Here is a 56,001-nt window from a genome sequence, read left to right as displayed (position 1 = left end):
TCCCCGCAGGCGCTCCGGGGTCGGCCCCACTTCCGTGACCTCACCCCGCTCCACCCCCGGCAGCGGCTGCGGCTGGAGACGCCGTCCGGCGGTGCCTCGATGCGGCTCGTCGACCTGGTCGCGCCGGTGGGCAAGGGACAGCGCGGGCTCGTCGTCGCGCCGCCCAGGACCGGCAAGACCGTGCTGCTCCAGCAGATCGCCGCGTCCGTCGCCGCCAACCACCCCGAGTGCCACCTGATGGTGGTACTGGTCGACGAACGCCCCGAAGAGGTCACCGACATGCGTCGGTCGGTCCGGGGCGAGGTGCTCGCCTCGACCTTCGACCGGCCCGCGAAGGAACACGTCGCGCTCGCCGAACTCGCGGTGGAACGTGCCAAGCGGCTGGTCGAACAGGGCCAGGACGTCGTCGTCCTGCTCGACTCCCTCACCCGCCTGTGCCGCGCGCACAACAACGCCTCCGCCGCGGGCGGACGCACCCTCAGCGGCGGTGTCGACGCGGCCGCCCTGCTCGGCCCCAAGCAGCTCTTCGGCGCCGCACGGCTCGCCGAGGAGGGCGGCTCCCTCACCATCCTGGCCACCGCGCTGGTGGAGACGGGCTCCCGCGCCGACGACTACTTCTTCGAGGAGCTGAAGAGCACCGGCAACATGGAACTCCGGCTCGACCGCACACTCGCCCAGCGGCGCGTCCACCCGGCCGTGAACATCCCGTCTTCCGGCACCCGGCGCGAGGAACTCCTCGTACCCGAGAGCGAGTTGCGAGTGGTGCGCGGGCTGCGGCGCGCGCTGCAGGCCAGAGATCCGCAGACCGCGCTGGAAACCCTGCTGGACCGGCTCCGCCGCACCCCGGACAACGCCTCGTTCCTCCGCGCCGTCCACGGCACCGTCCCACGAGCCCGAGCCTGTCCGGACGGCACCGGCGCGGACGCATAGCATGGCCCGGCGATTGCGTGATCCGCGCCTCACGAGCACAGGGAGAGCAGCCACATGGAGTTCCGCCGACTCGGCCGCAGCGGCCTGACCATCAGTGAGATCGCTTACGGGAACTGGCTCACCCACGGTTCCCAGGTGGAGGAGGACGCGGCTGCGGCATGCATCCGCGCCGCCCTGGACGCCGGGATCACCACCTTCGACACCGCGGACGTCTACGCCGAGACCCGCGCCGAAGCCGTCCTGGGCCGGGCACTCAAGGGCGAACGCCGCGAGGGTCTGGAGGTGTTCACCAAGGTCTACTTCCCGACCGGCCCCGGACACAACGACCGGGGGCTCGGCCGCAAGCACATCATGGAGTCCATCGACAACTCGCTGCGCCGTCTGCAGACGGATTACGTGGACCTGTACCAGGCCCACCGCTACGACCACTCGACCCCGCTGGAGGAGACGATGGAGGCGTTCGCCGATGTCGTCCGCTCCGGCAAGGCCCTCTACATCGGCGTCTCGGAGTGGACGGCCGACCAGCTCCGCGCCGCGCACGGGCTGGCCCGCGAGCTACGGGTGCCGCTGATCTCCAACCAGCCGCAGTACTCGGCGCTGTGGCGGGTCATCGAGAGCGACGTGGTGCCGGCCTCCGAGGAACTGGGCATCGGCCAGATCGTCTGGTCCCCGATCGCCCAGGGCGCGCTCACAGGCAAGTACAAGCCGGGTGCGCCGCTCCCGGCCGGTTCGCGGGCGACCGACGACAAGGGCGGCGCGAACATGATCGCCGGCTGGCTGCGCGACGACGTGCTGGAGCGCGTCCAGCGGCTGCGGCCGCTCGCCGACAGCGCCGGTCTCAGCCTGGCCCAGCTCGCGGTCGCGTGGGTGCTGCAGAACTCCAACGTCTCGGCCGCGATCATCGGCGCCTCCCGCCCGGAGCAGGTGGCGGAGAACGCCGCGGCGGCCGGCGTGACGCTCGACGCGGAGCTGCTGAAGGGGATCGACGACATCCTGGACCCGGTGGCCGAGCGGGACCCCGGGCTGACGGCCGGGCACCAGGGCAACAGCTGATCCGGCCGCACGGCCCCGGCCCGGCCTTGTGCGGAGCCGGGGCCGTGCGCTTCGGGATCAGGTGCCGGTGTGCAGCGAGGCGGTGTGCTCGCGGACCTGTTCCGGTGTGAGGTAGGCGTCCGTGTGCTCGAAGTCGCGCAGCTTGGCCGGCTGCCGGGACAGGAAGCCGGTGCGCACGAAGTCGTCGCCCGCGACGGCGTTGAGGATCCAGTTGGTCGCGACCCGGGCCTTGGCGACATTGGTGCGCAACGCCGACCAGTGGTAGCCGCGGGCGACGGCCTGTGCGGGAATCCCGTGCAGTTCGATGCCGAGCGGCTTGGAGACCGCGTCCTTGCCGCCGAGGTCCACGACGAGACCGAGGTCCTTGTGGACGTACGGCTTCAGCGGCTGGTTGCGCAGGGTCGCGATGAGGTTGTCGGCGAGCCTGCGGCCCTGGCGCATGGCGTGCTGTGCGGTGGGCGGGCAGACCGCTCCGTCACCCTTGCTCAGGTCCGGTACCGCCGCGCAGTCGCCGAGGGCGAAGACGCCGTCGAAGCCGGGCAGGCTCATCTCGGGGGTGACGGCCAGCCGGCCGCGTACCGTCTCCGCGTCGAACGTGCTGACCAGCGGGCTGGCGGCGACGCCCGCTGTCCAGATCAGGGTCCGGCAGGGCAGCACCCGGCCGTCGGTGAAGGTGACCTTCTCCGGGGCGGCCTCGGCGATCGAGACGCCGAGCGAGACCTCGATGCCTCGTGCGCGCAGCATCTGTAGGGCGCTTCGGCCCAGCTTGTCGCCCAGTTCGGGCATCAGTTTCGGGGCGATGTCGATGAGGTGCCACTTGATGAGCTTCGGGTCGATCCGCGGGTACTGCTGGACCGCGCTGGTGGTGAGGCGTTGCAGGCAGGCCGCGGTCTCGGTGCCCGCGTATCCCCCGCCGACCACCACGAACTGGAGGCGCGAGGCCCGTTCGTTCTCGTCGTGGCTGGCGTCGGCGAGGTCGAGCTGGGCGATCACGTGGTCCCGTACGTAGGCGGCCTCGGCCAGTGTCTTCATGCCCCGGGCGTTGTCCAGCAGGCCGGGGATGTCGAAGGTTCGGGTGACGCTCCCGGCGCTGAGCACGATGTAGTCGTACGGCTCGTAGACGATCTCGTCGGTGATCTTGCGGATGACGCAGATCTTGGCCTTGGGGTCCACCCCGATGGCCCCGCCCGGGACGATCCGGGTGCGGTGCTTTCGGCTGCGGCGCAGTGAGATGGCGACCGACTGGGGGGTGAGCACGCCCGCCGCGACCTGTGGCAGCAGGGGGAGGTAGAGCTGGTACGAGAACGGGGCGACGAGTGCGATCTGCGCCTCGCCGGGGATGAGCCCGCGCTCCAGACGGCGCACGCACTCCACTCCGGCGAATCCGGCGCCGACAACGAGGATCCTGGGTCGTGCCACGGTGTTCGTCCCTTCTCGGGCCTGTACGTTCATCCGTTCGCCTGCCACGTCGCACGCGCCCGTCCACCCTCATCTTCACGAGCCCGGGACGAGTTCGCCTGCTGAGGGCGGCGGAACGGACGACGTACCCGGTCAGCGGGCGAGCAGGGTGACCGCGGTGCAGGTACCGCCGACGGCACCGACGGCCACGACACCGGCGGCCACGCAGCGTGCCCTGAGCCTGCGGTAGCGCGCCTCGTACTCGCCGCGCAGCGCGGTGGCGCGTGCCGAGATACGGCAGAGCGTCGCCCGCGACGCGGCGAGCCGGTCGGCGGTGTAGACGCGTTCGACGTCCTCTCGCTGGGCGGTGGTGAGCCAGGGCAACTCGTCGGTGAAGCGGCCCGCGCGGCGGCGGGCCTCCTCGACCTCGGCGCTCCACAGCAGGTAGCCCTGCAGCTGTGCCAGTCCACGGGCGCTGTCCTTGTCGGGGTCCACTCGTTCCTCCTCCGCCGGGCCGTCCCGCTCAGTCCCTCTCGTCCCCCGGCGTCCGGGGCAGTTCCGTGGCCGGACGGTTGAGGGACTCTTCGAGCGCGCGGACCGTGGGGTGGTGCAGGTCGAAGGCCGGGGATTCGGAACGGATCCGGGGCAGGGTGAGGAAGTTGTGCCGCGGCGGCGGGCAGGAGGTCGCCCACTCCAGCGAGCGGCCGTAGCCCCACGGGTCATCGACCCCGACGTTCCGGCCGTACCTGGCGGTCTTCCACACGTTGTAGAAGAACGGCAGCATCGACAGGCCGAGCAGGAACGAGGAGATCGTCGAGATCGTGTTCAGCGCGGTGAAGCCGTCCGCGGCGAGGTAGTCCGCGTAACGACGCGGCATGCCTTCCGCGCCCAGCCAGTGCTGCACCAGGAACGTGCCGTGGAAGCCCGTGAACAGCGTCCAGAACGTGATCTTGCCGAGCCGCTCGTCCAGCACCTTGCCGGTGAACTTCGGCCACCAGAAGTGGAACCCGGCGAACATCGCGAAGACCACGGTGCCGAAGACGACGTAGTGGAAGTGCGCGACGACGAAGTACGAGTCCGAGACGTGGAAGTCCATCGGGGGCGAAGCGAGGATCACGCCGGTCAGACCGCCGAACAGGAAGGTGACCAGGAAGCCGATCGACCAGAGCATCGGTGTCTCGAAGGACAGCGACCCGTGCCACATCGTGCCGATCCAGTTGAAGAACTTCACACCGGTCGGTACCGCGATGAGGAATGTCATGAACGAGAAGAACGGCAGCAGCACACCGCCCGTGACGAACATGTGGTGCGCCCACACGGTCGCGGAGAGGCCCGCGATGGCGATCGTCGCGCTGATCAGGCCGACGTAGCCGAAGATCGGCTTCCGGCTGAAGACCGGAATGATCTCGCTGACGATGCCGAAGAACGGCAGGGCGATGATGTACACCTCCGGGTGACCGAAGAACCAGAAGAGGTGCTGCCACAGCAGTGGGCCTCCGTTGGCCGGGTCGAAGACGTGCGCGCCGAACTTGCGGTCCGCCTCCAGCACCAGGAGGGCGGCCGCGAGGACCGGGAAGGCCAGCAGGACCAGCACAGCGGTCAGCAGAACGTTCCAGACGAAGATCGGCATACGGAACATCGTCATGCCGGGGGCGCGCAGGCAGATGATCGTGGTGATGAAGTTGACCGAGCCGAGGATCGTGCCGAAGCCGGAGAAGGCCAGCCCCATGATCCACATGTCGCTGCCGATGCCCGGTGAGCGGACCGCGTCGGTCAGCGGGGAGTAGGCGAACCAGCCGAAGTCCGCCGCGCCGTTCGGGGTGAGGAAGCCGGCCACGACGATGACCGAGCCGAAGAGGTAGAGCCAGTACGCGAACATGTTCAGCCGTGGGAACGCCACGTCGGGCGCGCCGATCTGCAGCGGCATGATCCAGTTGGTGAATCCGGCGAACAGTGGCGTCGCGAACATCAGCAGCATGATCGTGCCGTGGATCGTGAACGCCTGGTTGAACTGCTCGGGCGAGACGATCTGCAACCCCGGACGCGCCAGTTCGGCGCGCATGACGAGGGCCAGCACACCGCCCACGACGAAGAAGGCGAACGAGGTGACGAGGTAGAGCGTGCCGATCGTCTTGTGGTCGGTGGTGGTCAGCCACTTGATGACGACGTTTCCCGGTTCCTTCGCGTGGACCGGGAGCTCGTTCGCGTACGCCTCCTCCGCGTCGGCTGGCCCTGTTGTGCCCGTCGTCGTCACTGGGACGCTCCTTCGATCGTCGTTCGCGGGTGGACCGAGCACCCGGCAGGGGAGCCGTTTCCACCGGGACGGCCGGCAGACCGGTCCCGCGCGCGTCACGCCAGATTCCAGGAGCAGCAAATCAGCCGCGGGGCCACTGTGCGTGGCCCGCCGCCCGCCGTCGTACGACATTCACCCGTCAGGGCGCCCACGGGTCGGGGACGGGTTTCGTGCCGCCGGTCCGCCGTGGACCGGGCCGCCGTCGGCCTAACTCCTCTGCCGTGCGGTGCGGTTGCCGGGCGGTCCGGTGGACGCGCCCGGGGCCGGGGGCCGGCGGCGGGCTTCCCCGGCGCCGCTCAGGCCAGCCCGCCCGTCGCGCGGATGTTCTGCCCGGTGATCCACCGGCCGTCGCGACCGGCGAGGAAGGCGACCACATCGGCCACGTCGGCGGGGTGCCCCAGCCGGCGCAGCGGGGTCATGCCGACGACTGCCTCCAGTGCCTGCGGCTGGTTGTTTCCCCGCAGCAGCTCGGTGTCGGTGGCGCCGGGCGAGACGGTGTTGACCGTGATCCCGCGGGCCCCTAGTTCATGGGCGGCGACGGCGGTGAGCTGCTCGACGGCGCCCTTGCTCGCGGCGTAGGCGGAGATACCGGGGCCCGGCCGCACGGTGTTGGCCGTGGAGATGTTCACGATGCGGCCGCCGTCGCGCATCCTCAGCGCCGCGTGGCGGACCGTCATGAAGACCGCTCTGGTGTTGACCGCCAGGACCTGGTCGAAGACCGTGGGATCGGTGTCCGTGAGCAGGGAGGGGGTGGGGCACAGTGCGGCGTTGTTCACCAGGATGTCCAGCCCGTCGAGCTCTTCCTCGGCGACCGACATCAGGCGCTCGGGGCCGTCGGGCTCCGCGAGATCCAGCCGGACCGCCCGGACCGTGCCGCCGTCGCCCCGCACGGCGCGGACGACCTCGGCCGCGGCGTCGTCGTCGGTGGCGTAGTTGAAGACCACGTGCGCCCCGTCTCGGCACAGTCGCTCGACGATGGCGCGGCCGATGCCCCGTGATCCACCGGTGACCACGGCGTTCCTGCCTGTCAGCACGGCCTCTCCCCTTCCATGGCACGGTTCGTCCGGGCGTACGAACCTATCGGTGAAAGGGCTCCCCGGGGGCGGTTGCGCGGAAACTCCTCGATCCGGCGGCCTGGCTCCGGTGCCGCTCCTGGACACGGAACCGCCCCGGCCGGGCATGGTGCCGGCCGGGGCGGGAGGGGAGGGGGCGCGTAGTCGCGTCCCCTCTCCGCGGTGTCGTGTCAGCCGATGGAAGCGATGGCCTGGACGAAGGTCTGCGACGGACGCATGACGGCGGAGGCCTTGGCCGGGTCGGGCTGGTAGTAGCCACCGATGTCGGCCGGCGAGCCCTGCACCGCGATCAGCTCGTCGACGATGGTCTGCTCCTGCTCGCCCAGCGTCTTCGCGAGCGCGGCGAACGCCTGCGCGAGCTGCGCGTCGTCGGTCTGCTGCGCCAGTTCCTGGGCCCAGTACAGGGCCAGGTAGAAGTGGCTGCCGCGGTTGTCGATGCCGCCCAGCTTGCGGCTCGGCGACTTGTCCTCGTTGAGGAAGGTGCCGGTCGCGCGGTCGAGGGTGTCGGCGAGGATCTGGGCGCGTGCGTTGCCCGTGGTCGTCGCCAGGTGCTCGAAGCTGGCCGCGAGCGCGAAGAACTCGCCCAGGCTGTCCCAGCGCAGGTAGTTCTCCTTGACCAGCTGCTGGACGTGCTTCGGCGCGGAGCCGCCCGCGCCCGTCTCGAACAGACCGCCGCCGTTCATGAGCGGGACGACGGAGAGCATCTTCGCGCTCGTGCCCAGTTCCAGGATCGGGAACAGGTCGGTCAGGTAGTCACGCAGCACGTTGCCGGTGACCGAGATGGTGTCCTCACCGCGGCGGATGCGCTCCAGCGAGAACGCGGTCGCCTCGACCGGCGACATGATCTCGATCTGGAGGCCGTCCGTGTCGTGGTCGGCGAGGTACTTCTTGACCTTGGTGATCAGCTGCGCGTCGTGGGCGCGGTCCTCGTCCAGCCAGAACACGGCCGGGACGCCGGTGGCGCGGGCGCGGGTGACGGCGAGCTTGACCCAGTCCTGGATCGGCAGGTCCTTGGCCTGGCACATGCGGAAGATGTCGCCGGCGTCGACGGCCTGCTCCAGGACGACCTCGCCGTTGCCGTCGACGACCCGCACCGTGCCGGTGGTGGGGATCTCGAAGGTCTTGTCGTGGCTGCCGTACTCCTCGGCCTTCTGCGCCATCAGGCCGACGTTCGGCACCGAGCCCATGGTCGACGGGTCGAAGGCGCCGTTGGCGCGGCAGTCGTCGATGACGACCTGGTAGACACCCGCGTAGCTGCTGTCCGGCAGGACGGCAAGGGTGTCGGCCTCCTCGCCGTCCGGGCCCCACATGTGGCCGGAGGTGCGGATCATGGCCGGCATGGAGGCGTCGACGATGACATCGCTCGGCACGTGCAGGTTGGTGATGCCCTTGTCCGAGTCGACCATGGCCAGCGCGGGGCCGTCGGCGAGCTCGGCCTCGAAGGACGCCTTGATCTCGGCGCCGACGTGCGGCACCGAGTCCAGGCCCTTGAGGATGGCGCCGAGGCCGTCGTTCGGGGACAGGCCGGCGGCCACGAGCGCCTCGCCGTACTTGGCGAAGGTGTTCGGGAAGAACGCGCGGACCACGTGGCCGAAGATGATCGGGTCGGAGACCTTCATCATGGTGGCCTTGAGGTGGACGGAGAACAGCACGTTCTCGGCCTTGGCACGGGCCACCTGCGCGGTGAAGAACTCGCGCAGGGCCGCGACGCGCATGACCGCCGCGTCGACGACCTCGCCCGCGAGCACCGGCACCGACTCGCGCAGCACGGTGGTGCTGCCGTCGTCGCCCGCGAGCTCGATGCGCAGCGCACCGTCCTCGGCGATGACCGTGGACTTCTCGGTGGAGCGGAAGTCGTCGACGCCCATGGTGGCGACGTTCGTCTTCGAGTCGGCGGTCCACTTGCCCATGCGGTGCGGGTGCGCCTTGGCGTAGTTCTTGACCGAGGCGGGGGCACGGCGGTCGGAGTTGCCCTCGCGCAGCACGGGGTTCACCGCGCTGCCCTTGACCTTGTCGTAGCGCGCGCGGACGTCCTTGTCCTCGTCGGTCTGAGGGTCGTCCGGGTAGTCCGGCAGCGCGTAGCCCTGCGCCTGCAGCTCGGCGATGGCCGCCTTGAGCTGCGGGATCGAGGCCGAGATGTTGGGAAGCTTGATGATGTTGGCCTCGGGGCGCTTGGCCAGCTCACCGAGCTCGGCGAGCGCGTCGTCGATGCGCTGGCCTTCCTGGAGACGCTCGGGGAAGCTGGCGATGATGCGTCCGGCCAGCGAGATGTCACGGCTCTCGACATTGACCCCGGCAGTCGAGGCGTACGCCTGGATCACGGGCAAGAACGAATACGTCGCCAGGGCCGGGGCCTCGTCGGTGTGTGTATAGATGATGGTCGAGTCAGTCACCCTGTGCTCCGCTCCACGTCTGCAACATTGCTTGACATCAAGATATCTCGTGATCGCCTCGGCCTCGACAGGGCCCCGCGTTCACCGGCGCCGAGCCGTGTGGCCACGGCCGCGCACCGCGTGTGCGCCCCGCCCGGCTCCGGCGGCCGCCCGTCGGGGTACGCCCCGGTCACCGCGTACGGACCGCACCCGCCCCACGGGCCGCGGCCGCACCCGGCCCCCTGCGCGAAGAGAGACGCACGAACAACGGGCAAGTGTCATACGGTGGTTGTCCCGCTGCTCACCAGAAGGAGTACGCACATGCCGGTCTCGCTGGGTCTCGGTCTTCCGCAGATGAAGCAGTACGACATCGGCCGCGATGTGGCCGCCGTGGCGCGCGCGGCGGAGGAGACCGGCTACGAGAGCCTGTGGGTCTTCGAGCGGATCATCTTTCCCGAGCCCGCCACGCAGGGACTGTACGGCGTTCCGGGGCTGCCGTGGCCCGAGCAGTACCGCAGCGTCGCCGACCCGCTGGTCACGCTCGCGCTGGCCGCCGGGGCGACGGACCGGGCCCGGCTGGGCACCAGCGTCCTGGTCGCGCCGCTGCACGTGCCGTTCCAGCTGGCCCGTTCGCTGGCCACGCTCGACGTGGCGAGCGGCGGCCGGGTGATCGCGGGCCTCGGCACCGGCTGGTCCCTGGACGAGTACGCCGCCGCGTCGGTCGCCCCCTTCGAGAGGCGCGGCGCGGTGCTGGACGAGCTGCTCGACGTGTGCGCGGCCGTCTGGGGCCCGGACCCGGTCTCGTACCGGGGTGAGCTGACCACCATCGCCCCGTCGGTCGTCGGTCCGAAGCCGGTGCGCCCCATTCCGGTCTATCTTCCGGCGAACAGCCCCCGGGCCACCCGCCGCCTGGTCGACCGGGCCGACGGCTGGATGCCCGTGGCCACGGGCGCCGCACAGCTGGCCGAGCAGTGGAAGCGGGTCCAGGACCTGGCGGCCGAGCGGGGCCGGGAGCGGCCGGTCGGCGTCTGCGCCCGTGCCAATGCCCGGTACACCCCCGAACCGGCCGCCGGTGCGGGCCGCACGCCCTTCCACGGCAATGTGTCCCAGATCGTCGAGGACCTGGTGGCCCACGCCGAGACGGGGGTCCCGAAGATTCTGCTGGACCTCCAGGGCACGACACGCGACGCCTCGGAGCTGATCGACGTGGCCGGCGAGGTGTACGAGGCGGCGCGGGCGGCAGGCGTCTGACCGGGTACGACGCGTGGGCGGGACGACCGTGAGATCTCGGTCCTCTGCAGCTGGTACCAGCACACGCCGCTCGTCGAGATCGAGGAGCGGTAGCTCACCGCGGCCGGCCGCACAGTCCTCGTGCGGAATGGGGGCGGCGTGCGCCCCGGCTCGGGCGATCCGCCGAACAAGCGGACTCCCGGACCCGGCCGGTCATCGGTTCGGCTGTCTCCGACACAACGTGATACCCCATCAGTAGAGTCGGCAGCGACCCGGCGACAGCTCGGCCGGAGCCCCGGAGTCCAACGACGTGGCGGCCCCGGCCGGGCTGGGCGGACCCCGCTCGGCGCCACACCTCCCAACTCCCAGGAGATATCGTTGAGGATGCTGATCAACGTCCCCGAAACCGTTGTCGCGGACGCACTGCGCGGTATGGCCGCCGCCCACCCCGAGCTGACCGTGGATGTCGAGAACCGCGTCGTCGTGCGGAGTGACGCACCCGTAGCCGGGAAGGTGGCGATCGTCTCCGGCGGCGGGTCCGGGCACGAGCCGTTGCACGCGGGGTTCGTCGGGCCCGGGATGCTCTCCGCGGCCTGCCCCGGAGAGGTGTTCACCTCGCCCGTGCCGGACCAGATGGTGCGGGCCGCCGCCGCGGTCGACAGCGGTGCCGGGGTGCTGTTCGTCGTCAAGAACTACACGGGTGACGTACTGAACTTCGAGATGGCCGCGGAGCTCGCCGAGGACGAGGGCATCCGGGTCGCCCAGGTACTGGTCAACGACGACGTGGCCGTGACCGACAGTCTCTTCACGGCGGGGCGGCGCGGCACGGGCGCCACCCTGTTCGTCGAGAAGATCGCCGGAGCGGCGGCCGACGAGGGCGCTCCGCTGGAGCGGGTGGAGGCCGTCGCCCGGCAGGTGAACGAGGCGTCGCGGAGTTTCGGTGTCGCGCTCGGCGCCGTCACCACACCGGCCAAGGGCTCCCCCACGTTCGATCTGCCGGCGGGTGAGCTGGAGCTCGGGATCGGCATTCACGGCGAACCGGGGCGGGAACGCCGGCCCATGATGACCTCGCACGAGATCGCGGACTTCGCGGTGCACGCGGTGCTCGACGACCTGCGGCCGACAGGGCCGGTGATCGTGCTGGTCAACGGCATGGGCGCGACGCCGCTGCTGGAGCTGTACGGATTCGCCGCCGAGGTCCAGCGGGTGCTGTCCGAGCGAAGTGTCGTCGCGGCTCGTACGCTCGTGGGGAACTATGTGACCTCGCTCGACATGGCGGGCTGCTCGGTGACGGTCTGCCAGGTGGACGAGGAGCTGCTGCGGCTCTGGGACGCACCGGTGGAAACCCCGGCGCTGCGCTGGGGCCGATGACCCGCCCGTACCGCACCCGTCATGCTGGAGCGACAAGGAGATCATGTGCTCGACGCCGACTTCTTCCACCGTTGGATGGCCGCCGCCGCGGCCGAGGTGAGCCGTGAGGCGGACCACCTCACCGACCTCGACTCCGCGATCGGGGACGCCGATCACGGCAGCAACATGCAGCGCGGGTTCGCGGCGGTGACCGCGGTCCTCGGCGAGGAGTCCCCGCAGACTCCGGGGGCCGTACTGATGCTGGCCGGAAGGCAGCTGATCTCGAAGGTCGGCGGTGCCTCGGGCCCGCTGTACGGGACGCTCCTGCGGCGCACGGGCAAGGCCCTGGGCGATGCTCCCGCCGTGACGCCGGAGCAGTTGGCGCAGGCGCTCGGGGTGGGCGTCGCGGCCGTGGCGCAGCTCGGTGGGGCGCAGGCCGGGGACAAGACGATGCTCGACGCGCTGCTGCCTGCCGCCGAGGCGCTCGGCACCTCGTTCGGGGCGGCCCGGGAGGCGGCCGAGGCCGGGGCGCTGGCGACGGTTCCGATGCAGGCCCGCAAGGGCAGGGCGAGTTATCTGGGTGAGCGCAGCATCGGTCATCAGGACCCCGGGGCGACGTCCTCGGCGCTGCTGATCGCCGCGCTGGCCGATACGGCGGCGGACGGGGGCGGCGCATGAGCGGCGGGAATCAGGTCGGGATCGTGCTGGTCTCGCACAGCGGCCCGGTCGCCGAGTCCGTGGCCGAGCTGGCCCGGGGGCTCGCGGCGGGCGGCGCCACGGCGCCGGTGGCCGCCGCCGGAGGCACCCCCGCGGGTGGCCTCGGGACGAGCGCGGAACTGATCGCCGCGGCCGCCAGGTCGGTGGACTCCGGCGCGGGCGTCGCGCTGCTGGTCGATCTCGGCAGCGCGGTGCTCACGGTCAAGTCGATGCTGGCCGAGGGGGACGAACTGCCGGACGGCTCGCGGCTGGTGGACGCGCCGTTCGTGGAGGGTGCCGTGGCGGCCGTGGTGACCGCGTCGGCGGGTGGCGACATCGCGGCGGTGGAGGCCGCGGCGTCGGAGGCGTACGGGTACCGCAAGCTGTAGCGGCGGGGCCGCCCGCCCCCGTGTCGGGGTGCGGGCGGCTTCCGGTCCGGCTCCCGGCCTGTCAGGCGGCCGGAGCGGACCCGGCCGCGGCGACGGTGATCCGCATCCGCTGTGTCGTGCCGTTGACCGTCACGGCGAGCGTGATCGTGCCCGGCCGGAGCGCGGTGAGGGTGCCGGTGGACGGATCGAGGACCGCCGTGTGGTGGGGGCGGACGCCGCTGCGGTCACCGATGTGCACGTTCGGCGAGCCGGTCCAGTCGGCGGCCAGCGGGAAGCCGACCGGGACGCTCCGGTTCCCTTGGGTGACCGTCGCGGTGACCTTCGTACGGCTTCCGGTGGCGAGCACCGACGGGGCGTCGATCCTCAGCGCGTCCACATGTGCGCGGGTCTGTACGGAGATCCAGTCGGGCCCGCCCTGCCACGGCCGTTGCCGCGCCGCGGCCTGGGCTCCCTGGCCGATGCGGTCGGCGCCGACCAGCGACCAGCCGGTGAAACCGCCGTCGTCCGCGGGTCCGGCCGGTGCCTTGCCGGAGTTGCCGTTGATCAGATACGGCACTCCGTCGACGTGCGAGGCGTGGAAGACGCCGACGTGGCTGCCTATGAGGGCCGCGCCCTTGCCCGTCGTACGGCGGAAGTCGGCGAGCCACTGTTCGACCAGGGCGGCCTCCTTGCGGTCCCCGAGCTGGCTGCCCTTCTGGACGGTCGGATCGCGCGGCGGCACATGCTCGATGACCATCAGCGAATCGACGGTCCGGTCCTCGGCAGCCGCGTCCAGCTGGGCGCGGAGCTGCCTGATCTGGGCGAAGCCGCCGCCGCGCAGGCTGAGGCCGGAGGTGTCGAGGGTGACGACGCGGGTTCCCTTGTGGTCGAACGTCCGCTGGGCGGGCCCGAATTCGGTGATGAAGTTGTCGATCCTGCCGCCCATCACCTCATGGTTGCCCGGTACGTAGTACCAGGGCAGCGTGTCGCCGAGTTCCTCGGTGAGGATGCGGCGGGCGAAGGCCAGGTCCGCGGGCGATCCCTCGTCGACGAGGTCCCCGTTGACGACGAGGAAGTCCGGGGCCGCCGCCTTGATCTCGCGCAGGGTGCGCCGGGCCTGGGCAACGATCGCGCTGTCGGGGTCGCGGGCGACGAACTGGGCGTCGGACATCACCGCGAACCGCCAGTCCCGGCGCCCGGTCACGGCCGCCGGGTCGATCAGCGGGTCGGCGGGAGCGGCTTGTCCGGGCAGGTCGACGGTGGGCGGGACCTGGGCGGTGAGTTCGTCGATCACGATCTCACCGGTGTACTGCTTGGCCGCCGCGGTCTCCGCGAGGTAGAAGCGGGACACGGAGAGCGGCATGGCTGCTCCAGGCGGCACGGTGAACGTGACCTGCCGCCAGCCGTTCCAGGTGACGTACGGTCCGCGCAGCAGCTGGTCGGAGCCGGCGGCGTCCTTGAGGTGCAGGGTCGGCCAGGCGCCCCGGCCGTCGCCCTTGATCCACAGCTTGAACGACTGGGGCTGACCGGGCACGGTGACCGGCTGGGGCGGGGCGGCGTAGGCGGCGCGGGTGGCGGTGGACCGGGTGAAGTCGTAGCTGAGCTTCAGTCCGGTGCCGGTGTGGCCGTCGGCGGTGGCCGCCAGCGATCCGTCCGCGCGCGCCTGGCTGAACTTCCAGGACCCGGCGTCGTCGAAGGAGGAGACGGCCTGCTCGGTGAGGCCGACGCTGACGGCGAGGACGGTGGTGGTGCCCGCGACGCTCGCCTTGATCTGCCCCGCGCCGGAGCCGGTGCGTGAGGCGACGGTGAACGAGCCCTGCCCGTCGTCGCGGATGTCGAAGAGGGCGTGGTCGTAGTCGAGTTCGATGTCGCGCGGCTCGACGGGGGCGCTGGTGCCGTGGGCGTCGAATCCGACGATGCCGAAGGTGCCGGTCGCCCCGGCGTCGGCGAGGCCCACCCGCCGGGTGGTGGGTTCGGTCCGGGCCAGCTCGTCGAGGACGGTCAGGGACGTGCTCCCGCGCGCCGGTCCGTGTTCGGCGCGTACGTCGGTGGTGCCGCTGCGACGTGCGGTGAAGAGCCCGTTGCCGTCGACCGTGCCGACCGATCCGTCTGCGGTGCGCCAGCGCGGGGCGCCCTGCGCGGGGCCGTAGGTCTCGTCGTACCCGGTCGCGGTGAGGCGACGGGTGAGGCCGGGGAAGACCCGGTCGGGGTGGCCGCCCTTGACTGGGTCGGCGCCCGGCGCGGCGCCGGCGGGGGTGCTGGGCTCGACCCAGTAGCCCTTGAGCCGTCCGCTGCCGTCGGGGGCGGTGAGGGCGAGGCCGTTGGGGACGGTGCGTTCGCTGCCGTCGGACGGGCTGTTCTCCACCCGCAGCGCGTCGCTGCCGGGTTCGCGGGCGACGAGGGTCGACGATCCGCCGCCGTCCAGGTTGAGTGCGCTGTACGATCCGGCGCGCCTCATCATCAGGCCGAGTTCGGTGAGGGTGACGCCGCCGCTGTCGGCCTGCCGTCCGTCGACGGTGAGGATCTGCATGGTCCGGCCGTCTTCGGAGAAGCCGACGGCGGTACGGGGTGCGGCGGTGTTGTTGCCCTCGCCGTCATGGTTCTGCGCGACTCCGTCGACGACGAGGAGTTCCCGGCCGCCGACGGCGGTGCGCGGCACGGCCCCGCTGTCGGTACGGGCCCGGTAGGCCAGGGACACCGGGTCACCGGGCTTCAGTGCGCCGAGTGCCACGGCGCCGGCCTCACGGCCGACCAGGACGGTGGTGCCTTCGGGGACGGCCCCGGAGCCGGGTGCGCGCGAGACGGAAACGACCTTGCCGTCCCGTACGACCGCTTCGGCGACCGGCGTCGCGCTGTCCACGGTCAGGGCGCGGTCGGCGGTTCCCCAGGCGGAGGTGTACGCACCGACCTGGCCCGCCGGCACGTTGGCCGCGTTGTAGGCGGCGAGCGGCCGCTGTCCGGCGGGCAGGGTGAGCGTGCCCTCGAAGTACAGGTTCAGGATGCGGCCCGCGCTGTCGGGGCCGATACCGACGGCCCGGTTGATGCCCGGGGCGGGCGACTGGACGGTGGCCCCGTCCTTGATGCCGATGCCCTCGGGCGCGCCGGTCTGGTTGATGTCGAAGAAGTCGGCGTTGATCGCGGCGACGGTGCGGCGGCCGCGGCCCGCGTCGTGTCCGGCGGCGAGTTCGGAGACGCTGTGCCGTTCGGAGACCTTGCCGGAGGACAGGTAGTCGGCGCGTACGCCGCTGCCCGCGAGGTCGACCGAGAGGTTGTCGACGCGCAGCCACTTGTCGGACTCGAGCCGGTCGTACGAGCTGAGGCTGACCCCCGGGGCGATCGGACGGGAGGTGCGTGCGGTCTCGATGCCGTCGCCGTCCGCGACCGAGCGGAGCGCCCCCGCCGGGTTGCTCGCGGGTGGCGGGGCGACCGGTCTGAGGATCTCGGCGGAGGTGCGGGGTCGTGGATCGGGGTTCGAATCGGCGAGCGCGGGAGAGATCGCGCCGACGGTCAGGGCGGACACCGTCGCAAGCAGCACGGCCGGGCGCGCGAGAGTCCTGTGCCCTCGCGCCGCTCTCCCGCGCGGTCCGGTTGTCCTGCCGACTATGCCAAGGACCACAAGTCCTCCTGGGTTCCCGATGGTTGCGCGGCCCGTTCCGGGCGCGGGCGCTGTCGGCGGACAGCATGGCCGGGTGCGCAACGGCGCACCAGGGGGCATCGGGAACCTCGCGGCGAACAGGACCCGTCGGCTGGATGACTGCAATGATCGGCACGAAGGGGGTGTCGCCGACGGCACTCCGCCCAGGTCGGGACGGAGACTTGACGGCATGCCGAACCGGAAGCGCGCCAGGCGCAGTGCGGGCCTTCTCCTGTTCCGACGGTCGGGCGAGGCCGGTTTCGAGGTGCTCATCGGGCACATGGGCGGCCCGTTCTGGGCGGGTCGCGAGAGTGCGGCCTGGTCGGTCCCCAAGGGGGAGTACGACTCCGAGGAGGAGCCGGCGGCCGCCGCCCGGCGCGAGTTCGTGGAGGAGTTCGGGCATCCGGTGCCGGACGGTGAGTGGGTGGCGCTGGGCGAGGCACGTCAGTCGGGCGGCAAGACCGTGACGGTGTGGGCGCTGGAGGCGGATCTCGACGCCGCGACAGCCGTCCCGGGGACGTTCACCATGGAGTGGCCGAGGGGATCGGGCGTGCGGCGGGAGTTCCCGGAGGTCGACCGGTTCGCCTGGTGCACGCCCCGGGAGGCGGCCGAGCGGCTGGTCGCGGGACAGCGGGTCTTCCTCGACCGGCTGCGGGAACACCTGGCGGACGGGCCGTGGACGCCCGATCAGGACGGGGCCTGAGCGGGCCCGCCGGACGACCGGGCGGCGGGGATCAGCCGGTCAGTGGTGCGCGCCCTCGCCCTGTGCCACCTCGATGCTGCTGTGCAGATCGTTCGTCGCGTCGAGCGCGGCGACTCCGGAGGCGACCAGGCAGGCCAGCAGCGCCGCGGCCGCGGTACGCCCGACGCGGGGCCGTACGGCGCTCCGGCCGAGGAGTGCGGCGACGCGGCGCGGTACGGGCCCGGCCGCGGCGGCGAGCGCCACCCGTGGGCGGGGCTGCGGGACGCCTTCGGCGGCGCGTGCGGCGAGGGCGGCCCGGCCGATGGCGCGGGCGGCGATCCGCCGGTCGCCGACCGCGGAGGCAGCCGCCTCGTCGGCGCAGCGTTCCAGGGCGTAGGCCATGGGGGCCCGCAGGGAGCGCAGCGCCGGGTGGCAGAGAGCGGCGGCTTCGACCGCGGCGACGAAGAGGTGGTGACGGCCCGCGAGATGGGCGCGTTCGTGCGCCAGCAGGGCATCGCGTTCGGCGGGGTCGAGGGCGCGCAGCATTCCCGTGGTGACGACGATGCGGCCGGGAGTGCCGGGGCGGCCGGGCAGCGCGTAGGCGTCGGGGCGGCTGTCCCGCAGAACGGCCAGCTCGCCGTCGGCGCGCCCGTCGAGCCGTCCTCCCCGGCGCAGATCCGCCCAGTGACGGCGGGCGGCACGGGCGACGGCGGCGGTGCAGCCCACTAGGAGAGCCAGTGCGGCGGCTGCCAGCGGCACGGTGGCCGCCGGGACGGTGTCGGAGAGCGGTCTGACGAGCTCGCCCAGGGCGAAGACCACGGAGAACCGGGTCGCGCCGGGCACCACGAGCAGGCCCAGGGCAAGAACGCTGCACAGGGCGAGGCCGACGCCCGTCGCGGCGAGCAGTCGCACGGCGCGCACCGGGGAGAGCGCGTCCGCCAGACGGCGGGCGGCGGGCACCGCCAGGAACGGCATCAGCAGCGGCACCCAGACGGCGTAGATCACAGGGCCTCCCCGGACATGGCGGTCGCGGCCGTCATACCGGTCATGGCGGTCGCGGCGGTCATGGCAGTCATGGCGCGGATCACGAGGGCTCCCCGGTCGCGGCCCGGATCATGAGGTCTCCCCGTCGAGCAGGTCCCGGAGCAGCTGCTCGTCCTCGTCGGTGAGCTGTGAGACGAAGCGGGCCAGGACGGTGCTGCGGTCCTCCTGCTTCCGCAGTTCGCTGTGCATGCGGCGGGCGGTCAGTCCGGGCTCGTCCTCGGTGGGCGTGTAGGCGAATCCGCGGCCGGCCCGGGTGCGGTCCACCGCGCCCTTCTCGTACAGGCGCGACAGGATCGTGGTGACGGTGGTACGGGCGAGTTCCGCGCCGATCGCGCCCTGGACCTGGCCCGGGGTGAGCGGTGTTCCCGCGGCCCACAGCGCCGCCAGGATCGTGGCCTCCAGCTCGCCGGCGGGGCGCCGTTCGGCAGTGGCGGGGTGCGGTGCCGGTCCCGATGCCGGATCGCCGTGTGTCTGGGGGCCGGGTTCGCCGTGTGCGCGGGGGCCGGGTCCGCCGCTCGATATCCCCTTCACCTGGGACATGGGAACTCTCCTCCCCCTTCGGGCGTCTACAGTGATGTAGACCGTCTACATCACTGTAGTCAGTCCGGGCGCTCCGTCGGTCGCCCGCCCACCATTATGGGAGACCCTCCACCGTGTCCGTATTGTCACTGGCGTCCGCGCCACAGGCGGTGAACCTGCTGGACGCGGGGTCACTGCTCGGGGCGTTCGGCGCGCTCGGCATCGCCGTCGTCCTCTTCGCCGAGACGGGACTGCTCGTCGGTTTCTTCCTGCCCGGCGATTCCCTGTTGTTCACGGCGGGCCTGCTCTGTGTTTCCGGCGCCCATGGGCCGGTGCACCTGTCGTTGCCGCAGGTCCTGATCGCCGCGGTGGCCGGCGCGCTGCTGGGCGCCCAGACGGGTTACTGGATCGGCGGTCGGGGCGGCCGGGCCCTGCTCGCCCGCAGCCGCTCCGAACGGCTGCACGAGGGCGCCGCCCGCGCCGAGGAGCTGCTCGGCAGATACGGCCACGCGCGGGCGATCGTGCTGGCCCGCTTCGTACCCGTCGTACGTACGGTGCTCAACCCGCTGGCCGGGGCACTCGGCGTCCCGGCCCGGGTGTTCGCCCTGTGGCAGGCCGTCGGCGGGATGGTCTGGACCGTCGGACTCGTCCTTGCAGGGTACGCGCTGGGGTCCTCGGTGCCGAACGTCGACCGCTATCTGCTGCCGATCGTCGCCCTCGTGGTCATGGTCTCCCTCATCCCGCTCGCCGCCGAACTGCTCCGCTTCCGGGGCCGTCGCACCTCCGAAGGGGAGAACAGCTGATGCCCATCGCCACCTCGACCGACGGCGACCTGTACACCTGGATCACCGAGCTGGCCCAGCGCACCCCCGCGGCCGTGGATTCCGCCATCCGGATCTGGTCGGACTACGGGCTCGTCCTGTTCGCCCTGCTGATGCTCGCGTCCTGGTGGCGCTCCCGCTCCACCGATCCCGCGCGCACCGCCATGGCGCTCTGCGCCCCGCTCGTCGTGGTGGCCGCGTATCTCGCCAACGACCTGGTGAAGTCGCTCTTCCATGAGCAGCGGCCGTGCCAGACCCTCCATGTCGTGACGGTGGAGGCGTGCCCGGCGCTCGGTGACTGGTCCTTCCCCAGCAACCACGCCGCGATCGCGGCGGCCGCGGCGACGGCGATCTGGCTGGCCGACCGCAGGCTCGGGGCGATCGCGGTGCCCGCCGCCGTGCTGATGGCCGCGTCCCGGGTGTGGATCGGTGTGCACTACCCCCACGATGTGCTGATCGGGCTGGTGACCGGCGCGCTCGTCGCCTGGCTGCTGACGACGGCGGCGCGGCGCTGCGCCCCGGCGGTGGTCCGGCTGCGCGGCACCGCGCTGCGCCCCCTGGTGGCGACGCGGTGAGCCGGGACACTCCGCGGCCGGTGGCCGCTACCGGGCGGCGCCGCCGAGCAGGCGGATGACGGCGCGGCCGCCGTCCAGGTCGACGGTGGAGCGGTGGGGCGGGGCGCCGTCCTCCTCGTCGTCGCGCATCAGCAGGGCGCTCTGGCGTTCCTTGAGCTCGCTCTGCTTGCCGGGCGAGAAGCTCGCGTGCAGCTGCTCGAACCCGTCGCCGACACCTGCCCCTGCCGCGCGCTGTTGCGCCACGGCAGCAGGCCCGCCCGGCCCGCACGCAGCATCAGCTGGTCGAGAAAGGCGATGGCGGTCAGCCCGATCACGAGTCCGGGCAGGGTCATCAGCGCGACGAATTCCATCCGCCGAGTCTCCCCCTCGGGCGGCGCGCCGCCCATCGGTCGCGAGTATGACGATGCGGGCCGTCGCAATCCGCGACGGCCCGCACGACCGTGAGCGAGGGGGCTTCCCTGACGGTCAGCCGTTGGGGAGGATGACCGCGCGGCCGTTGATCTTGCCGTGGTGCAACCGCTCGTACGCCAGCGGCGCCTCGTCCAGGGAGTACGTCTCCACGTGGACCTCGACGGATCCGGCGCGGGCGAGATCGAGCACCTCGGCGAGTTCGGAGCGCGATCCCCAGTACGGGGAGGTCACCGTCGTGTTGTACGGCAGCGAGCCGAAGCCGACCGGCAGCGCGCCGCCGCCGAGACCCACGATCGTGACGTCGGAGTCGATGGCGGCCGCGGCCCCGGCGGTGGCGACGGTCGGCGGCGCGCCCACGAAGTCGAGGATGACCTGTGCGCCGATGCCGCCGGTGAGTTCCCGGACCTTCGCCGCGGCGTCCTTGTCGGACAGCACGGTCTCGTGCGCACCGACGGCGTGGGCGAGGGCGAGCTTGTCCTCGGTTACGTCGAGGGCGATGACCCGGACGGCCGTCATGGCGCGCAGCAGCTGGATCGCGACGTGGCCCAGGCCGCCGGTGCCGATGACCACGGCGGTGGCGCCCGGCACCAGCTTGGGCAGCGAGCGCTTGATCGCGTGGTACGGGGTCAGGCCCGCGTCGGTGAGCGGCACGGCCTGGACCGGGTCGAGGTCGCCGAGGGGCACCAGATGGCGCGGGTCGTCGACGATCATGTACTCGGCCATGGCGCCGGGCGCGCCGAGTCCGGGCGGGGCGATGCCGAGCTCCTTGGCGCGCAGGCAGTAGTTCTCCCTGCCTTCGGCACACTTGACGCAGGCGCCGCAGCCCCAGGGGCCGTAGACCGCGACGGACTCGCCGACCGTCAGCCCGCTCACACCGTCGCCCAGGGCGGCGACGGTGCCCACGCCCTCGTGGCCGAGGGTGAGCGGCAGCGGGAAGGGGATCTGATCCGCGGGCCAGCTCATCACCGCGATGTCGGAGTGGCAGACACCCGCGGCGGTGACCTTCAGCATTACCTGGCCGGGGCCGGGCTCGGGGTCGGGCACGGTGACGACCTCGGGTGCTGCACCCACCGTGCGGTACTGAACGGCCTTCATGGAATTCTCCTCACGTTCTCTGCTCCATTGGTCACCCCCGTGCCCCGTCCGCCAGTCGCCCCCGTTCCCCCGTCCGCCACTCAGGAGGCGGAGTAGCCGCCGTCCACCAGGTGGTAGCTGCCGTGGATGAAGGAAGCGCGGTCGGAGAGCAGGAAGGCGGCGAGTTCGGCGACTTCCTCCGCCTTGCCGAGGCGTCCGGCCGGGTGCAGCGAGATCAGGTGGTCGCGGGCCGCGCTGTCGGTGTTGCGCAGCAGCGGCGTGTCGATGAAGCCGGGGCCGACGGCGTTGACCCGGACGTTCCGGTCCGCGTATTCGAGGGCCGCCGTCTTGGTGAGGCCGACGACGCCGTGCTTGGCGGCCACGTAGGCGGGCGATCCTGCGAAGCCGTTGGTGCCGAGGATCGACGACATGTTCACGACGGCGCCGCCGCCGGCCGCGACAATGGCGGGAAGCTCGTAGCGCATCGAGTAGAAGACACCGCTGAGGTTGGTGGCGACGACCCGGTCCCAGTCCTCGATCCCGTACTCACCGGTGGGGTTGCTGGGGCCGCCGATGCCGGCGTTGTTGACCGCGAGGTGCAGGGCGCCGAAGGTGTCCACGGCGAACCGGACGCCGGCTTCGACGGAGGCGGGGTCGGTCACGTCCATGGAGACCGCGGCGGCCTTGGCGCCGGCGCTCTCCAGTTCGGCGACCGCCTTGCGGGCACTGGCATCGTCGTAGTCGGCGACTACGACGGACGCGCCGCCCGTGGCCAGCCGGTGTGCCAGGGCCAGTCCGATGCCGGAGGCTCCGCCGGTGATGAGGGCGGTCTTGCCGGCGAATTCCTGGTCGGCGGGGGTGGGGGTGGTGCTCATGATTCTGTGCTTCCTTCCGTGGTGCTGTGCTGCGCCTGCCCGGCGAGGGGCTGCGCGAGCAGTTCGCCGGCGAGGGCGTCGAAGGCCTGCCCGACCAGCCTGGGCAGGTCGTCCGGTTGCCCGGCGCGTGCCCAGGCGGCCTGGGCCGCGAGGAGAGCTCCGGCGCCCGCGGCGACCGTGACGGCGGGGCGGATGTCCCGTCGCGGGTCGACCCCGAGCCGGTCCGCGACGATGGCGACCGAGTCCTCCTGGGCGTCCACCCGGATGTGGTGGAACGCCGCGTAGAGGGTCGGTTCCTGCTCGGCGAGGACCAGCAGGTCGAAGATCCGCTCGCGCCGGTGCCAGGCCTGCGCTCCGGGGTCTTCGAGCCAGTCCTGGACGGCCCGGCGGTAGGCGGTGAGCGGGGGTTCGCCGGCTGGGCGGGCCCGCAGGGCGTCGTTGATCCGGTCACCGTCGCCCCGTAGCGAGTCCAGGACCGCGGCTTCCTTGCTCGTGAAGTACCGGCTGAAGGTGCGCCGGTCGACGTCCGCGCGTTCCGCGATCTCCTCGACCGTCACATTCCTCAGACCCCGGGCGAGCACGAGCTCGAACGCGGCCTGCGCCAGTGCGTCCCGGGTCCTGCGGGCCTTGCGGCTCCGCCGCTCCGGGGTCTTCCGTTCCGGATTCATAAGTGCACCGTACACCTGAAAATGTCCCGACGCGACACAAGTCTCGTCGGGACATGCGATCGCACCGGGTGTCCTTCCCGACCGGTCACCGGCCGCTGGACGCGAAGGCCTCCGGGCGGGCGCCGTGGTCCGCCGTCCTGGTCCGGTGCGGGGTGCCGTCCGGTGCCCGGCGCAGCGCGATCACGGCGACGTCGTCACGCCGTACGCCGCCGGAGAACGCCTCCAGGTCCGCGTGGAGCGCGTGCAGGAGCTCGAACGGCTCCAGTTCCGTCCAGCGGCTCAGCCGGGCGTCCAGCGGGTAGAAGGCGCCGGACGGGTCACGGGCCTCGGTCACTCCGTCGGTGCAGAGCAGGAGCGTGGCACCGGCCGGGAGGTCCAGCGGTTCCGCGATCCGCGCCTCGTGGCCGAGTTCCGCCATTCCCAGCGGGACGAACGTCCGGTCCAGCGGGAGCTCGCGGACCACGTCCTGGTCCAGCAGCCGGGGCGGCAGGTGGCCGCAGTTGACGGCCTGGACGCGGTCGCTCCCGTCGAAGCCCAGCACCAGGGCGGTGACGAAGCGCTCGGTCTCACCGGTCTGGGCGGAGAACGCGTTGTGCCGGGCGACCGCGTCCTCCAGGGCGTCGACCACCCCGGTCAGGTCGGGCTCCCGGATGGCCGCTTCCCGGAACGCTCCGAGCACGGCGAAGCCCACCCCGATCGCGGCGAGCCCCTTGCCCTGGACGTCCCCGATGATCGCCCGGGTTCCGTAGGGCGACTCGACGACCTCGTAGATGTCGCCGCCGACCAGCCGGTCCTGCTCGATCGGTGTGTAGATGCCGTGGGCGAGGACCTGTTCGGTCAGGATGGGAAGCGGGCGCAGTATCTGGCGCTGGAGCGCCCCGGCGGCGGAGCGCAGCCTGGCGATCTCGGTGGCGTGGCGGATCCGCAGCACGCACGAGCCGACCCCCAGGAAACAGGCCAGCACGGTGAAGGCGACACTGCTGACGGTGTCCCAGAAGGTTCCGCCGGCCACCAGGCGTGAGCACACGACGACAGCCGTGATCCAGGTGGCCACGCCCATGGTCTGCCGGACCGTTCCGAAGACGGAGACCAGGGCGGGGACGACCACCAGCAGTGGTACGAGGTGCAGGTCCTTGCCGGTCCGGAAGTCCAGGAGGACGACCAGGACGGTCAGCAGTGCCAGCCCCGCGAACAGCGCCGGGTTCCCGACCCGTGGCGCGAGAACGGCCGCCTCCCCCGCGTCCGTCCCCGGGAGCGCCGCTCCACATGTCGCAGCCTGGCACTGAGGCCGGATCGTCACGGCCGACTCCTCCCGGGACCTGCCGGCACGGTGCCGACGTTTCCTCCCAGTGCACCGGGTTCCGAGGGGCGGCGCACGTGGCTTACGGCCTCTCGGGCGGCGCCGAAGGTCCCGACCCGGGAGGCCGCCAGTGCGCCCTTCGGCCCGGAGCCGCCGGGCCGAAGGGCCGCACCGTGGCTCAGCGCGCGGCTGCCGCGCGGGCCTCGCGCTCGCTGCGGGCGCCGCCCGGACCCGGCAGGCGGGCCGGCGGCTGCTGCGGTGCGAGCGCCGAGAGGAAGGACGTCCGGCGGCGGAGCACGAATCCCAGGGATTCGTAGAGCCGGACGGCATTGGTGTTGGAGGAGGCGGCGTGCAGGAACGGCGTCTCGCCGCGCTGTCTGATCTCGTGGGCGACGGCACGCACCAGCCCGGTGCCGAGCCCCTGGCCGCGTACGGACTCGTCCGTGCAGACGGCGCTGATCTCGGACCAGCCCGGCAGGTGCAGCCGTTCCCCGGCCATTGCGACGAGCACGCCGTCGCGCCGCACACCGAGGTACGTGCCGAGCTCGACGGTGCGGGGCAGGAACGGTCCGGGCCGGGTGCGCTCGACCAGTTCGAGCATCTCGGGCACATCGGCGGGTCCGAGCCGTACAGCCCCGGAGAGGGGTGCTGTCCCGACCCCGGCGTCGACGAGCTGGACGCCCTCGGCCCGGAAGACGGTCTCCCAGTCGTCCGGCGGGGGCTCGCGGAAGGCAGTGATGGTGACGGCGCCACCGGGTCCGACGAGCGCCGCCGCGTCGTCCCAGTCCTCGGCCGTCGGTGTGTCCGGGGTCGCGGCCCACGGGGCCACGTCCGGCCGGTACCGCAGGATGCGGCCGCGGCGCTCGGCGAAACGGGCGTGCGGGCCGGTCAGCGCGGCGTGGACCGGGCTGTCCAGCGGGTGCGGCCTGCCGACGGCGTCCGGCGTGCTCACGCGAACACCTCGATCACGATCTTGCCGAGGGTGTGGCCGCTCTCCACGGCCCGCAGCGCGTCTCCCGCCCCGGCGAGCGGGAAGGCCCGGTTCACATGGGGCCGCAGGGCGCCTTCGACGACGAGTTCCGCCACTTCGCCGAGGACCGCCGCCGTGCGGGCCCGTTCGACGGCCGCACCGCCGAGCTCTGCGGCCAGCGGCTTGTCCCCGGCGCTGATCAGCGCCGCCGGGTCCCCGAGCAGCGTGGCCGCGGCCCGCAGGGTGTCTCCGCCGACCAGGTCGAAGACCGCGTCCACACCGTCGGGGGCCGCTGCCCGCACCCGGTCCGCGAGCCCGGGGCCGGATTCGACGTGCACCGCGCCGAGCGACTCGACGAACTCCTTCTTGGCCGCACCGGCGACGCCGACGACCTGGATGCCCGCGTGCCGGGCGATCTGCACCGCCGCGGCGCCCACCCCTCCCCCGGCGCCGGTTACCAGCAGGGTCGAGCCGGGGGCGAGGCCGAGCTGGCGCACACCGTCGTACGCGGTGGCCGCCGCGACCGGAAGTACCGCCGCATCGGTGAACGACAGCCCGGCCGGCTTGTGCGCGGTCACGGCGACAGGCAGCAGCGTGTACTCGGCGTACCCGCCGGTCACCGGGTTGCCGAAGACCTCGTCCCCGATCGCGAACCCTTCGACGTCCGGGCCGACGCCCTCGACGACCCCTGCGGCCTCGCTGCCGAAAACGGTGGGGAAGGGCTGCAGCTCGCTGCCGGGCCTGATGTACCCCGTGCGCAGCTTCCAGTCGACCGGGTTGACCCCGGCCGCCCTAACCGCGACGAGCAGCTCACCCGGGCCGGGCACCGGCGCGTCCTGCTCGATGAGGGCCTCCACCTCCGGTCCGCCGTGGCGGGTGAACACGTAAGCCTTGGGCATGAGCTCCCTCTCTCCTGCTGCACGGCACCGGCGGCCGGGTGGCCGCCGGTGTCTCACAGCAGCAGGAATGCGCTGGTCCGGGCAGCGTATTCCCCGGGGCGGAGCACGTTCATCGGACCGCAACGCTCCTGAATCGTTCACGGGTCGGTGATTCCGGGGTCAGCTGCTGAGGCTCTTCATCAGATCGCGCATGTCGCTGATCATCGCCGACCGGTACGGGGAGAGATCGGAGGTGTCCGGCCCGTCATCGGACGGCGGTTCGCCCGCGTCGCTGTTGTACTGCGCGGAGGCGGAGAGACCCAGCGAGAGGACCGCACCGCCCTCTCGCACCCGCAGTTCCGCGTAGCCGTCGTCCTGCGTCAGCACATACGCGCTGTCGCCGAGGTTCGGAACCTTCTCGACCTTCGCCCCGGCTTCAGGACCGGAATCGGTCACCCCGCGCATCGCCTCGAATTCGGCCGCGGGATCGGACTTCTTGTGCAGTGCCACGGTGATCGCGACGGAGTGGTCGGTGTACCAACGGCTCCTGATCGGCTTCTCCGCGGCCGGTGACCGAAGGGAGATGAAGCACTTCACCCGGTCGAGGGCCGGATCGTTCAGAAGCTCCGGTGCGAGCGCCGGATACTCCTCCCTCGGTGCGATCGCCGCGCCCAGTGCCTTCAGCCGCACGGTCGGGCACGGGTTCGCGTCCAGCCGGTAACCGTGCATGTCCGGCTTCCGGTCACCGACCGGATGCAGGTACAACGCGCCCGCCCACACGGCCGAAGCCACCGCGGCTCCGCTCACCGCCCACCACCACGGGCGGCGCGGCCGGGGGACCCGGGCGGGATTCCGGTCGAAGTCGCCCACCACCTCGCCCGTCCCGACCGCACCGAACTCGTCCACCATCTCCGGCTCGGAAATCACCTGTGCCCCCTCGGCAGAGCCATCCGTCCACCACATGATGGTCCACAGGACCGCAGCGGGCCGTGAGAGGGCCGCGGGAGCGGTTCGCCGTCTGTCCGGACGCCCCGTCCGACCACATCCGCGGACCTGCGAAGATGTCGCGGCCCCACTGCTGCGCGTCGCCTGGGGCCGGGCTTGGGGTGACAGTGGACGCGCGATGCGCGGGCGGGGGAAACAGATGAGCGCGTCAGGCGCCGTGATCTGTCGTGGGCTGCTGTTCGGCATCCGGGCCGGGGCGATTCCGGCCGGGATCTGCGCGGTGCTGTGGGCTGCGATCGTACTGGCGGGGCTGTCCGGGGAGCCGCTGGACAGCACCTTCGAGAAGCCCGTGGCAGGACTCGTCGCCGTGCTGGGTTCCCTCGCCGTGGGGGCGGCACTGGGGCTGTTGACGGGCGCCGTACTGGCGGTCGCGCCTCCACGCCTGCTCGGTTCCGCCCTCGTGCGTGGCCTGGTCTGCTTCGTGGTGGGGACCGCGTCGGCCGCCGGCGAGGTAGTGGTGATGGACGTGTCGTCCGAAGGCGGTTACGGGCCCGTCATCGTGGCCGTGCTGGCGATGCCGGTGGTGGGGGCGGTCACGGCGGCGCGCAGCCGGTCGATCGCGTCCCCACGCCTCGGCGGCGTGGCCGTCGTCGGGGGCTGGGATGCGGGTACGGGCTCGGGCCGGGGTACGAGTTCGAGTCCAGGCCGAGGTACGGGTTCGTCGGGCGCGGGCCGAGGTGCGGATTCGGGATCCGGTTCGGTGCGATGAAGCCGTCTCCTGGTCGAAGTTGCCGTCTTTCTCCCGAACCTGCGACATCGGCATCGGAACACCGTCGATTTCGACTCAACTACCGCTGGGTATGCGCCGGTCGGTCCCCATTGCCCCTCGGCTGTGGCAGTCTGGACAGCGACCGCCCCACCGGGCTCCCCCGTACCGGTGGGGCGGTTCCGCTTTTCTCGCGGGTCCGGTCCGCGTGCGTGCCCGGAACATGACGGGGGATCACGGGAAGCACGACGAATCCCGGCCATTCGCTGCCGTGTGACGTGATCGACTTCCGCGGTCGCGCATGGGAATTCCCTCCTGGGGCATGCGCATCAACCTCATGGGATACGACCTGGGGAGCGTGACGGGATGACGGCGCACACTGCGCGGACCGCCGGTACGGAGAAGGCGGAGGGCCCTGGCCCGACACCGGCGGACGTGCCGGCCGGGGACCTCGGTGGGCTGCCGTGGATCGAGGACGCGGGAAAGGTCGCCCCTTGCGACGCGCGCGAACTGTCCAGGCTGTTCTTCGGCCGTCTCCAGGCCCTGGAGGAGGGAACCCCCGCCCATCAGTACGCGCGCAACACCCTCATCGAGATGAACCTCTCCCTCGTGCGGTTCGCCGCGGGACGGTTCCGCAATCGGGGCGGCGGTGGCGACATGGAGGACATCGTCCAGGTCGGCACCATCGGGCTGATCAAGGCCATCGACCGGTTCGAGCTCTCCCGCGAGGTCGAGTTCACCTCCTTCGCGGTCCCGTACATCACCGGGGAGATCAAACGATTCTTCCGTGACACCACCTGGGCCGTACATGTCCCGCGCCGACTCCAGGAGTTGCGGGTCGACATCGCCAGGACCAAGGAGTCGCTCGTCACGGAGCTCGACCGCGACCCCACCGTCCCGGAGCTCGCCGAACAGCTGGGGCTGAGCGAGGACGAGGTCACCGAGGGCATCGTGGCCGCCAACGGGTACGCGGCGGGTTCGCTGGACATGCCGGCCGATCCGTCGGAAGCGGGGCGGCGCCATGCCCCGGGGCGCACCTTCGCCGATGTCCTGGGCGGTCCGGATCCCGCCCTGGAGACGGTCGAGAATCTGCATGCGCTCGCGCCACTGCTGGGCTGTCTCGACGAACGCGAGCGTCGCATCATCGACATGCGTTTCGGCCAGGAGATGACCCAGGCCCGGATCGGCGCGGAACTCGGCATCTCCCAGATGCATGTGTCGCGACTGATCAGCAGAATGCTGCGGAAGCTCCGCAACGGGATGCTCGTCGAGGAGTGACCCCGGACGTCACTGCCCGGGGCCGTCGCCGTGCGGGATCACAGGGTGGAGCCGTCGCGCACGCCGGTGCGTCACTGCGGCTCTGGCCGTACTTTGCGGCCGAATGAATTCCGCTGCCGGTACCGGGCCGCTCGGGCCCGCCCCCACCGGCCTTGCGGCGCACCCGTGCGCACGGGTGAGGTCAGCGCCGACGGGGGTGTCCGGTGGCGGCGCGCCCGGCTGCGTGAACGGCCGAGGAGCGGGAGCTGGGTCCGCTGGTCGGCCGACTGGATACCGGGGCCCCGGGACCGGCCGTCCTGCCGGCGCGGGCGACGGACCGGACCGGCCGTACCGGGCCCGAGACCGCCGTCCACACCACGCGGGGCTACCTCTTCGATGCCGTGGTCCGGCACGAGGTGCGGGTCGTCTGACAGCTCCGCGGAGCGGCGCCGCCCGTGCGGCGCGTCGTGGGGCGGCTCAGTCGCTGTCCCGCTCCTCGGCCCGCCCCGCGTAGTAGGTGGCGATCATGTCCTCGCCGCCGTGTCCGGCCGCCTCGGCCCGTACGAAACGGCCGGCCGACGCCGCGACGAGGTCCAGCCGCACGCCCGACGCCTGCGCCGCGTCCAGGATGAGGCGGGTGTCCTTGAGCGCGGTGGACAGGGTGAAGCTCGGGGTGAGGTCGCCGGAGAGCACGGCGGCGGACTTGCCCTGCAGATAGGCGGAGTCCAGCGGGCCGCCCTTCATGACGTCGAGGAACGTCTGCGGGTCGATGCCCAGCCCTTCCGCGAGGTTGAGGCATTCCGCGATGTTGTTGACCATGGTGAGCACCCAGGTGTTGACCACGAGCTTCAGTCGTGAGGCCGCTCCCGGGGCCTCGCCGACCCAGACCGTACGCTGCCCGATCGCGTCCAGCACGGGGTCGAGCGCGGCGCGGGTGGCGGACGGGCCGGCTACGAAGACCGTCAACGCCCCTTGTTCCGCGGGCTGTTTGGTACCGGAGACCGGCGCGTCGAGATACACCAGGCCCAGGTCGGCGGCGCGCCGGGCGAGATCGGCGGTGGCGTCGAGCCCGACCGTCGAGCTCTGGAGCAGGATCTGGCCCTCGTGCACTCCCCCGGACGCGGCGGCGAGCGCGGCGGCGACGGAGGGGCCGTCGCTGAGCATGGTGACGACGACATCCGCGCCGCGTACGGCTTCCTCGGCCGTCTCCGTGACCACGGCGCCGTCGGCAGCGAGCGGGGCAGCCCTGGACTGCGTACGGTTCCAGGCGCGGACGTCGAGTCCGGCCCGCAGCAGGCTCCGGGCCATTGCCGACCCCATGATTCCGGTGCCGAGGACGGCGACGCCCGGCTGTCCCCCGGTGGCGTCCGCAGTGCTCGATGTCATGAGGGGGCTCCCTTCGTCGGCCGGGCCCGGGGTCGGCTCGCGGCGCTGTGGATTCTCAGGATTGCCGCAGTGCGCCTTCGAGGACAGCAGCGTGGACCGCCCTGGCGAGTCGCGCGCCCCACAGGGAGCGCGGCCCCGCGAAGGGCTCGGCGGGGGCGGGTCCCGGGGTGGGGGCGGCGATGCAGACGGCGTCCGTGGGGGTGCCCGAGCAGTCCAGGCCCGCGTCCAGGAGGGCCTGGACCTTGGCCTCGGTGGCAGTGGCGACGGCGTTGACGAGTGCGGCGTCGGAGAGCGGCACGGGGAGCGTGACGACGATGTTGAGCGTGCCCGGTCGCGGCAGCCCTTCTGTGCCCTCCGCGGGGGCGGCGGCCCAGCCCCGTACGCCGAGTCCGCAGGTGGCGGTCGCGGTCACGCCCTCGTCGGACGCGACCGTGTACGCCGTGACGTCGGCGGCCGTCATCAGCCCGGCGCCGGGCCCGGTGAGGTGTTCGGCGGCGGCGATCTCGGCGAGGTGCCGGTCGGGGTCCAGACGCGGGTAGCCGCCGGGCACCTGGGCGTTGAGCACCCAGTCGCGCGGGCCGATGCCGCCGCCGAGCACGGCGCTGCCGCACACCCGCCACCCCGGCCCGAGCCGCCACACCAGATGGTGCAGCTGTGCACCGTCCTCCTGCCGGCCCAACAGTTCGCCGCGCTGTTCGGGCAGCCGGATGCGTACGGAACTGATGGGGCACCCCCGGTGGCGCGGCATGAAGACGGTCGGTTCTTGGCCCGTCGATCATATGTGCCGACGTGAATGTGCCGGGGCTCCGGCTCTACGGGCAAAGCCGCACGGGGAGCCGTCCCGTGCTGTTCCCGACGAAGCCCGGGTGGCGGGGCAGCTCGGTCTCCGGGACGGCGAGTTCCAGTTCCGGGAAGCGGCCGAACAGTTGCTCCAGCGCGATGGCGGCCTCCATGCGGGCGAGAGGCGCCCCGAGGCAGTAGTGCGGGCCGTGGCCGAGCGAGAGGTGCCGGGCGGCGGTCCGGCGGGCGGGCCTGGTCACATCGAAGCGGTCGGCGTCGGGTCCGTGCGCGGCCTTGTCCCGTCCGGCCGCGGAGTAGCCGGCGAGCACGGGGGTGCCCCGAGGAATGACGGTGCCGTCGAGGGTGAGGTCCCGGGTCGGATAGCGGAACGGGAAGTAGCTGACCGGGCTGTCCCAGCGCAGCGTCTCCTCCACCACGTCCGCCCAGCCCGCCCGCCCGGTCGTGACGAGCCGGAGCTGTTCGGGATGGGTGCACAGCGCCCGTACGGCGTTGGTGATGAGGTTCAGCGTGGTCTCGTGCCCCGCGATGACCAACAGGAGCAGGGTGCCGATGAGTTCGTGCTGCCCGAGCCGGCCGCCGCCCTCGTCGCGGGCGGCGATCAGCGCGCTGGTCAGGTCGGCGCCGGGCCGCTCGGCACGGGCGGCGGCGACCGCTCCGAGCAGCGCCACCAGCTCACGGTTGGCAGCCATCGCCTCATCGGGACCGGTATCGGTCGCGACCACCCGGCCGGACAGGTGGTGCAGCCGGTCCTGGTGTTCGGCCTCGACGCCGAGCAGCTCGCAGATGACGCCCATCGGCAGCGGCAGGGCGAAACGGGAGCGCAGATCCACCGTTCCGTCGCCCTCGGCGGCAAAACGGTCGACGCGGTCGAGCAGTTCCGCTGCCACCGTCGCGATGCGGGGCCGCAGTTCTTCCACCCGCCGCGCGGTGAACGCGTTGGTGACCAGTGAGCGCAGCCGTCGGTGGTCGTCGCCGTCGGCGGTGGTCATGCCATGCACGGTGGCGAAGGTCCTGAGCGGCCAGCCGTCCGGGATGCGCCCCTCGGCGAGTTCGGTGAAGTGGTGGGCGCCCTTGGCCACGTCGGGGTGGGCGAGGAATTCCCGGAGCGCGTCGTGCCCGAGCACCACCGCCCCGGCCACGTCGCCGGGGAGCACGACGGATGCCACGGCCCCCCGGGCCAGCAGCATGGCATTGTCCGCGTGCGGGCAGCCGCCGGCCGGGTCCAGGCGGTGCGGGGTGCCGGTCATCGAGGTCTCCAGACGCTGGTGGGGCGGTGGGCGTGGCCGAAGGGCGAGGTGGATGGCAGCCTGTTCGAAGGGTGCCGATCCTACGGCCGGAGGTACCGGCGGGAGGGCGGGTTGCCGGTGTTCACAACGCCTTCCGCGCGACGAGGAGTTGGTGCGGGTACCGCTCGGTGACGACCCCCTCCTCGCCGGTCGTCGATCGGGCTCCCGGTGCGGCCGGCCAGGGCGTGCCGCGCGTCGGGGACCGCCCGGCCGCACCCCCGCCCACTTCACCCGAATGGCCTAATCTGTGGATGGGGCGCCCACCGCCGTGGCAGGCGGTCACCGCCCAACCGCCGAGCATGCGGCAGGCGGCCTTTGCGGACCGGGCGGTTGCAGCGTCCATCCGGGTGAGGCGCGATGGAAGGCGGACGCGCCTCCTCTGATGGCCTCAGCCACAGGACGCGCCCGGACGAGGAGGAATCGGTCATGGCAGCCGCTGACGGTTTCACGGATTCCGGAGAGCTCGACGGCCTGACGGTGTACGACACCGATGGCGAGAAGGTCGGCAGTGTGGGCCGGGTGTACGTCGACGACAACACCGGCCGACCGGACTGGATAACGGTGAAGACCGGCCTGTTCGGCATGAAGGAGAGTTTCGTTCCGCTTGCCGGAGCCCGCCGCGTCGGATCCGATCTGCACATCTCGCACCCGAAGGACCGCGTCAAGGATGCTCCCCGGGTGGACGCGGATGCGCATCTGTCCGTGGCGGAGGAGGAAGAGCTCTACAAGCACTACGGCCTCGCCAGGAACACCACCGCGAAACTCGGCGACCGGCCTGGCACGGGCAACACGACGGCGTCCGGGACGGGCACCACGGCCATGGGAGCGGCGGGTTCCGCCGGGGCGGCCGGACCCGGTGGTGCGGCCGGCGCCGGACGCACCACCGGGTCCGACAAGTCGGCCATGACCGGCGCCTCCGGTACGGGCACGGCCCGGACCACCTCGTCCGGCATGGCCGACGCCGGATCCGGGCCGGGCCAGGGCAGGCACCGCGGCACCGGGGCTGCCGGCACCTCGCGTCCCCTCGTGGGCGCCGGGGCGGGCTCCGAACGGTCGGCCGCCGACCTGGGCGGCAAGGAGGAGATGATCCGCTCCGAGGAGCAGCTCCACGTCGGGACGGAGGAGTACGAGAGCGGAAAGGCCCGGCTCCACAAGTACGTTGTCACCGAGAACGTCACCAGGACGGTGCCGGTGACGCACGAAGAGGTGCGCCTGGTCCGTGAACCCATCCAGCCCGGCGAGAAGACGGCGGAACGGGCCGCGATCCGCGAACAGGACGTCGAGGTGACCCTGCACGCGGAACGTCCGACCACGCGCAAGGAGACCGTGCCCGTCGAGCGGGTGCGGATGGAGACCAAGAAGGTGACCGAGCAGAAGGAGGTCTCCGCCGAACTCCGAAAGGAGCAGATCGACTACGCGGACGGCACCGACATCGGCGGCAAGGACATGGGCGGCGAATTCGGCCAGGGACGCCGCCGCTGACCCCGTACCGCACACCGCGGCGAACGGCCGCACCCGGACAGCTCTCAGGGCGGACCCGCGCGTGCCGGGGTCCGCCCGACCGCGTTCGAGGCAGCCGCCCGCGTTCGTGGCACCCAACCGCTCTCAAGGCGCCGCCCGACCCCTCTCGTGGCGCCCGCGCCGGACGCTACGTCCCCGCAGGCAGCCCCGGCAGGAAGCGCACCGAGGGCCGTCCGTCCGGGCCTTCCCACGTGACACGGGCGTCGACCCGGTACACGTCGGCGATCAGCTCCTCGGTGATCACTTCCGTGGGGGTACCGGCTGCCACCACCCGCCCCTCCTTCAGCACCGCGATCCGGTCGCAGAACATCGCGTCCAGGTCGAGGTCGTGCAGCGCGATCACGCCGGTCAGCGGCAGCGAGGCGATCAGCGCGAGCTGTGCCGTTCACGGGCGGTTGTGCGGCTCATGGGCGGTGGTGGCCGGTGGTACGCCGGGCCCTTTTCCCGTCGCACCACCTGCCTGCTGCCTGCGGAACGGCCCTCAGGGACGCTGAAGGGCGATGACGGCGTTGTGGCCGCCGAATCCGAAGGAATGGCTGACGGCGCTCCTGATGGGCCGCCGCAGGGGTCGCTTGGTGACGCAGTCGATGTCGAACTCGGGCGCCGGGGCGTCCAGGTTGGCGATCGGAGGTACGACTCCGCGCTGGAGCGTGAGGACGGTCAGTCCGGCCTCGATCGCTCCGGCCGCCCCCATGCAGTGCCCCAGTACGCCCTTGGGCGCGGTGACGGGAGGCCGGTGCGGGTAGACCCGGGCGATGAGGGCGGCCTCGACGGCGTCGTTGACCGGGGTCGCCGTGCCGTGCGCGTTGACGTGCTCGACGTCCTCGGCCGCCCAGCCCGCGTCGCGCAGCGCGGCCTCCACCGCTGCCTGGGCGACCTTGCCGGAGGGGCGCGGGCTGATGGGGTGGTGGGCGTCGGTGGTGGCGCCTGTGCCGGAGAGCAGCGCCCGTGGGGCCGCGTCCCGGGCCCGCGCGTCGTCCGTCCGTTCCAGCACCATGACGGCCGCGCCCTCACCCATGACCAGGCCGGCCCGGTCGGCGGCGAAGGGCCGGCACAGTCCGGCCGGGTCGCCGTCCCGCCGGGCCCCGGCCCCGGACCTGGCGAACGCGGCCATGGCGGCCGGGTAGACGATCGACTCGGTGGCCCCGGCGATCGCGATGTCGCACTGCCCGGTGACCAGCAGGTCGCGGGCGACGGACAGCGCGGTGGCGCCGGACGAGCAGGCGGTGCACGGCGCCATGCTGGGTCCGGTGGCCCGCAGCTGGATCGCGATCTCGGCGGCGGGCATGTTCGGGATGGTGAGCAGGATGCCCGACGGCGAGGTGGCCCCGGCGCCGAGCCGGTCGAGCACGACGGCCTGCTCGGTCAGCGAGGCGGAACCGCCGCTGCTGGTGCCGACGACCACCGCGACCCGGCTGCCCTCCCACCGGGCCGGGTCGAGCCCGGCGTCGGCGACCGCCTCCCGGGCGGCGAGCACCGCGAGTTTCACGTACTTCCCCATGCGGAAGGACGCCCGGCCGCCGATCGCGACGTCCAGGTCGATGCCGTCGACCATGCAGGCGAAGTCGATCGCGCAGCCTTCGAGTTCGGCGACGGTACGGGCCGGTGACACTCCCGCGCACACACCCTGCCAGGTGGATTCCGTGTCGTTGCCGACCGGGGTGATCATGCCCAGGCCGGTGACGGCGACAGCCGGCCTGTTCATCGGGCGTTGCTCATCGCTGCCCCGCCGCCCACCCGCGCGCCGCTGCCGTCCGCCGCGTCGATGAACCGTGTGATGTCGGCCAGCGTGGCGTTCTTGGGGAACTGGTCGAAGTCCCGGTCGCGGCCGGCCGTCTCCCTGATGAGGACGGCGAACTCGGCGACGGCGAGGGAGTCCATCTCCAGGCTGTCCATCGTGGAGCCCGGGTGGATCTCCGCTGCGGGGACTTTGAAGGTGTGTGTCAGAACCTCGGTGATCTTGGGGTGAATCGCGCTCATCAGCTTTCTCTCCATCATTCGGTCCGGCTGTCGGGGCCGGCGGTGAAACCGTCCCGACGCCGGATCAACTAGGAGGAGTGCCTCCAGTTACGCCTTGTGCCGAACCGATTCGCCACCGTCCTCCCCGCGTTCCCCGCACCACCGGGCCAGGACGGACGCCGTACCCCAGAAGGCCAGCAGGACAACGCGTACCCCGAGAGCCCCGGCCGCCTCTCTGATCCGATGACTCCACACAGCTGTTCCCTTCCTCGTCACGGCCCTCACCGCTCGCTCCGAGCCGCTTCCCGGCCACCGTCTCTCTGCCAGAAGGCTCCCGGATCGTCGTAGGCGTCCACGTAGTCGGCGCCGGCGATCGGCCAGTCGGCGAGCAGTTGTGGCGGCAGCGCGAAGGACTCGACGAGTTCGGGCAGATGGGCGGCGACCGTGGTGATGAGCTCCTCCACCCTGTCCGGCAGGCAGTTGACCTGGTCGGCGGTCAGCTGCCCCGCGGCCAGCAGATCACCGGCGTTGCGGGCGATCCGGCCCAGCGCGAAGAGCCGCTGCAGCTCGCCGAGCCGGTCGCGGGCGGGCCCCTCGGGCAGCGCGGCCACTGCCTCCGCGTACGCCTCGGCCGCCTGCCGCTGGGCGTGTGCCTCGACGCCGCGCAGCGCGGGCCCGGACGCCGCGTTCCACCGCGCCAGCGGGTCGCCGTGCGGTGCGAGGCCGATCCGCTCCCGGGCCCGGCCGAACCAGATCCGCTCCAGTTCCGCGAGCAGCCCGCCGAGGAAGCCGGGGTCGTCGAGATCACCGGGTCCGCCGCCGGAAGAAGGGCCGGGACCGGCCGGTGCGGCGGTGAAGAGCATTTCCGCCGCCGCCTTGGCGTGGATGGCCAGATTGTCGCCCTCGGCGGTGATGGCGCCCTCGACCCCGGTGAGGAGTTCGCTCATGCCGTTGTGCTCCAGGAGTGCCTGGGCACCGCAGCGTTCCCGGGATTCCACGATCACGGACCTGGCCTGCCAGGTGATCCATCCCTTGGCGACGGCGACCAGCCGCTCGGCCTCCTCCCGTCGCTCGCCGCGTTCCCAGCGGTCCAGGGCCCTGCGGTGCAGCAGGCTCATCGCGAAGACGGTGGCCATGGCCGAGGCGAGCGGTCCGTGGTGACTGCGGTGGGCGATCACCGGCACCCGGTTCGAGCCCCGGGGGCCCGAGATGTAGCGGTGGCCGCCGTAGCGGACGGCGACGGCGAGCGTCGCGCGCGCACAGCCGACCGCGCAGGCCGTCATCGAGATCTTGCCGGAGGTGACGCGCCCGATGGATGCGAGGAATCGGCGCCTGCGGTTGTCGAGGATGCTGCTGAACTCCCCGTCCGCACCGATCCGTCCGTGGTCCCCGGCGAGCAGCGCGGCACGTCCCACGAAGACCCGGTCGAAGGAGGTCAGGCAGTGGTCCACCGGGCTGCCCGTGCGGGTGGGGAGGGTGCGGACGCGTACCCCGGGCAGGGCCTGTTCGGCGTCGGTGAGCGGCACGAGGAAGAGGAATACCCCGTGGTCGGCGCCGTCGACGAGCAGGCGGGCAGCCACCAGCCCGGTCTTGGGGCCGCCGGCCGGGCTGGTGTTGGGCATGAATTTCTGCGCACCCGCGTGCGGTGTGCACAGCACGAAGCCGTCGCGCTCGCGGTCGTACTCGGCCGTGGTCTCGACGGCCGCGGCGTCGTTGCCGTGTGCCACCTCCGTACAGAGGAAGGTGCCGATGCGCCGAAGCCGCAGGAAGTCCGACAGGTCGCGGTGGCCGTCGCCCCCGTGGTCGAGGAGGCTGCCGAGAAAGAGGTTGTAGTGGATGCCCGCCACTGTGGTGAGTGCCGGGTCCACCGGGCCGAGCCATTCGTGCAGCGCCGCGAGGGCGCGGGGGTCGGCGGCCAGCCGGGCGCCGCTGTCCAGGCAGTCGTTGAGGACGCGCAGCCGCTCGTACACGAGAGCCAGGCGCTCCTCGGCGGTGCGACGGTCCGGGCGGCGGAAGGGTTCGGTGCTGATCAGCCGCTGCCAGAAGCCGTGCTCCTGGCGGAAGTTGCCGCCGAGGAGCACACCGGTGAGGAGGTCCGTGGATCGTTCTTCGGAGGGGCTGTCGATCGTTGCGGTCATGGAAAATAGAACGATCAAGCAACGGCGAGGACACCCGGGTCCGTCCGTGACGGGCCGTCCGCGTCGGCGCGCTGGAAAGCAAGTACGACATTGTGTCCGCCGAAGCCGAAGGAGTGGCTCAGCGCCCGCTCCACCGGCTGGATCCGGGCTTCCTTGACCACGCAGTCGAGGTCGAACCCGTCCGGCAGCGAGTCCAGGTTGGCGATCGGCGGGACGAGCCCGTGCTCCAGGGTCAGGACGGTGGCGACCGCTTCGATCGCCCCGGACGCCGCGAGGGCGTGCCCGAGGACGCCCTTCGGTGCGGTCACCGACGGCCGGTGCGGGAAGAGCTCGGAGATCAGCGCGGTCTCCATCGCGTCGTTGAGCTGCGTCGACGTGCCGTGCGCGTTGATGTGGTCGACCTCGTGGGCCGCCCAGCCCGCCTCGCGCAGCGCGGCCTCGACGGCCTTGCGCGCGCCGCCGCCCTCCGGGTCCGGGGCCGTGGGGTGATGGGCGTCGGTGCTGGAGCCCGTACCAGTCAGCAGTGCCCGCGGCCGTCCGCCCCGGGCGTACGCGTCGGCCGTCCGTTCCAGTACGAGCACGGCGGCCCCCTCTCCGATCACGAACCCGTCCCGGTCCGCGGCGAACGGTCGCGACGCCCCCGCCGGATCGCCGGTGCGCAGCGAGAGTGCGCCCATTCCCGCGAAGGCGCTCACCACCAGCGGGGTGAGCACGGCCTCCGCGCCGCCCGCCACCACCACGTCACACCGGTCGTTCAGCAGCAGGTCGCGGGCGACGGCGACGGCCGTCGCCCCGGACGCGCAGGCGGTCGCCGGGGCCAGGCTGGGGCCGTGGGCCCGCAGGGCGATGGCCACCTCCCCGGCGGCCGCGTTGGGCATCATCATCGGGACCAGCAGCGGTGACACCGCGTCCGCTCCGTGCTCGTCGAGCCTGCGCACGTTGTCGACGAGCACGGACACCCCTCCCACGCCGACGCCGAGCACCACGGCGACCCGGTCGCCGTCCCACCGCTGGGGCGACAGACCGGCGTCCGCCACGGCCTGGCGGGCGGCGACCAGCGCCATCTTCACGAACCGTGCCATCCGCCACACCGAACGCCCGCCTACCGCCGCGTCCAGGTCGATCCCGTCCACCGGACAGCCGAAGTCGACCGGCAGTCCGGCCAGTTCCTCGCAGCCACGGGCCGTGGAAACACCGGCGCACAGCCCCTTCCAGAAGGTGTGCTCGTCCGCGCCCGCCGACGTCACCAGCCCCAGCCCGGTAACCGCGACGCCTGCGTCAGCCCTCGCCATGTCCGCCCCCTCCTGCGTAATCGATCACGCCTACTGGTTGTCGAACGGTCGTAGCCCCGGCAAGGATGCGCCCAATGAGCCGAAAGTGTCACCGATACCTCCGGTGGGCCGAACGTTGCCGCACGCCACGGTGACCGTCCTCACCCGTTCGGGCCGACCCGCCGTGCCGTGTGCGGTGGCAGGCCGTTCCCTGGGGGGATGGAAGCGGACCACGATCAGCCGAAGCACCCGCGGGACAGTTCCGAGCTGGAGGAGCTGCGTGCCAGGGTGGCCGTGCTGGAGGACCGTGCCCCGGCCCGGCACCGTCCGCGCGCCCGTTCGTTCCTGGCCGTGCTGCTCGTCCTGGTAGCAGCCGTTCTCACTCCGCTGAGCATCGTGTCGTCGTGGGCGAAGAACCAGATCGGCGACACCGACAACTATGTGGCCATGATGGCGCCGCTCGCCTCCGACCCCGATGTGCAGGCCGCGGTGACCGATCGCGTCACCGGCGCCGTCATGCAGCACCTGGATGTGAAGGCCCTGCTGTCCGAGGTCTCCCCCGCGGACCGGCCGGTGCTCGACAAGGCGCTGTCGACACTGAACGGCCCCATCACCACGGGCATTTCGAACTTCGTGCACGGGACCGTGGAGAGGTTCGTCGCCAGTGACGCCTTCGCGACGATCTGGACCGACCTCAACCGGGCGGCCCAGTCCGCCGCGGTGAAGGCGCTGTCCGGGAGCGGCGGCGGGGCCGTGAAGCTCACCACCGACACCGTCACCATCGACCTCGCACCGGTCATCGACCAGGTGAAACAGCGTCTCGTCGACCGGGGGCTGGGCATCGCGGCGAAGATCCCCGAGGTCCACACCGATTTCACGGTGCTCACCTCCGATTCGGTGGGCAAGGCCCAGAGGTGGTTCCGGGCCCTCCAGATCATCGGGTTCTGGCTGCCGTTGGTCACTCTGGTGCTGGCCGCGGGCGGGGTGCTCCTCGCGGTGCGCCGCCGCCGCGCCCTGATCACGGCGGCGCTCGTGGTCGCGGCCGGCGCCGCGGTACTCGGCCTGGCGTTGTGGGTGGGCCGGGCTTTCTATCTCGACAGCCTGCCGTCCGGGGTATCGCAGCCGGCGGCCGGTTCGGTCTTCGACGCCCTGGTCGGTCAGATGCGCGCCGTGGTACGCATGGTCGTCACGCTCGGCATCGTGGTGGCCCTCGCCGCCTGGCTCACCGGTGACGGCCGCGCCGCCGGCCGCGTCATGGCGATGTGGAGCGGCGGCATCGGTGCCGTACGGGACGCGGCCGGGTTCACCGGCGGCCCGGCCGGCAGGTGGGTGCACCGCGCCAGGCGCCCGCTGAACTGGACGGTCGTCGTGGTGGCCACCGCGGTCCTGGTGGCGTGGGACCGGCCGACGGGCCTGGTCACGGTGTGGATCGCGCTCTGTGCGCTGTTCGTCCTCGCCGTCGTGGAGTTCCTCGACGACGACAGCAGCCCGCATCTGGCGGTGCCCGCGGGATGAAGGCTCCCGGGCACCCCGTTCCCCGGCCGGGGCGTGTCAGCTCCGGTCGAACGCCGCCTTCAGCTCCGCCCGGTCCGGCGGGTTGGCTCCGGCCCGGGCCACGGTCACCGCGGCCGAGGCCGCCGCGTGCCGCAGGACATCGGCCGTCCGGGCCCGGTCCAGCGAGCGGAGCCGCTCCCGTCCGTCCGCACCGAGCAGCCCGTGTCCCGCGAGGGCGTGCAGGGTGCCCGACATGAAGGCGTCGCCCGCCCCCACCGTGTCGACGACGTCGGTGGGCAGCGCGTCGACCGTCACCCGCCCGCCGGGCAGTACGGCCAGCGCACCGTCGCCGCCCCGGGTGACGAGGACGAGCGCCGGGCCGGTGGCCAGCCACCGCTCGGCGATCCGCTCCGGATCCTGGCCCGGATACAGCCATTCCAGGTCCTCGTCGCTGGCCTTGACCACATCGCTGAGCGCGACGCACCGCTCGACCCTGCGGACGGCCGACTCGTGGTCCCCCATCAGCTCGGGCCGCACATTGGGGTCGTAGCTGACGGTCGCGGACGCCCGAAGCGACTCCACGGCGCCGAGGACGGTGGCCGCCCCCGGTCCCATCACCGCCGCGATGGAACCGGTGTGCACGTGGTGGGGCGGCCGGTCCAGCGGTACCGGGCCGAGCGTCCAGGTGATGTCGAAGGTGTACTCGGCCCGGCCGGAGCCGTCCAGGGTGACGGCGGCGGACGGGGTGGGGGCCGTGGCGCCGTCCGTGCGGACCTCGACCCCGGCACCGGCGAGATGGTCCCTGATCAGCCGGCCGTTGTCATCGGGGCCGAGTTGGGTGAGCAGGGTGGAGCCGTGCCCGAGCCGGGCCAGGCCGTAGGCGACGTTGGCCGGGCTGCCGCCCGGGTGGACCTGGTCGGCCGCACCCGGCAGCCGGACGATGTCGGCGACGCATTCGCCGATGACCAGCAGGTCGAGTCTGTCGAGCATGGGGGCGGGGTCTCCTGGAGTGCGGTGACGAAGGTGTCCTGGTAGGCGGCGCGGCCTCCGATCATATTGAGCCCGATCCTGCCGCGTGTGTGGCGGGTGTCGGTCACATCGACGACCGGCAGGGACCGGCAGGCCGGCGACGAACGCCTCGATCCGCGCGCCTCGGGCCCCGATCCGCAGCGCGAGGCCGATGCCCGGGCGGATCAGCAGCGGTGCCTCGGCGAGCGCGGTGGTCCGTCCGCCGTCCTTGCGGAAGAGTCCGACCGTCCGCAGGTTCGGATCGAGGTTGAGGGCGTACCCGTCGGCCGTGCCGGGCGAGGCACATCGGGGATCGCCGCGAGGCCGGCGGCCGGCGAAGCCGCTCCATCACACCGCACCGGCCGGCATCGGCCGCGGCGTCCTCGTCGGGGCCCTCCTCTTGTCGCGCCACTTGCCGTAACCACCGGACAGGCCCGTGCAGTCGGCGGGCCGGGGGCAGCCGTTCACGCCGACCTCGGTGACGCTCTCGCGGTCGACTGCCTGGCTGAGCGCCTTGCGCACCTTCGCGTCGTCGAACGGCGCCCTGGTGGTGTGGATGGTCCAGTCGTCGACCATCGAACCGGTCTTCGGGTACCAGTACTTGTTGTGTTCCGGGCCCTTGGCGACGAAGCTCTTGGCCACATCGGGGATGAACGACTGCGTCCCGTCCGCCTCACCGTTGACGACGGCCAGGTTGGCGCCGTCGTTGCCGGAGAAGACCAGCACACGGATGCCTTCGATGCGCTGTTTCTCGGGCTGCCAGTACCCGGGGTTCTTCCTGAGCTCGTAGGACCGGCTCTGGAACCTCCCGTCCTTCGACGTCTCCCAGGAAGTGGCCAGCCGTCCCCCGCCCCATCGTGGAGGGCCGGGGGGACTCGGGTCCGTACGCGGGTCAGGAGGCGTCCTCGCCCCCGTACCGACGCTCGAATTTGGCGACCTGTCCCTCCGAGTCGACGACGCGCGCCTTCCCGGTGAAGAAGGGGTGGCTCTCGGCGGAGATCTCCACGTCGATGACGGGGTAGCTGTTGCCGTCGTCCCAGTCGATCATCTGCTCGCTCGACGCCGTGGACCGGGTCAAAAAAGCGTAGCCCGCCGACCGGTCGCGGAAGACGACGGGACGGTAGGAAGGGTGCTTGTCCTGCTGCATGTCTGCTCCTGGGGACGTACGGGGTCTGCGTGGGTGGTCCTGACCAGCCTCGCGAACCGGTACGTCCCGCGCGATCGGACACGTCCGTACGGGCGTCGGCCCGCACCACCCGTCCCCGCCGGCGCCGGGCGTACACCCCGCCTGCTCAGCGCCCGGCCGCCTCCATCGCGTCGGCCACTCGCGTCAGGAAGGCCGCGTGGGCGCGCGCGCTGCACACCGGCTCCGGGTTCCACGGCACCACCCGGGCGGCCCGCTCGATCGCCTGCCAGTCCGCGTGGGCCCGCAGCTCGTCGAGCGGTGTGGCGTTGGCCCTGATGTCGGCGAGGACCACCTCGGGGCGCAGGGCCGCCGCTTCCGCCCAGCCGACCGTGGACCAGTTCGCACCGGGCCCCTCGGCGGGCTCCACGAGGCCGACGCCGAGCTCGGCCAGCACCCGCAGCTCGGGCCACATCCGGGGGCGGGCGAGGTGGGTCCGTTCCTGGCCGGCCGGGGAGAGGGCGACGACCCGGGGCCCGTCCGAGCCGGCGGCGAGCGAGCGCAGCCGGTCCCGTGCTCCGTCCAGGTCCTTGGTCGCCGCCTCGGGCTCCTCGGCCCCGAGCGAGCGGGCGAGCAGGGCGAACCGGTCACCGATCTCGTCGAGGGTGCGTGCCTGCCCCACGTCGATGACGACTACCGGGACCTGCTCCTCCAGATGCTTGGCGGTCTCCGGGGCGAGCCCGTAGACATGGCCGCCGCCGTAGCTGACGGCCACCACGAGATCGGGCTCACCGCTCAGCAGGGTGTCCACGTCCAGAGTGCTGCCCGCGCCGAGGTAGCCGACCTCGGCCAACGGGAGCGAACCGGTCTTCGCCGCGTCCGGCACGGCCCGGTCGTCGTGATCGGAGCCGAATATCGTGCCGGGGCGTACGCCGCGGTCCCACAGGGTCGCTCCGGCCTGGACATAGGCGAGCACCCGCGCCGGGCGCCGCTCGGCCGTCGACAACTGTCCACGATCGTCGGAGAACTGCCACACGGAATGCTCCCTCACGTCACACACCCCTCGCCACCGGTCGCCGCACCCCGCGTTCCGGGGTCGTACACCAGTACCTGCCCAGCGGATTCCGGCGGCACCCCACCCGGTGGCAGGTCGGCGCGGATGGCGCGAAGAGGCCCGTGCACGGTTGTGAAACGGCCCCTGCCGTCACCGTTTTGTCAGTTCGGATCCGCCATCCGCCGGGAGAGCCAGGCCAGCGCGGGCGGCATCCGGTACTCGACGGAGTGGTGGCCTGCGTCGAACAGCTCGAAGCGTATGACCGCGTCGTCCACCCCGGCCTCGGCCAGGGCATCGCGGAACGCCTGCGCGCCCAGGTCGAGGAACCATTCGTCGCGGGTGCCCGCGTCGATCCAGATCGCCCGCTGGGACCGCAGCGCCTCGGCGTGCCCGGGGACCATCCGCACCGGGTCCCAATCCAGCCAGCGCCGCCAGATCTCCGGGCGGAGCGCGCCCGTTCGCGGGTCGAAGGGCAACTGGGGCGTGCCGTCCGGGGCGGGCGAGAAGCAGGACGAGACGCCGAGCAGTTCGAGCAGCCGCAGATCCTCGTCCCTGGTGAAGGCCACGCGCGAGCGGAATTCGTCCCACCAGCGGAAGATGTCGCCGTCGTAGTCCCTCAAGTGCCGTGCCGCCATGAGGAAATGGGGAATGTACTGGGCCTCCGACAGCGAGTCGCCCGAGTGCGTCGCGAAGGCGCCGAACAGGTCGGGCCTCAGCATCGGCGTGATCACCGCGCCGAGTCCGCCGCTCGACTTCCCCGCCAGCGCGCGGTGTTCGCGGTCGGCGAGCGTGCGGTAGTGGGCGTCGACCCACGGCACGATCTCCTCGCAGAGGTACGAGTGGTAGCGGCCGGTCCCCGGCGAGTCGATGTACTGACTGCCGCCGTACGTGGTCCAGGCGTCCACGAACACCAGCACCATCGGTGGGGCTTCGCCGCGGGCGAAGATCCCGTCGACGAGTTCGGGCACCGGTTGGCGGTAGGGGGTGCGGTTGCGCCAGACCGGGAGGGTGCCGGCGTAGCCGAGCAGGAGGTACGTGACGGGGTAGCGGCGCCCGGGATCGGCGTCGTAGCCGGGTGGGGTGTAGACCCAGAGCGGCCGTTGCGACGGGTCGCCGAGCGGGTTGTCACGCAACAGGGCGCTGTCCAGGACGTGTTCGTCGATACGGCCTGCGAGTTCGGTGGGCCATGGGGACATCGGAACCTCCTCGGGAAGCGGGGGCCCGATATTACTACGATTTCAAAATATACGAATCGGAAGGACCGCTGTTGCGCCGACTGCCGCCGCACGCACCGCGGGCGCGGCCGGCACCGTTTCCGGGACGGCCGCGCCCTGCCGGCGCTCTCTAGAGGTCGGGGCGGACGGCCTCGGCGATGACCTTCAGGCCGGCCACACCCGGGTTGGGGAAGAGCCCGACGTTCGGGAACGCCTTGGTCGGCACGCCCTTCCAGGCGATGTCGGTGTCGAAGAGGTGCATTCCGGCCCAGAAGTCGGTGCCCAGCTCGGAGTTGAGGTGGGCGGCCCACTGGCCGTCCATGTCCATGATCACGCGCTTGGGGCCGATCCCGCCGTTGTGCGGCACGAACTCACCCGTCGTGAACGCCTGCGGGACGCTGAAGTTCAGCATGGTCAGCTCCCCGGCGGCCCGGGGCACTGAGTCGACCTCCGGAGTGGCGAAGAACTTGCTGTCCCCGGACACCGCGAACTGGATCCAGAAGTCCTCGATGTCGTAGACCTTGCCGGTGGCGGAGACGATGCGGAAGCCCCCGGGGTAGCAGACCCGGCCGCTGGGCAGTTCGATGTTGTCGTACTTCTCCCCGATGGGCATGACCGCGGCCGTGCCGTTGTCGGCGAGCCGGATCGGGGCGATGGCGTCGATCGTGGCGCCGGCCCTCCTCAGGCCGTCCAGGAAGGGCTGCGAGAAGGTGACCTTCGCCGTTCCCTCCTTGGAGAGGTACAGGCCGGTCTCCCCCGGCTTCACGCAGCCCTTGACGGCGGCGGTGTGCTCCTGGGCCCGGATCTGCGGAGCCGACTGCGCAGCGGCGGGCACCGCCTGACCGGCCGCCAGCATGACGGCGCAGAATCCTGCGGCCACTGCGAAGGGGACAAGGGTGTAGCGCATGGCTGGTCTCCCTGAGAGACGAATGAGGCATGGCGGGCGAACGCCCGTCCAGACATCTACCAACGGCACCGGCTTCAAGATCGTCGGCATGGCACCCGGTCGCGCCGAACGGCCGATCAGGCTCATCCCAATGGTCAGACCCGGGCCTGTCCCATGCGTTCGCTCAGCCGGTCACGGCACCGGGATCGACGCCGAGCCCGGTCAGGAACGCGGCGGCGGCCGGAGTGGGGCGGAAGCGGCTCCAGACCAGGCGCTCGGTGCGCGCGGGGGCATCGCGGACGGACAGCACGTGCACGCCGGTCAGCTCCGCCGCGAAGGCGGCCGGCAGCATGGCGACGCCGAGGCCGCTGCGTACCAGCCGGACGATGAAGTCGGTGCCGCTGACCTCGAACGCCACCTCCCGGGTGAGGCCCATCGCCGCGAACGCCTCCTCCGACTGCGCACGGGCCGCGGTACCGTCCGGGTAGTCGACGAACATCTCCTGCGCCAGCCGCTCCAGCCCCGTCTCCTTCTGCCCGGCCAGGGCGTGGGTCGGTGCCACGACCGCGACCAGTTCGCCCGTGGCGAGCTCGTGATCGCTCACACCCTGGGGCCGGTAACTCGGCAGCACCCCCAGGAACGCCACGTCGAGCGTCCCGTCCCGTACCTCCTGGGCCAGGTCCTTGCTCGCTCCGTCCCGCAGCACGATGTGCACCTTCGGACAGCGGAGGTGGAAGGCCCGCAGCGCGGCCGGGATGTCGACCGCGGAGACGGTCGGGATGGAGCCGACCGCGAGGCGGCCGCGGACCTCCCCCGCCGTCGCAGCGACCTCGGCACGGGCCCGTTCCGCCGCCTCCAGCGCCTGCCGGGCCTCCGGCAGGAACACCTCGCCCGCCGCGGTGAGCCGGACCCGGCGGCTGGTGCGGTCGAAGAGCCGGGCCCCCAGCTCCTTCTCCAGCCGGGCGATCTGATGGCTCAACGCGGATTGGACGACCAGGCACCGCTTCGCGGCCCGGGTGAAGCTCCCCAGCTCCGCCACCGCGACGACGTACCGCATCTGCTGAAGTTCCATGGATCTATCGTGAACCACGATCGATCGAATGAAAAACATGTGTTGGACTCATAGGCGGCTTTCCCCCGAGGCTGGGGCACATGGCTCACACCACTCACGAAACCCGTAGCCGGGCCGTGCCCCGCACCCTGTCCCAGCCGCCCGTGCTCGGGCGCGGTCTGGTTCTGCTGATGGCGCTCGCCGCCGCCCTCTCCTGCGCCGGGAACTACTTCGCGCAGCCGCTCCTCGACATCATCGAGGGGAATCTGCACATAGGTGTCACCGCCGCGGGGCTGATCGTGACCGCCGCGCAGGCCGGGTACGCGCTGGGTCTGATCCTGCTCGTCCCGCTCGGGGACGTCATGGACCGACGCCGGCTCGCCGTGGGCCTGTTCGCCCTGACCGCCTTCTTCCTCCTGGTGACGGCCGCCGCGCCCACCGGTCCGCTGCTGATCGCCGGCACGCTGCTGACCGCGCTGACCTCGGTCGGGGCCCAGGTCGTGGTGCCGTTCGCAGCGGCTCTCGCGGCCCCGGCCGAGCGCGGCAGGATCGTCGGCGTCGTCATGTCCGGCGTGCTGCTCGGCGGGCTGTTCGGGCGCCTGGCCGCCGGAGCGCTCTCCGAACTCGGCGGCTGGCGGACCGTGTACTGGGTGAACGCGCTGCTCATGGCCGTCATGGCGATGCTCCTGCACAAGCGCCTCCCCCGCCTGCCCCGGCCGGGCGACGCGGCCGCGATGCGGTACACCGGGCTGCTGCGCTCCACACTGGCCCTGCTGCGGCAGGAACCCCTGCTGCGCCGGCGGGCGGCCATCGGCGCGTTCTCCATGGCCTCGTACAGCGTGCAACTGACCGCGCTGACGTTCCTGCTTACCAGGCCGCCCTTCCGGTGGAACGCCGCCGCCATCGGGCTCTTCGGCCTGGTGGGCGTCATCGGTGTGGTGGGCATGAACATCGCGGCCCGGCTGAGCGACCGGGGCCGGGTGCAGGTGGTGTCGGGAACGGCGGCCGCGCTCCTCACGGTCGCCTGGCTGCCGCTGCTGGCCGGTGAGTCGTCGCTGCTGTGGCTGACGGTCGGCGTGATCCTGCTGAACATCGCCCAGCAGGCGGGGCTCAACAGCAGCCAGAACGTGATCTACGCGCTCCGCCCGGAGGCCCGCAACCGGATCAACTCCGCGTTCATGACGCTCTTCTTCATGGGCGGGGCGGCCGGTGCGGCGCTCGCCTCGGTGGTCTGGTCCCGGGCCGGCTGGAGCGGCATCTGCCTCCTGGGCGGTGCGCTCGCCGCGGGCAGCCTCGTGCTGTGGATCCTGGAACGCACCCGGATGGCCTCCGCCGCGCGCCCCGGATCCGTCGCCGTCAGTCGTTGACGGCGGTCAGGAGCACCACGGCGTCCTCCAGCGCCAGCAGCCCGTGCCGCTCCTGCGGGATCGGGTGGAGCCCTCCGGCGCCCAGCTCCACATCGCCCGAGGCCGCCGTGAGACGGACCCTGCCGCGGAGCACCTGGAGGGAGGCCGCGGCGGGGGCGTTGTGCTCGTCGAGGACGGAGCCCGAGGTGAGGGCGATGACGGTCTGTCTCAGGGTTTCCTGATGCAGCAGGCGGTGGGCGCTGCGGCCGTGCGCGGAGGCTCGGGCCGCGGCCAGATGCTCGTCGGCGAGGGCATTCAGATCGTCCATGTGCCCACTGTGCCGCAGTGCCCGTCCCCCCGCGATCCTGGCGCCGGACGGCGACGCGGACCATCCGGCCGCTTCAGCCGCCGGCCGTCCACCGGTACCGGACGTCCGGCTCCCGCTCCTCGTTGCGGTCCCCGTCGTCGAACGAGACGGCGGTGAACCCGTGCCGCTCGTAGAAGGCCCGCGCGTCCGTGTTGCGCTGGAAGACGTACAGCGTGAGCTCGCCGGCCGCGAGCCGGCGCACCTCGGCCAGGAGCAGCGAGCCGATGCCCCGGCGCCGTACGCCGGGGAGCAGATAGAGGTGTTCCAGCTCGGTTCCGTCCAGGGAGGCGAAGCCCAGCAGCTCCCCGGCTCCGGTCTCGGCGACCCGCACCGTCGTCCCGGGCATCACCACATGGGTCATCCAGGCAAGGGTGTCCTCGTCGCTGTGCACCTTCGGCAGATACGGCATCGACGCGGCGCGCGAGTCGAGGAAGAGCCGGGTCAGCGGACCGGCGTCCTCGGCGGTGGCCTCACGCAGCAGCACCCGTCCGTCCGGTTCGGAAGCGTTCGGTGACATCTCGTCCCTCCTGGTCCGGCCGCGAGCCCGCCGCTGTATGCGGTCCGCGGTGAACTGCTCGTATGCGCGGACCGAACCTATGCCGGGGCCCGTCGGGACCGCCAGCGGGATTCGGCCCGTCCGGGCGGGGCAGTCGCGGACCGGCGCGGGCCACCCGCAAAAATGTGACGGGGGAACGACCGAAGCGACCGACCGATACGGAGGAGTGGGCAGATGCCGCACGAACGAGCTGGACAGCCGGCCCGGCCGGAGGATCTCATCGATGTGGCGCGGCTGGTGACGGCGTATTACGCGCTGCACCCGGACCCGGCCGATCCGGACCAGCGGGTGGCGTTCGGCACCTCCGGTCACCGCGGGTCGGCCACGGCCACCGCGTTCAACGAGGATCACATCGCCGCCACCAGCCAGGCCATCAGCGAGTACCGGGCGATGCAGGGCACCGACGGGCCGCTCTTCCTCGGCGCCGACACCCATGCGCTCTCGGAGCCGGCCCGGGTCACCGCCATCGAGGTGTTCGCGGCCAACGACGTGACGGTGCTCGTCGATCCGGCCGACGGCTTCACCCCGACCCCGGCGGTCTCGCACGCGATCCTCGGCCACAACCGGGGCCGGACGGCAGGGCTCGCCGACGGTGTGGTGGTCACCCCGTCCCACAACCCGCCCGGCGACGGCGGGTTCAAGTACAACCCGCCGAACGGCGGCCCGGCCGGGTCCGGTGCCACGGGCTGGATCCAGGAGCGGGCCAACGAGATCATCGCCGCCGGGATGAAGGACGTGCGCCGGCTGCCGTACGCCCGCGCACGGGCGGCGTCGACCACGGGGACGTACGACTTCCTCGGCAACTACGTGGCCGACCTGCCCTCCGTGCTCGATCTGGACGCGGTGCGCGCGGCCGGAGTGCGCATCGGTGCCGACCCGTTGGGCGGTGCGTCGGTCGCGTACTGGGGCCGGATCGCCGAGCAGCACCGGCTCGATCTGACGGTCGTCAATCCGTTGACGGACCCCACCTGGCGGTTCATGACGCTGGACTGGGACGGAAGGATCCGGATGGACTGCTCGTCGCCGTACGCGATGGCGTCGCTGATCGGGCAGCGCGACCGCTTCCAGATCGCGACCGGGAACGACGCCGACGCCGACCGGCACGGCATCGTGACGCCGGACGCCGGGCTGATGAACCCGAACCACTACCTCGCCGTCGCCATCGACTACCTGTACGCCCACCGGGAGCAGTGGCCGGCCGCCGCGGGGGTCGGTAAGACGCTGGTCTCCTCGGGGATGATCGACCGGGTCGCCGCCGGTCTCGGCCGTGAGCTGGTCGAGGTGCCGGTCGGCTTCAAGTGGTTCGTCGACGGCCTGGTCGACGGCTCGATCGGGTTCGGCGGCGAGGAGTCCGCCGGGGCCTCGTTCCTGCGCCGCGACGGTTCGGTGTGGACGACCGACAAGGACGGCATCATTCTGGCGCTGCTCGCCTCGGAGATCCTCGCGGTGACCGGCAAGTCCCCCTCCGAGCAGTACGCGGCGCTCACAGCCCGGTTCGGTGAGCCCGCCTACGCCCGGATCGACGCTCCCGCCGACCGTGAGCAGAAGGCGGTCCTCGCGCGCCTCTCCCCCGAGCAGGTCACCGCCGACACGCTGGCCGGTGAGCCGGTCACGGCCGTGCTGACCGAGGCGCCCGGCAATGGCGCGCCGATCGGCGGCATCAAGGTGACCACCGAGAACGCCTGGTTCGCGGCGCGCCCCTCGGGCACCGAGGACGTGTACAAGATCTACGCGGAGTCGTTCCTGGGTGCCGGTCATCTCGGCCGGGTGCAGGAGGAGGCCAGGGCCGTGGTCTCCGCGGCGCTGGGATCCTGAGAACGGCCGGGGCGGCCCGCGGGCCGCTCCGGCCGTTCTCGCGGGTTCAGCGCACCACGTCCACGAAGACCGGGTTGGTGTAGAACCAGGTGTCCAGCCACGGGTTGCCCCGGCCCGGCTCGTGCGGCAGCGGGCCGTGCGGGTCGATCGTCGCCCCGAGGAATCCCGTCCCGTGGCGCTTGCCGTCGCTGCCGCGCAGCCGCAGGTAGAACGGCTCGTCGGCGCGGCCGACCGGGATGCGCAGGGTGTACGTACCGCGGCGGCCCGAGACATCGGCGGTGTGGGCGAGCCGGGTGTCGGGGGCGTGCCAGTCGTCGCGGTCGGCGGCCGGGCCGCGGACCGCGCCGCGGATGACGTCGACGTGCTCCAGGCGCGGCAGCACACCGTACGGGTTGCGGCGGGAGGCGGCGGTCACCGTGACGGTGAGGGTGAGCCGTTCGCCGCGCCGGGCGCGCAGCCGGCCGCCGAGGGTGGCGCTGTTGCCGTGCTCACCGCGCACCTTGACGTCGATGCCGTCGATGAGATGACCGTGGTCGACCCAGACCCGGCCGGCCCGCAGTCCCTCCATCACGTTCCGGTAGCCGTACCGCGTGACGCCGACGTGCGTACGGCTGAACTGGCCGGGCCAGAAGTCGCCGCCGGGCTGCGGTTCGGTGGTGTCGTACGGGTCGGGCAGGTGGCCTGTGTTGTCGAAGTTCTGTCCGGGCGGCCACTCGCCGTTGACCCAGGTGTCCTGGGCGACGCGGTGGACGTCGGAGTTGGAGGTGATCGTGAAGAGCTTGCCCTCCGCCAGCATCGCGTCCCACAGTCCGCCGACGGTCGCGGTGGCCCAGTCGAAGCCGCCGTAAGTGACGTACGCCTCGCGCGGGTAGCCGGGCCAGGAGTCGGCGGACGGTGAATTGCTGTACTCGCCGCGGACGTTGGTGTCCGGGTGCCAGCCCGGGATGGCGCCGGCCTGGGCACCGGGGGCGCCCTCCATGCCGATCATGATCCCGGGGGCGGCGTCGCGCCAGCCGCGCATCTCGTGCGGGGAGTCGATGCCCAGGCGCATGGGGTGGTTGGCGAGGACGAGTACGTCGTCGACGTAGCGGGTGCGGCGCTGTTCGGCCAGCCATTCGAGGGCCTTGACCGCGTGTGCCTCGTTGCGCGGGGTGTCGGGGTGCGTCGGGGCGCCGGCCGTGTAGCCGAGCAGCTTGCCGTCGAAGGCCTCCTCGAAGCGGGTGAGGAGGTCGACCTCGTGCCGTCCGGGGGGCGAGAAGACGGTGCAGTGCTCGGCGCCGGGGATGTACCACTCCAGCCCCTGGAAGATGAGCATGCGCTTGTTCTCGGCACGGGCCCTGAGGATCTCCTGGTGCTCCCGGGCGGCACCGAACTCGGCGTGGCCGATGTTGCTGTGCTCGGTGAAGACCATCCAGTCGAGACCGAACTTCTGCCCTGCGGAGGCTAGTTGGGAGAACGTGTACTTGGCGTCGTGGCTGTAGACGGAGTGGTTGTGGTGGTCGCCGACCAGATAGACGAGATCCGGGGCATGCCCGTGCCCGTGGGACCGGCCTCCCGGGCTGTCGGCCTCCGCGGGCAGCGGCAGCGAGGCGGCGGCGAAGGCCGCACCGAACAGACCGGCGCGGCGCATCAGCCCTCGGCGGCTGAGGCCCTGCGGGTCGAGCCGCTCCGCGCGAACCTGGGGGTCGGCCCATTCGGGCACGGGGTGGGACATGACGCGTCGTTCTCCTTCGTGCGGGCGGCAGCGGTCCGGGGCTGGACCGAAGGGCCGCCGACAGAAGGATTTCCTGATTCCGGATCCGTCCGGTGAACTCCGGGCGAAGTGCGGGGGTCGCACCCGTGGCACCCGGGCGCGAGCGCGCGGGATTCACCGGACGGCGGTGTTCACGGCGTGACGATGGCGAAGCCGGGGTCGGGCTCCGCGAGGTGGCCGAGCAGTTCGTCCACCTTCGCGAGATCGCCGTCGGCCTTCGCCCTCCCCTGCTCCACCAGATCGGCGAGGGGTGTCTCACCCAGGAGCAGCGCGCGCAGGCCGTCCTCGTCGAGCGTCACCTCGACGTCCGGCTCGCAGGACGCGGGCCCGGTGCCCGCCACATGGGTGAGCACACCGTTGCGCAGCCGCGCGCAGACTCCTCCGGCGTGCGGCGCGGCACGATCGGGGTGCTCCGAACGGGGGACGCGAGGGCGGTACCGGAACCCGGTGACGTACGGCCGCCGTCGCCCGCCCGGAGCATCGCGGCTTGTGGGACCCGCGGCGGAGTTCCACGATGGCGGTCCTGGAAGCGACGGCATCGGGGACGGACATGGGCAACGGCACGGGCATGAGCAGCGCCGCACCCCCGCCCCGCCCCGCACTCCCCCCGCACGCCCCCCGATGACTCCGCCCGTCCGTGCCCGGGGCCCCCGCCGCAGCAGAAGCTCCCATCGGGCCCGCAACCTGCGCAGCCGCGCCGCGGCCGCTCTCCTGGTCGTGCTCGGCGCCTTCCTCGGCTGGGCCGTACCCGTCTGGGAGCGGCATCTGCCGTCGACAGGACTGGGGTTCGACGCGTCCACGGCGCAGGCGACCCTCGCCGCCATCGCCGGCGGCATGATCACGCTCGCAGGTTTCATCGTCACGGCGATCACGCTCGTGATCCAGACCGTCCAGTCGATGTCTCCCCGGCTGGTCGCGGCGCTGGGACACTTCAGCCGGTACCTCGTGCTCTTCGGGCTCCTGATCGGCACCGCCCTGTACGCGCTCGTGGCCCTCAGCCAGGTGAGGGAATCCCACGTCCCCCGGGGAAGCGTCACCTTCGCCGTGGGGCTGGTGCTGGCCGATTCCGTCGTGGTGCTCCGCCTCCTGGCCTCCCTGCGGCATGCGGTGACCGGCGGCGGGCTCTCGCGCGCGGTCGGCGAACGGCTCCGTACCGTCATCGACCAGGCGTATCCGCCGGGGCCCGCGGTGCCCTCGCCGCCCACCGGTGACGCCGACCGTGCCGTCCGTGTACCTGTCGTCCACGGGGGCGGGCCGGCCGTACTGCTCTCCGTCGACGAACCGAAGCTCGTACGGATCGCCGCCCGCCACGATCTGCGGATCCGCTTCGTACACGCGAGCGGGGACTTCGTGGGGGCCCACGACACGGTCGCGTTCCTGGAGCCGGCACACGGCCGGGGCGGCGCGGGCACCCGCCCGGCGAAGCGCGTCGCCGACTGCGTCCGGTACGGTCCCAGCCGCACCGTGGAGCACGACGCCCCGTACGGGTTCCGGCTGCTGGCCGACATCACGGTCAGGGCTCTCTCACCGGCCGTGAACGACCCGACGACGGCGGTGCAGTCCCTGGACCAGATCGAGGACGCGCTGCTGAGACTGTCGCAGCGCTCCCTCGGCGACGTCTGGCTGCTCGACGCGACCGGCACCCCCCGGGTGTCGTACCCCTCGCCCGGCTGGGAGGACCTCGTCTCCCTCGCCCTGGACGAGACTCTCATGTACGGGTCGTCCAACCCGCAGGTCGTCCGGCGCCTGCGGGCGTTGCTGGAGCGCGTGGCCGCTGCCGCGCCGCCGCCGCGCAGAGCGGAACTCGCCCGGCGCAAGGCCGCGTTGGAACGCCTGTCCTCGGCGGCCCTCCCCGATCCGCTGCTGTCGGCGGTGGCCGGTGTGCCCGATCGCCAGGGTCTGGGCGGATCGGCGCCCCGGGACGATCCCCTCGGCTGAGGGCGGAGGGGCGAGGGCGGACGGTCAGCCGTCGGATCACGAGGCCACCGGCCGGCTGTCGCCTTCCATGGTGTGGTCCGGAATCAGGGAACGGATGCGGGGTCTCGGCGAGGGCAGCAGCCAGAGCAGCGACAGGGCTCCGCCGACGGCCGCGACGAGGAGGGTCGCCCGCAGACCGATGAAGGTGGCGAGCAGCCCGCCGACGACGGCGCCGACCGGGCGTACGCCGTAATTGATCGTGCTGCACGCGCCGGCCACGCGGCTGCGCATGCCGTCCGGGATCACCGCGGCCTGGAGGGAGTTGAGGTTGACGTCGAACAGCATGACGCCGAAGCCCGAGAGGAACTGGGCGGCGGCCGGGGCCCCGGCCCGGAGCCAGAGCGGCCCGTCCGCGGCGGCGGCGATGGCGATCGGCGCCGGGAACAGCACCGCCCATGACGATGCCGCGCCCCACACCAAAACGTCGCGAGATCCTCGGGGCGAGCACGGAGCCGAGGAGGGAACCGGTCGCGCCGGTCCCGAACGCGATGCCGATCACCGCGGCGGAGAGTCCGAGGCTCCGGTCGGCGAACAGCACGAACAGCCCGCTGCCCGCCACGAAGGTGAAGAAGTTGACGGTTGCCGCGCAGCCGAGTCCGGCCCGCAGCACCGGGTGCCGGACGACGAAGGCCAGGCCGTCCCTGCCGCGCCGCAGCAGCGACGACGTCTCCGTTGCGGCGGGCGGTGGTTCCTCGACCGGAACGCTGCCGATCAGGACCGCCGACACCAGGAAGGTCAGGGCGTCCACCACGACGGCCACGGGCGCGGTGAGCACCTGGACCAGCGGGCCGCCGATGGCCGGGCCGACGACGT

50 protein-coding genes and 4 pseudogenes (2 of these 54 only partly in view) are annotated in these 56,001 nt (G+C 72.2%); 17 read left to right on the top strand and 37 right to left on the bottom strand.

From position 1 onward, the window contains the following. Positions 1-930, top strand: partial view of a transcription termination factor Rho gene (rho, locus tag ACIRJP_RS01765; protein WP_404167099.1) — the 3' portion only. The gene continues 261 nt to the left of window position 1, outside the view; 930 of the gene's 1,191 nt are visible here — the last part of the coding sequence; the start codon falls outside the window, past its left edge; its stop codon occupies positions 928-930. Between the two features lie 54 nt (positions 931-984). Then, positions 985-1,983: an aldo/keto reductase family protein gene (locus ACIRJP_RS01760; protein ID WP_404167097.1), complete on the top strand. Its 999-nt coding sequence runs from the start codon at positions 985-987 to the stop codon at positions 1,981-1,983. Between the two features lie 57 nt (positions 1,984-2,040). On the opposite strand, the gene ACIRJP_RS01755 is transcribed toward ACIRJP_RS01760, so the two are convergent. From ACIRJP_RS01755 to ACIRJP_RS01735, 5 genes are all read right to left on the bottom strand, one after another. After that, a complete protein-coding gene (locus ACIRJP_RS01755) occupies positions 2,041-3,402 on the bottom strand; it encodes an NAD(P)/FAD-dependent oxidoreductase (RefSeq protein WP_404167095.1) in 1,362 nt (453 codons plus the stop codon). A gap of 132 nt (positions 3,403-3,534) precedes the next feature. Next, positions 3,535-3,876, bottom strand: a complete 342-nt coding sequence (locus tag ACIRJP_RS01750; RefSeq protein WP_404167093.1) for a hypothetical protein — start codon at positions 3,874-3,876, stop codon at positions 3,535-3,537. Positions 3,877-3,904: 28 nt separating this feature from the next. Then, complete coding sequence (ctaD, locus tag ACIRJP_RS01745) at positions 3,905-5,635, bottom strand: cytochrome c oxidase subunit I (RefSeq protein WP_404167091.1); 1,731 nt, start codon at positions 5,633-5,635, stop codon at positions 3,905-3,907. Positions 5,636-5,970: 335 nt separating this feature from the next. Beyond that, positions 5,971-6,708 (bottom strand): SDR family oxidoreductase, encoded by a 738-nt coding sequence (locus ACIRJP_RS01740; RefSeq protein WP_404167089.1) that lies wholly within the window; start codon positions 6,706-6,708, stop codon positions 5,971-5,973. 209 nt (positions 6,709-6,917) lie between these two features. Then, positions 6,918-9,140, bottom strand: coding sequence for an NADP-dependent isocitrate dehydrogenase (locus tag ACIRJP_RS01735; RefSeq protein ID WP_404167087.1), 2,223 nt, complete (start codon positions 9,138-9,140; stop codon positions 6,918-6,920). A 300-nt stretch (positions 9,141-9,440) separates the two neighbouring features. Between ACIRJP_RS01735 and ACIRJP_RS01730 the strand changes: the two genes are divergently transcribed. From ACIRJP_RS01730 to ACIRJP_RS01715, 4 genes are all read left to right on the top strand, one after another. Beyond that, positions 9,441-10,370: an LLM class F420-dependent oxidoreductase gene (locus tag ACIRJP_RS01730; RefSeq protein WP_404167085.1), complete on the top strand. Its 930-nt coding sequence runs from the start codon at positions 9,441-9,443 to the stop codon at positions 10,368-10,370. Between the two features lie 357 nt (positions 10,371-10,727). Further along, positions 10,728-11,720 (top strand): dihydroxyacetone kinase subunit DhaK, encoded by a 993-nt coding sequence (gene dhaK, locus ACIRJP_RS01725; RefSeq protein WP_404167083.1) that lies wholly within the window; start codon positions 10,728-10,730, stop codon positions 11,718-11,720. A 45-nt stretch (positions 11,721-11,765) separates the two neighbouring features. Next, positions 11,766-12,377: a dihydroxyacetone kinase subunit DhaL gene (gene dhaL / locus ACIRJP_RS01720; RefSeq protein WP_404167635.1), complete on the top strand. Its 612-nt coding sequence runs from the start codon at positions 11,766-11,768 to the stop codon at positions 12,375-12,377. Then, on the top strand, positions 12,374-12,784 hold the full coding sequence (locus tag ACIRJP_RS01715) for a PTS-dependent dihydroxyacetone kinase phosphotransferase subunit DhaM (protein ID WP_404167081.1): 411 nt from the start codon (positions 12,374-12,376) through the stop codon (positions 12,782-12,784). Before dhaL ends, ACIRJP_RS01715 begins: the two co-directional genes overlap by 4 nt. 61 nt (positions 12,785-12,845) lie before the next feature. Here ACIRJP_RS01715 and ACIRJP_RS01710 read toward each other — a convergent pair whose 3' ends face one another. Continuing rightward, positions 12,846-16,295, bottom strand: coding sequence for a phosphodiester glycosidase family protein (locus ACIRJP_RS01710; protein ID WP_404167633.1), 3,450 nt, complete (start codon positions 16,293-16,295; stop codon positions 12,846-12,848). 292 nt (positions 16,296-16,587) lie between these two features. Here ACIRJP_RS01710 and ACIRJP_RS01705 point away from each other — a divergent pair, with 292 nt between their 5' ends. Continuing rightward, complete coding sequence (locus ACIRJP_RS01705) at positions 16,588-17,100, top strand: NUDIX domain-containing protein (protein ID WP_404167079.1); 513 nt, start codon at positions 16,588-16,590, stop codon at positions 17,098-17,100. A 39-nt stretch (positions 17,101-17,139) separates the two neighbouring features. On the opposite strand, the gene ACIRJP_RS01700 is transcribed toward ACIRJP_RS01705, so the two are convergent. Next, on the bottom strand, positions 17,140-18,084 hold the full coding sequence (locus ACIRJP_RS01700; protein WP_404167077.1) for a M56 family metallopeptidase: 945 nt from the start codon (positions 18,082-18,084) through the stop codon (positions 17,140-17,142). Positions 18,085-18,192: 108 nt separating this feature from the next. Next, a complete protein-coding gene (locus tag ACIRJP_RS01695; RefSeq protein ID WP_404167631.1) occupies positions 18,193-18,525 on the bottom strand; it encodes a BlaI/MecI/CopY family transcriptional regulator in 333 nt (110 codons plus the stop codon). A 260-nt stretch (positions 18,526-18,785) separates the two neighbouring features. Between ACIRJP_RS01695 and ACIRJP_RS01690 the strand changes: the two genes are divergently transcribed. Both ACIRJP_RS01690 and ACIRJP_RS01685 read left to right on the top strand, forming a co-directional pair. Next, on the top strand, positions 18,786-19,445 hold the full coding sequence (locus ACIRJP_RS01690) for a DedA family protein (protein WP_404167629.1): 660 nt from the start codon (positions 18,786-18,788) through the stop codon (positions 19,443-19,445). Further along, entirely contained in the window at positions 19,445-20,038 is a 594-nt protein-coding gene (locus tag ACIRJP_RS01685) for a phosphatase PAP2 family protein (RefSeq protein WP_404167075.1), read from the top strand. The genes ACIRJP_RS01690 and ACIRJP_RS01685 overlap by 1 nt, the downstream gene beginning before the upstream one ends. A gap of 27 nt (positions 20,039-20,065) precedes the next feature. Here ACIRJP_RS01685 and ACIRJP_RS01680 read toward each other — a convergent pair. From ACIRJP_RS01680 to ACIRJP_RS01645, 8 genes and pseudogenes are all read right to left on the bottom strand, one after another. Beyond that, positions 20,066-20,388: pseudogene (locus ACIRJP_RS01680) on the bottom strand (DUF6191 domain-containing protein). Positions 20,389-20,503: 115 nt separating this feature from the next. Beyond that, positions 20,504-21,544, bottom strand: a complete 1,041-nt coding sequence (locus ACIRJP_RS01675) for an NAD(P)-dependent alcohol dehydrogenase (protein ID WP_404167073.1) — start codon at positions 21,542-21,544, stop codon at positions 20,504-20,506. Positions 21,545-21,624: 80 nt separating this feature from the next. After that, positions 21,625-22,398, bottom strand: a complete 774-nt coding sequence (locus tag ACIRJP_RS01670) for an SDR family NAD(P)-dependent oxidoreductase (RefSeq protein ID WP_404167071.1) — start codon at positions 22,396-22,398, stop codon at positions 21,625-21,627. Further along, entirely contained in the window at positions 22,395-23,066 is a 672-nt protein-coding gene (locus ACIRJP_RS01665; protein ID WP_404167069.1) for a TetR family transcriptional regulator, read from the bottom strand. Before ACIRJP_RS01665 ends, ACIRJP_RS01670 begins: the two co-directional genes overlap by 4 nt. A gap of 85 nt (positions 23,067-23,151) precedes the next feature. Then, positions 23,152-24,366, bottom strand: a complete 1,215-nt coding sequence (locus ACIRJP_RS01660) for a PP2C family protein-serine/threonine phosphatase (RefSeq protein WP_404167068.1) — start codon at positions 24,364-24,366, stop codon at positions 23,152-23,154. A gap of 178 nt (positions 24,367-24,544) precedes the next feature. Further along, the gene (locus ACIRJP_RS01655; protein ID WP_404167066.1) at positions 24,545-25,318 is read right to left on the bottom strand and encodes a GNAT family N-acetyltransferase; all 774 of its coding nucleotides are present in this window, start codon (positions 25,316-25,318) and stop codon (positions 24,545-24,547) included. Further along, entirely contained in the window at positions 25,315-26,235 is a 921-nt protein-coding gene (locus ACIRJP_RS01650; RefSeq protein WP_404167064.1) for an NADP-dependent oxidoreductase, read from the bottom strand. Before ACIRJP_RS01650 ends, ACIRJP_RS01655 begins: the two co-directional genes overlap by 4 nt. Before the next feature lie 159 nt (positions 26,236-26,394). Continuing rightward, positions 26,395-27,141, bottom strand: coding sequence for a hypothetical protein (locus ACIRJP_RS01645; protein WP_404167062.1), 747 nt, complete (start codon positions 27,139-27,141; stop codon positions 26,395-26,397). 217 nt (positions 27,142-27,358) lie between these two features. Here ACIRJP_RS01645 and ACIRJP_RS01640 point away from each other — a divergent pair, with 217 nt between their 5' ends. The 3 genes and pseudogenes from ACIRJP_RS01640 to ACIRJP_RS01630 all read left to right on the top strand — a co-directional run. Next, on the top strand, positions 27,359-27,928 hold the full coding sequence (locus ACIRJP_RS01640) for a hypothetical protein (RefSeq protein ID WP_404167060.1): 570 nt from the start codon (positions 27,359-27,361) through the stop codon (positions 27,926-27,928). Between the two features lie 363 nt (positions 27,929-28,291). After that, positions 28,292-29,203 (top strand): SigB/SigF/SigG family RNA polymerase sigma factor, encoded by a 912-nt coding sequence (locus ACIRJP_RS01635; protein ID WP_404167058.1) that lies wholly within the window; start codon positions 28,292-28,294, stop codon positions 29,201-29,203. Between the two features lie 156 nt (positions 29,204-29,359). Beyond that, positions 29,360-29,613: pseudogene (locus ACIRJP_RS01630) on the top strand (sulfite oxidase); the annotation flags it as partial. A gap of 46 nt (positions 29,614-29,659) precedes the next feature. Here ACIRJP_RS01630 and ACIRJP_RS01625 read toward each other — a convergent pair. The 3 genes from ACIRJP_RS01625 to ACIRJP_RS01615 all read right to left on the bottom strand — a co-directional run bounded on the left by ACIRJP_RS01625 (position 29,660) and on the right by ACIRJP_RS01615 (position 32,616). Next, positions 29,660-30,568, bottom strand: coding sequence for an NAD(P)-dependent oxidoreductase (locus tag ACIRJP_RS01625; RefSeq protein WP_404167056.1), 909 nt, complete (start codon positions 30,566-30,568; stop codon positions 29,660-29,662). 55 nt (positions 30,569-30,623) lie between these two features. Continuing rightward, positions 30,624-31,316, bottom strand: coding sequence for an adenosylcobinamide amidohydrolase (locus tag ACIRJP_RS01620; RefSeq protein WP_404167054.1), 693 nt, complete (start codon positions 31,314-31,316; stop codon positions 30,624-30,626). 64 nt (positions 31,317-31,380) lie between these two features. Beyond that, entirely contained in the window at positions 31,381-32,616 is a 1,236-nt protein-coding gene (locus ACIRJP_RS01615; RefSeq protein ID WP_404167052.1) for a cytochrome P450, read from the bottom strand. A gap of 465 nt (positions 32,617-33,081) precedes the next feature. Here ACIRJP_RS01615 and ACIRJP_RS01610 point away from each other — a divergent pair, with 465 nt between their 5' ends. Then, entirely contained in the window at positions 33,082-34,137 is a 1,056-nt protein-coding gene (locus ACIRJP_RS01610) for a DUF2382 domain-containing protein (RefSeq protein WP_404167050.1), read from the top strand. Positions 34,138-34,303: 166 nt separating this feature from the next. Here the strand turns inward: ACIRJP_RS01610 and ACIRJP_RS01605 are convergent. The 5 genes and pseudogenes from ACIRJP_RS01605 to ACIRJP_RS01585 all read right to left on the bottom strand — a co-directional run. Then, a pseudogene (locus ACIRJP_RS01605) lies at positions 34,304-34,552 on the bottom strand (ABC transporter ATP-binding protein); the annotation flags it as partial. A gap of 105 nt (positions 34,553-34,657) precedes the next feature. Then, positions 34,658-35,881, bottom strand: a complete 1,224-nt coding sequence (locus tag ACIRJP_RS01600) for a beta-ketoacyl-[acyl-carrier-protein] synthase family protein (protein WP_404167048.1) — start codon at positions 35,879-35,881, stop codon at positions 34,658-34,660. Further along, positions 35,878-36,156: an acyl carrier protein gene (locus tag ACIRJP_RS01595; protein WP_404167046.1), complete on the bottom strand. Its 279-nt coding sequence runs from the start codon at positions 36,154-36,156 to the stop codon at positions 35,878-35,880. The genes ACIRJP_RS01600 and ACIRJP_RS01595 overlap by 4 nt, the downstream gene beginning before the upstream one ends. A gap of 260 nt (positions 36,157-36,416) precedes the next feature. After that, on the bottom strand, positions 36,417-38,273 hold the full coding sequence (locus tag ACIRJP_RS01590; protein WP_404167044.1) for an acyl-CoA dehydrogenase: 1,857 nt from the start codon (positions 38,271-38,273) through the stop codon (positions 36,417-36,419). Positions 38,274-38,287: 14 nt separating this feature from the next. After that, a complete protein-coding gene (locus ACIRJP_RS01585) occupies positions 38,288-39,565 on the bottom strand; it encodes a beta-ketoacyl-[acyl-carrier-protein] synthase family protein (protein WP_404167042.1) in 1,278 nt (425 codons plus the stop codon). Positions 39,566-39,763: 198 nt separating this feature from the next. On the opposite strand from ACIRJP_RS01585, the gene ACIRJP_RS01580 reads away from it, so the two are divergent. Continuing rightward, positions 39,764-41,059, top strand: coding sequence for a hypothetical protein (locus ACIRJP_RS01580; RefSeq protein WP_404167040.1), 1,296 nt, complete (start codon positions 39,764-39,766; stop codon positions 41,057-41,059). 36 nt (positions 41,060-41,095) lie between these two features. On the opposite strand, the gene ACIRJP_RS01575 is transcribed toward ACIRJP_RS01580, so the two are convergent. The 7 genes from ACIRJP_RS01575 to ACIRJP_RS01545 form a co-directional block, all read right to left on the bottom strand. Beyond that, positions 41,096-42,028: a carbohydrate kinase gene (locus ACIRJP_RS01575; protein WP_404167038.1), complete on the bottom strand. Its 933-nt coding sequence runs from the start codon at positions 42,026-42,028 to the stop codon at positions 41,096-41,098. A gap of 366 nt (positions 42,029-42,394) precedes the next feature. Further along, positions 42,395-42,886, bottom strand: coding sequence for an ABC transporter substrate-binding protein (locus ACIRJP_RS01570; protein ID WP_404167627.1), 492 nt, complete (start codon positions 42,884-42,886; stop codon positions 42,395-42,397). Positions 42,887-42,938: 52 nt separating this feature from the next. After that, positions 42,939-43,193 carry a type B 50S ribosomal protein L31 gene (locus tag ACIRJP_RS01565; RefSeq protein WP_404167036.1) on the bottom strand — a complete coding sequence of 85 codons (255 nt, stop codon included), beginning with the start codon at positions 43,191-43,193 and terminating at the stop codon, positions 42,939-42,941. Positions 43,194-43,338: 145 nt separating this feature from the next. Then, on the bottom strand, positions 43,339-44,220 hold the full coding sequence (locus ACIRJP_RS01560) for an ABC transporter substrate-binding protein (protein WP_404167034.1): 882 nt from the start codon (positions 44,218-44,220) through the stop codon (positions 43,339-43,341). 164 nt (positions 44,221-44,384) lie between these two features. Further along, on the bottom strand, positions 44,385-45,419 hold the full coding sequence (locus ACIRJP_RS01555) for an alpha/beta hydrolase (protein ID WP_404167032.1): 1,035 nt from the start codon (positions 45,417-45,419) through the stop codon (positions 44,385-44,387). Positions 45,420-45,567: 148 nt separating this feature from the next. Next, positions 45,568-46,344, bottom strand: a complete 777-nt coding sequence (locus ACIRJP_RS01550) for a hypothetical protein (protein ID WP_404167030.1) — start codon at positions 46,342-46,344, stop codon at positions 45,568-45,570. Positions 46,345-46,507: 163 nt separating this feature from the next. After that, a complete protein-coding gene (locus ACIRJP_RS01545) occupies positions 46,508-47,395 on the bottom strand; it encodes a LysR family transcriptional regulator (RefSeq protein WP_404167028.1) in 888 nt (295 codons plus the stop codon). Between the two features lie 80 nt (positions 47,396-47,475). Here ACIRJP_RS01545 and ACIRJP_RS01540 point away from each other — a divergent pair, with 80 nt between their 5' ends. After that, positions 47,476-48,741: an MFS transporter gene (locus ACIRJP_RS01540; protein WP_404167026.1), complete on the top strand. Its 1,266-nt coding sequence runs from the start codon at positions 47,476-47,478 to the stop codon at positions 48,739-48,741. Here ACIRJP_RS01540 and ACIRJP_RS01535 read toward each other — a convergent pair. Then, positions 48,731-49,048: a cupin gene (locus ACIRJP_RS01535; RefSeq protein WP_404167024.1), complete on the bottom strand. Its 318-nt coding sequence runs from the start codon at positions 49,046-49,048 to the stop codon at positions 48,731-48,733. The two genes, ACIRJP_RS01540 and ACIRJP_RS01535, sit on opposite strands and share 11 nt — an antisense overlap. 73 nt (positions 49,049-49,121) lie before the next feature. Further along, a complete protein-coding gene (locus ACIRJP_RS01530; protein ID WP_404167022.1) occupies positions 49,122-49,604 on the bottom strand; it encodes a GNAT family N-acetyltransferase in 483 nt (160 codons plus the stop codon). 213 nt (positions 49,605-49,817) lie between these two features. Here ACIRJP_RS01530 and pgm point away from each other — a divergent pair, with 213 nt between their 5' ends. Continuing rightward, a complete protein-coding gene (gene pgm / locus ACIRJP_RS01525) occupies positions 49,818-51,458 on the top strand; it encodes a phosphoglucomutase (alpha-D-glucose-1,6-bisphosphate-dependent) (protein ID WP_404167020.1) in 1,641 nt (546 codons plus the stop codon). A gap of 46 nt (positions 51,459-51,504) precedes the next feature. On the opposite strand, the gene ACIRJP_RS01520 is transcribed toward pgm, so the two are convergent. Together ACIRJP_RS01520 and ACIRJP_RS01515 are read right to left on the bottom strand one after the other, a co-directional pair. Continuing rightward, positions 51,505-53,172, bottom strand: a complete 1,668-nt coding sequence (locus ACIRJP_RS01520; RefSeq protein WP_404167018.1) for a PHP domain-containing protein — start codon at positions 53,170-53,172, stop codon at positions 51,505-51,507. 170 nt (positions 53,173-53,342) lie between these two features. Further along, positions 53,343-53,750, bottom strand: a complete 408-nt coding sequence (locus ACIRJP_RS01515; protein WP_404167016.1) for an alkyl sulfatase C-terminal domain-containing protein — start codon at positions 53,748-53,750, stop codon at positions 53,343-53,345. 82 nt (positions 53,751-53,832) lie between these two features. Here ACIRJP_RS01515 and ACIRJP_RS01510 point away from each other — a divergent pair, with 82 nt between their 5' ends. Beyond that, entirely contained in the window at positions 53,833-55,149 is a 1,317-nt protein-coding gene (locus ACIRJP_RS01510; RefSeq protein WP_404167014.1) for a DUF2254 family protein, read from the top strand. Between the two features lie 36 nt (positions 55,150-55,185). Here the strand turns inward: ACIRJP_RS01510 and ACIRJP_RS01505 are convergent, their stop codons facing one another. Then, a complete protein-coding gene (locus tag ACIRJP_RS01505) occupies positions 55,186-55,578 on the bottom strand; it encodes a hypothetical protein (protein ID WP_404167012.1) in 393 nt (130 codons plus the stop codon). A 55-nt stretch (positions 55,579-55,633) separates the two neighbouring features. Then, positions 55,634-56,001, bottom strand: a pseudogene (locus ACIRJP_RS01500) (MFS transporter) (its annotated part continues 61 nt past the right edge of the window); the annotation flags it as partial.

The sequence above is a fragment of the Streptomyces sp. NPDC102437 genome (genome assembly GCF_044765565.1).
Taxonomy (GTDB): domain Bacteria; phylum Actinomycetota; class Actinomycetes; order Streptomycetales; family Streptomycetaceae; genus Streptomyces.
This window is presented reverse-complemented; position numbering and strand designations above follow the sequence as displayed.

Excerpts from the sequence above, each read along its gene's own strand:
- ACIRJP_RS01760 (WP_404167097.1), top strand. The coding sequence starts at position 985 with ATGGAGTTCCGCCGACTCGGCCGCAGCGGCCTGACCATCAGTGAGATC.
- ACIRJP_RS01730 (WP_404167085.1), top strand. The coding sequence starts at position 9,441 with ATGCCGGTCTCGCTGGGTCTCGGTCTTCCGCAGATGAAGCAGTACGAC.
- ACIRJP_RS01715 (WP_404167081.1), top strand. The coding sequence starts at position 12,374 with ATGAGCGGCGGGAATCAGGTCGGGATCGTGCTGGTCTCGCACAGCGGC.
- ACIRJP_RS01705 (WP_404167079.1), top strand. The coding sequence starts at position 16,588 with ATGCCGAACCGGAAGCGCGCCAGGCGCAGTGCGGGCCTTCTCCTGTTC.
- ACIRJP_RS01685 (WP_404167075.1), top strand. The coding sequence starts at position 19,445 with ATGCCCATCGCCACCTCGACCGACGGCGACCTGTACACCTGGATCACC.
- ACIRJP_RS01675 (WP_404167073.1), bottom strand. The coding sequence starts at position 21,544 with ATGAAGGCCGTTCAGTACCGCACGGTGGGTGCAGCACCCGAGGTCGTC.
- ACIRJP_RS01670 (WP_404167071.1), bottom strand. The coding sequence starts at position 22,398 with ATGAGCACCACCCCCACCCCCGCCGACCAGGAATTCGCCGGCAAGACC.
- ACIRJP_RS01665 (WP_404167069.1), bottom strand. The coding sequence starts at position 23,066 with ATGAATCCGGAACGGAAGACCCCGGAGCGGCGGAGCCGCAAGGCCCGC.
- ACIRJP_RS01650 (WP_404167064.1), bottom strand. The coding sequence starts at position 26,235 with ATGCCCAAGGCTTACGTGTTCACCCGCCACGGCGGACCGGAGGTGGAG.
- ACIRJP_RS01640 (WP_404167060.1), top strand. The coding sequence starts at position 27,359 with ATGAGCGCGTCAGGCGCCGTGATCTGTCGTGGGCTGCTGTTCGGCATC.
- ACIRJP_RS01635 (WP_404167058.1), top strand. The coding sequence starts at position 28,292 with ATGACGGCGCACACTGCGCGGACCGCCGGTACGGAGAAGGCGGAGGGC.
- ACIRJP_RS01625 (WP_404167056.1), bottom strand. The coding sequence starts at position 30,568 with ATGACATCGAGCACTGCGGACGCCACCGGGGGACAGCCGGGCGTCGCC.
- ACIRJP_RS01620 (WP_404167054.1), bottom strand. The coding sequence starts at position 31,316 with ATGCCGCGCCACCGGGGGTGCCCCATCAGTTCCGTACGCATCCGGCTG.
- ACIRJP_RS01615 (WP_404167052.1), bottom strand. The coding sequence starts at position 32,616 with ATGACCGGCACCCCGCACCGCCTGGACCCGGCCGGCGGCTGCCCGCAC.
- ACIRJP_RS01610 (WP_404167050.1), top strand. The coding sequence starts at position 33,082 with ATGGCAGCCGCTGACGGTTTCACGGATTCCGGAGAGCTCGACGGCCTG.
- ACIRJP_RS01600 (WP_404167048.1), bottom strand. The coding sequence starts at position 35,881 with ATGAACAGGCCGGCTGTCGCCGTCACCGGCCTGGGCATGATCACCCCG.
- ACIRJP_RS01595 (WP_404167046.1), bottom strand. The coding sequence starts at position 36,156 with ATGAGCGCGATTCACCCCAAGATCACCGAGGTTCTGACACACACCTTC.
- ACIRJP_RS01590 (WP_404167044.1), bottom strand. The coding sequence starts at position 38,273 with ATGACCGCAACGATCGACAGCCCCTCCGAAGAACGATCCACGGACCTC.
- ACIRJP_RS01585 (WP_404167042.1), bottom strand. The coding sequence starts at position 39,565 with ATGGCGAGGGCTGACGCAGGCGTCGCGGTTACCGGGCTGGGGCTGGTG.
- ACIRJP_RS01580 (WP_404167040.1), top strand. The coding sequence starts at position 39,764 with ATGGAAGCGGACCACGATCAGCCGAAGCACCCGCGGGACAGTTCCGAG.
- ACIRJP_RS01575 (WP_404167038.1), bottom strand. The coding sequence starts at position 42,028 with ATGCTCGACAGACTCGACCTGCTGGTCATCGGCGAATGCGTCGCCGAC.
- ACIRJP_RS01565 (WP_404167036.1), bottom strand. The coding sequence starts at position 43,193 with ATGCAGCAGGACAAGCACCCTTCCTACCGTCCCGTCGTCTTCCGCGAC.
- ACIRJP_RS01555 (WP_404167032.1), bottom strand. The coding sequence starts at position 45,419 with ATGTCCCCATGGCCCACCGAACTCGCAGGCCGTATCGACGAACACGTC.
- ACIRJP_RS01550 (WP_404167030.1), bottom strand. The coding sequence starts at position 46,344 with ATGCGCTACACCCTTGTCCCCTTCGCAGTGGCCGCAGGATTCTGCGCC.
- ACIRJP_RS01545 (WP_404167028.1), bottom strand. The coding sequence starts at position 47,395 with ATGGAACTTCAGCAGATGCGGTACGTCGTCGCGGTGGCGGAGCTGGGG.
- ACIRJP_RS01540 (WP_404167026.1), top strand. The coding sequence starts at position 47,476 with ATGGCTCACACCACTCACGAAACCCGTAGCCGGGCCGTGCCCCGCACC.
- ACIRJP_RS01535 (WP_404167024.1), bottom strand. The coding sequence starts at position 49,048 with ATGGACGATCTGAATGCCCTCGCCGACGAGCATCTGGCCGCGGCCCGA.
- ACIRJP_RS01530 (WP_404167022.1), bottom strand. The coding sequence starts at position 49,604 with ATGTCACCGAACGCTTCCGAACCGGACGGACGGGTGCTGCTGCGTGAG.
- pgm (WP_404167020.1), top strand. The coding sequence starts at position 49,818 with ATGCCGCACGAACGAGCTGGACAGCCGGCCCGGCCGGAGGATCTCATC.
- ACIRJP_RS01520 (WP_404167018.1), bottom strand. The coding sequence starts at position 53,172 with ATGTCCCACCCCGTGCCCGAATGGGCCGACCCCCAGGTTCGCGCGGAG.
- ACIRJP_RS01515 (WP_404167016.1), bottom strand. The coding sequence starts at position 53,750 with ATGCCGTCGCTTCCAGGACCGCCATCGTGGAACTCCGCCGCGGGTCCC.
- ACIRJP_RS01510 (WP_404167014.1), top strand. The coding sequence starts at position 53,833 with ATGACTCCGCCCGTCCGTGCCCGGGGCCCCCGCCGCAGCAGAAGCTCC.